The sequence below is a fragment of the Nocardioides sp. NPDC057767 genome (genome assembly GCF_042798275.1).
Classification (GTDB): Bacteria; Actinomycetota; Actinomycetes; order Propionibacteriales; family Nocardioidaceae; genus Nocardioides.
Window position 1 is genome coordinate 1 of the sequence record NZ_JBHVKJ010000038.1, and the last position, 54,847, is coordinate 54,847.

The 54,847-nt window shown below is 70.5% G+C and carries 54 protein-coding genes and 3 tRNA genes (1 of these 57 cut by a window edge); 20 read left to right on the forward strand and 37 right to left on the reverse strand.

Translation table 11 applies throughout. The features are described from left to right. Positions 1–154: 154 nt before the first annotated feature. The 8 genes from rpmG to ACFVDI_RS19265 all read right to left on the reverse strand — a co-directional run bounded on the left by rpmG (position 155) and on the right by ACFVDI_RS19265 (position 5,157). Positions 155–325 (reverse strand): 50S ribosomal protein L33, encoded by a 171-nt coding sequence (gene rpmG / locus ACFVDI_RS19230; protein WP_091042824.1) that lies wholly within the window; start codon positions 323–325, stop codon positions 155–157. A gap of 46 nt (positions 326–371) precedes the next feature. Then, a tRNA-Met gene (locus ACFVDI_RS19235) sits at positions 372–445 on the reverse strand. 50 nt (positions 446–495) lie between these two features. Continuing rightward, positions 496–568 (reverse strand) — tRNA-Thr (locus ACFVDI_RS19240). A gap of 73 nt (positions 569–641) precedes the next feature. Continuing rightward, positions 642–2,072, reverse strand: coding sequence for an amidase (locus ACFVDI_RS19245; protein WP_378908264.1), 1,431 nt, complete (start codon positions 2,070–2,072; stop codon positions 642–644). A gap of 28 nt (positions 2,073–2,100) precedes the next feature. Further along, positions 2,101–2,778 carry an LrgB family protein gene (locus ACFVDI_RS19250; RefSeq protein ID WP_378908268.1) on the reverse strand — a complete coding sequence of 226 codons (678 nt, stop codon included), beginning with the start codon at positions 2,776–2,778 and terminating at the stop codon, positions 2,101–2,103. Beyond that, entirely contained in the window at positions 2,775–3,164 is a 390-nt protein-coding gene (locus ACFVDI_RS19255) for a CidA/LrgA family protein (protein WP_378908272.1), read from the reverse strand. The genes ACFVDI_RS19250 and ACFVDI_RS19255 overlap by 4 nt, the downstream gene beginning before the upstream one ends. Then, complete coding sequence (locus ACFVDI_RS19260; RefSeq protein ID WP_378908273.1) at positions 3,161–4,093, reverse strand: ROK family protein; 933 nt, start codon at positions 4,091–4,093, stop codon at positions 3,161–3,163. The genes ACFVDI_RS19255 and ACFVDI_RS19260 overlap by 4 nt, the downstream gene beginning before the upstream one ends. A gap of 32 nt (positions 4,094–4,125) precedes the next feature. Further along, complete coding sequence (locus ACFVDI_RS19265) at positions 4,126–5,157, reverse strand: pirin family protein (RefSeq protein WP_378908276.1); 1,032 nt, start codon at positions 5,155–5,157, stop codon at positions 4,126–4,128. A gap of 83 nt (positions 5,158–5,240) precedes the next feature. On the opposite strand from ACFVDI_RS19265, the gene ACFVDI_RS19270 reads away from it, so the two are divergent. Both ACFVDI_RS19270 and ACFVDI_RS19275 read left to right on the forward strand, forming a co-directional pair. After that, complete coding sequence (locus tag ACFVDI_RS19270; RefSeq protein WP_378908473.1) at positions 5,241–6,413, forward strand: glycosyltransferase; 1,173 nt, start codon at positions 5,241–5,243, stop codon at positions 6,411–6,413. Positions 6,414–6,439: 26 nt separating this feature from the next. Next, positions 6,440–6,691 carry a hypothetical protein gene (locus ACFVDI_RS19275; protein ID WP_378908279.1) on the forward strand — a complete coding sequence of 84 codons (252 nt, stop codon included), beginning with the start codon at positions 6,440–6,442 and terminating at the stop codon, positions 6,689–6,691. Here the strand turns inward: ACFVDI_RS19275 and ACFVDI_RS19280 are convergent. After that, entirely contained in the window at positions 6,688–7,587 is a 900-nt protein-coding gene (locus ACFVDI_RS19280; RefSeq protein ID WP_378908282.1) for a DMT family transporter, read from the reverse strand. The two genes, ACFVDI_RS19275 and ACFVDI_RS19280, sit on opposite strands and share 4 nt — an antisense overlap. Before the next feature lie 69 nt (positions 7,588–7,656). Continuing rightward, complete coding sequence (locus ACFVDI_RS19285) at positions 7,657–9,324, reverse strand: hypothetical protein (protein WP_378908285.1); 1,668 nt, start codon at positions 9,322–9,324, stop codon at positions 7,657–7,659. A gap of 280 nt (positions 9,325–9,604) precedes the next feature. Here ACFVDI_RS19285 and ACFVDI_RS19290 point away from each other — a divergent pair, with 280 nt between their 5' ends. Beyond that, the gene (locus ACFVDI_RS19290; RefSeq protein ID WP_378908288.1) at positions 9,605–10,153 is read left to right on the forward strand and encodes a type III effector; all 549 of its coding nucleotides are present in this window, start codon (positions 9,605–9,607) and stop codon (positions 10,151–10,153) included. A 334-nt stretch (positions 10,154–10,487) separates the two neighbouring features. Next, the gene (locus tag ACFVDI_RS19295) at positions 10,488–11,057 is read left to right on the forward strand and encodes a type III effector (RefSeq protein ID WP_378908290.1); all 570 of its coding nucleotides are present in this window, start codon (positions 10,488–10,490) and stop codon (positions 11,055–11,057) included. Positions 11,058–11,183: 126 nt separating this feature from the next. Here ACFVDI_RS19295 and ACFVDI_RS19300 read toward each other — a convergent pair whose 3' ends face one another. Next, positions 11,184–12,350: a Fic family protein gene (locus ACFVDI_RS19300; RefSeq protein ID WP_378908292.1), complete on the reverse strand. Its 1,167-nt coding sequence runs from the start codon at positions 12,348–12,350 to the stop codon at positions 11,184–11,186. A 117-nt stretch (positions 12,351–12,467) separates the two neighbouring features. On the opposite strand from ACFVDI_RS19300, the gene ACFVDI_RS19305 reads away from it, so the two are divergent. Together ACFVDI_RS19305 and ACFVDI_RS19310 are read left to right on the forward strand one after the other, a co-directional pair. Next, entirely contained in the window at positions 12,468–13,418 is a 951-nt protein-coding gene (locus ACFVDI_RS19305; RefSeq protein WP_378908295.1) for a metallophosphoesterase, read from the forward strand. A 96-nt stretch (positions 13,419–13,514) separates the two neighbouring features. Beyond that, on the forward strand, positions 13,515–14,768 hold the full coding sequence (locus ACFVDI_RS19310; protein WP_378908298.1) for a serine hydrolase domain-containing protein: 1,254 nt from the start codon (positions 13,515–13,517) through the stop codon (positions 14,766–14,768). A 23-nt stretch (positions 14,769–14,791) separates the two neighbouring features. Here ACFVDI_RS19310 and ACFVDI_RS19315 read toward each other — a convergent pair whose 3' ends face one another. Both ACFVDI_RS19315 and ACFVDI_RS19320 read right to left on the reverse strand, forming a co-directional pair. Beyond that, entirely contained in the window at positions 14,792–15,427 is a 636-nt protein-coding gene (locus tag ACFVDI_RS19315) for a response regulator (protein ID WP_378908302.1), read from the reverse strand. Then, on the reverse strand, positions 15,420–16,646 hold the full coding sequence (locus ACFVDI_RS19320) for a sensor histidine kinase (RefSeq protein WP_378908308.1): 1,227 nt from the start codon (positions 16,644–16,646) through the stop codon (positions 15,420–15,422). Before ACFVDI_RS19320 ends, ACFVDI_RS19315 begins: the two co-directional genes overlap by 8 nt. A 164-nt stretch (positions 16,647–16,810) precedes the next feature. Here ACFVDI_RS19320 and ACFVDI_RS19325 point away from each other — a divergent pair, with 164 nt between their 5' ends. Further along, positions 16,811–17,800 carry an SMP-30/gluconolactonase/LRE family protein gene (locus ACFVDI_RS19325; protein ID WP_378908313.1) on the forward strand — a complete coding sequence of 330 codons (990 nt, stop codon included), beginning with the start codon at positions 16,811–16,813 and terminating at the stop codon, positions 17,798–17,800. Next, positions 17,797–19,065 carry an ankyrin repeat domain-containing protein gene (locus tag ACFVDI_RS19330; RefSeq protein ID WP_378908317.1) on the forward strand — a complete coding sequence of 423 codons (1,269 nt, stop codon included), beginning with the start codon at positions 17,797–17,799 and terminating at the stop codon, positions 19,063–19,065. Before ACFVDI_RS19325 ends, ACFVDI_RS19330 begins: the two co-directional genes overlap by 4 nt. Here the strand turns inward: ACFVDI_RS19330 and ACFVDI_RS19335 are convergent. From ACFVDI_RS19335 to ACFVDI_RS19345, 3 genes are read right to left on the reverse strand one after another with little or no spacing between them, the layout of a single operon-like run. Beyond that, on the reverse strand, positions 19,043–19,864 hold the full coding sequence (locus tag ACFVDI_RS19335) for a DUF1295 domain-containing protein (RefSeq protein ID WP_378908320.1): 822 nt from the start codon (positions 19,862–19,864) through the stop codon (positions 19,043–19,045). The genes ACFVDI_RS19330 and ACFVDI_RS19335 overlap by 23 nt on opposite strands. Beyond that, positions 19,861–21,096: a class I SAM-dependent methyltransferase gene (locus ACFVDI_RS19340; RefSeq protein ID WP_378908324.1), complete on the reverse strand. Its 1,236-nt coding sequence runs from the start codon at positions 21,094–21,096 to the stop codon at positions 19,861–19,863. The genes ACFVDI_RS19335 and ACFVDI_RS19340 overlap by 4 nt, the downstream gene beginning before the upstream one ends. After that, positions 21,096–23,102, reverse strand: a complete 2,007-nt coding sequence (locus ACFVDI_RS19345; protein ID WP_378908328.1) for an FAD-dependent oxidoreductase — start codon at positions 23,100–23,102, stop codon at positions 21,096–21,098. The genes ACFVDI_RS19340 and ACFVDI_RS19345 overlap by 1 nt, the downstream gene beginning before the upstream one ends. 145 nt (positions 23,103–23,247) lie before the next feature. Between ACFVDI_RS19345 and ACFVDI_RS19350 the strand changes: the two genes are divergently transcribed. Next, entirely contained in the window at positions 23,248–23,742 is a 495-nt protein-coding gene (locus ACFVDI_RS19350; protein ID WP_378908332.1) for a GNAT family N-acetyltransferase, read from the forward strand. 154 nt (positions 23,743–23,896) lie between these two features. Here ACFVDI_RS19350 and ACFVDI_RS19355 read toward each other — a convergent pair whose 3' ends face one another. From ACFVDI_RS19355 to ACFVDI_RS19385, 7 genes are read right to left on the reverse strand one after another with little or no spacing between them, the layout of a single operon-like run. After that, a complete protein-coding gene (locus ACFVDI_RS19355) occupies positions 23,897–24,730 on the reverse strand; it encodes a bifunctional allantoicase/(S)-ureidoglycine aminohydrolase (RefSeq protein WP_378908336.1) in 834 nt (277 codons plus the stop codon). Next, positions 24,727–26,079 (reverse strand): allantoinase AllB, encoded by a 1,353-nt coding sequence (allB, locus tag ACFVDI_RS19360; protein WP_378908340.1) that lies wholly within the window; start codon positions 26,077–26,079, stop codon positions 24,727–24,729. Before allB ends, ACFVDI_RS19355 begins: the two co-directional genes overlap by 4 nt. Continuing rightward, the gene (locus ACFVDI_RS19365) at positions 26,076–26,960 is read right to left on the reverse strand and encodes a fumarylacetoacetate hydrolase family protein (RefSeq protein ID WP_378908343.1); all 885 of its coding nucleotides are present in this window, start codon (positions 26,958–26,960) and stop codon (positions 26,076–26,078) included. Before ACFVDI_RS19365 ends, allB begins: the two co-directional genes overlap by 4 nt. Then, positions 26,957–28,087, reverse strand: a complete 1,131-nt coding sequence (locus ACFVDI_RS19370; RefSeq protein ID WP_378908348.1) for a glycerate kinase — start codon at positions 28,085–28,087, stop codon at positions 26,957–26,959. Before ACFVDI_RS19370 ends, ACFVDI_RS19365 begins: the two co-directional genes overlap by 4 nt. Before the next feature lie 3 nt (positions 28,088–28,090). Beyond that, positions 28,091–29,866, reverse strand: a complete 1,776-nt coding sequence (gene gcl / locus ACFVDI_RS19375; RefSeq protein WP_378908352.1) for a glyoxylate carboligase — start codon at positions 29,864–29,866, stop codon at positions 28,091–28,093. 1 nt (position 29,867) lies between these two features. After that, positions 29,868–30,776: a 2-hydroxy-3-oxopropionate reductase gene (locus ACFVDI_RS19380; protein WP_378908356.1), complete on the reverse strand. Its 909-nt coding sequence runs from the start codon at positions 30,774–30,776 to the stop codon at positions 29,868–29,870. A 23-nt stretch (positions 30,777–30,799) separates the two neighbouring features. Continuing rightward, a complete protein-coding gene (locus ACFVDI_RS19385; RefSeq protein WP_378908360.1) occupies positions 30,800–31,621 on the reverse strand; it encodes a hydroxypyruvate isomerase family protein in 822 nt (273 codons plus the stop codon). A gap of 208 nt (positions 31,622–31,829) precedes the next feature. Here ACFVDI_RS19385 and ACFVDI_RS19390 point away from each other — a divergent pair, with 208 nt between their 5' ends. The 6 genes from ACFVDI_RS19390 (at position 31,830) to ACFVDI_RS19415 (ending at position 41,513) form a co-directional block, all read left to right on the forward strand. Beyond that, on the forward strand, positions 31,830–33,359 hold the full coding sequence (locus ACFVDI_RS19390; RefSeq protein WP_378908363.1) for a PucR family transcriptional regulator: 1,530 nt from the start codon (positions 31,830–31,832) through the stop codon (positions 33,357–33,359). Between the two features lie 197 nt (positions 33,360–33,556). Continuing rightward, complete coding sequence (uraD, locus tag ACFVDI_RS19395) at positions 33,557–35,512, forward strand: 2-oxo-4-hydroxy-4-carboxy-5-ureidoimidazoline decarboxylase (RefSeq protein ID WP_378908366.1); 1,956 nt, start codon at positions 33,557–33,559, stop codon at positions 35,510–35,512. Beyond that, positions 35,509–36,972 (forward strand): xanthine dehydrogenase small subunit, encoded by a 1,464-nt coding sequence (locus tag ACFVDI_RS19400; protein WP_378908370.1) that lies wholly within the window; start codon positions 35,509–35,511, stop codon positions 36,970–36,972. The genes uraD (ACFVDI_RS19395) and ACFVDI_RS19400 overlap by 4 nt, the downstream gene beginning before the upstream one ends. Beyond that, positions 36,969–39,353 carry a xanthine dehydrogenase molybdopterin binding subunit gene (xdhB, locus tag ACFVDI_RS19405; protein WP_378908373.1) on the forward strand — a complete coding sequence of 795 codons (2,385 nt, stop codon included), beginning with the start codon at positions 36,969–36,971 and terminating at the stop codon, positions 39,351–39,353. Before ACFVDI_RS19400 ends, xdhB begins: the two co-directional genes overlap by 4 nt. A 4-nt stretch (positions 39,354–39,357) precedes the next feature. Continuing rightward, positions 39,358–40,203, forward strand: a complete 846-nt coding sequence (gene xdhC / locus ACFVDI_RS19410) for a xanthine dehydrogenase accessory protein XdhC (RefSeq protein ID WP_378908377.1) — start codon at positions 39,358–39,360, stop codon at positions 40,201–40,203. 8 nt (positions 40,204–40,211) lie between these two features. After that, entirely contained in the window at positions 40,212–41,513 is a 1,302-nt protein-coding gene (locus ACFVDI_RS19415; RefSeq protein WP_378908381.1) for a guanine deaminase, read from the forward strand. A gap of 369 nt (positions 41,514–41,882) precedes the next feature. Here ACFVDI_RS19415 and ACFVDI_RS19420 read toward each other — a convergent pair whose 3' ends face one another. From ACFVDI_RS19420 to aceB, 7 genes are all read right to left on the reverse strand, one after another. Beyond that, the gene (locus ACFVDI_RS19420; RefSeq protein ID WP_378908385.1) at positions 41,883–43,295 is read right to left on the reverse strand and encodes a nucleobase:cation symporter-2 family protein; all 1,413 of its coding nucleotides are present in this window, start codon (positions 43,293–43,295) and stop codon (positions 41,883–41,885) included. A gap of 9 nt (positions 43,296–43,304) precedes the next feature. Further along, positions 43,305–44,210, reverse strand: coding sequence for a factor-independent urate hydroxylase (gene pucL / locus ACFVDI_RS19425; protein WP_378908391.1), 906 nt, complete (start codon positions 44,208–44,210; stop codon positions 43,305–43,307). Position 44,211: 1 nt separating this feature from the next. After that, positions 44,212–44,553, reverse strand: coding sequence for a hydroxyisourate hydrolase (gene uraH, locus ACFVDI_RS19430; RefSeq protein WP_378908403.1), 342 nt, complete (start codon positions 44,551–44,553; stop codon positions 44,212–44,214). After that, positions 44,550–45,059: a 2-oxo-4-hydroxy-4-carboxy-5-ureidoimidazoline decarboxylase gene (gene uraD, locus ACFVDI_RS19435; RefSeq protein WP_378908409.1), complete on the reverse strand. Its 510-nt coding sequence runs from the start codon at positions 45,057–45,059 to the stop codon at positions 44,550–44,552. Before uraD (ACFVDI_RS19435) ends, uraH begins: the two co-directional genes overlap by 4 nt. Before the next feature lie 98 nt (positions 45,060–45,157). Next, a complete protein-coding gene (locus tag ACFVDI_RS19440) occupies positions 45,158–45,625 on the reverse strand; it encodes a helix-turn-helix domain-containing protein (protein WP_378908413.1) in 468 nt (155 codons plus the stop codon). Positions 45,626–45,676: 51 nt separating this feature from the next. Beyond that, the gene (locus ACFVDI_RS19445; protein ID WP_378908417.1) at positions 45,677–46,930 is read right to left on the reverse strand and encodes a DUF6986 family protein; all 1,254 of its coding nucleotides are present in this window, start codon (positions 46,928–46,930) and stop codon (positions 45,677–45,679) included. Beyond that, the gene (gene aceB, locus ACFVDI_RS19450) at positions 46,927–48,516 is read right to left on the reverse strand and encodes a malate synthase A (RefSeq protein ID WP_378908421.1); all 1,590 of its coding nucleotides are present in this window, start codon (positions 48,514–48,516) and stop codon (positions 46,927–46,929) included. The genes ACFVDI_RS19445 and aceB overlap by 4 nt, the downstream gene beginning before the upstream one ends. A 164-nt stretch (positions 48,517–48,680) precedes the next feature. Between aceB and ACFVDI_RS19455 the strand changes: the two genes are divergently transcribed. Next, the gene (locus ACFVDI_RS19455; protein WP_378908427.1) at positions 48,681–49,448 is read left to right on the forward strand and encodes an IclR family transcriptional regulator; all 768 of its coding nucleotides are present in this window, start codon (positions 48,681–48,683) and stop codon (positions 49,446–49,448) included. Between the two features lie 54 nt (positions 49,449–49,502). Here ACFVDI_RS19455 and ACFVDI_RS19460 read toward each other — a convergent pair whose 3' ends face one another. The 5 genes from ACFVDI_RS19460 to ACFVDI_RS19480 form a co-directional block, all read right to left on the reverse strand. Beyond that, on the reverse strand, positions 49,503–49,853 hold the full coding sequence (locus tag ACFVDI_RS19460) for a DUF1330 domain-containing protein (RefSeq protein WP_378908432.1): 351 nt from the start codon (positions 49,851–49,853) through the stop codon (positions 49,503–49,505). 77 nt (positions 49,854–49,930) lie between these two features. Further along, positions 49,931–50,344 carry a PPOX class F420-dependent oxidoreductase gene (locus ACFVDI_RS19465; RefSeq protein ID WP_378908435.1) on the reverse strand — a complete coding sequence of 138 codons (414 nt, stop codon included), beginning with the start codon at positions 50,342–50,344 and terminating at the stop codon, positions 49,931–49,933. A gap of 52 nt (positions 50,345–50,396) precedes the next feature. Continuing rightward, entirely contained in the window at positions 50,397–50,726 is a 330-nt protein-coding gene (locus tag ACFVDI_RS19470) for a nucleoside triphosphate pyrophosphohydrolase family protein (RefSeq protein ID WP_378908439.1), read from the reverse strand. A gap of 25 nt (positions 50,727–50,751) precedes the next feature. Continuing rightward, the gene (locus ACFVDI_RS19475; protein WP_378908475.1) at positions 50,752–50,874 is read right to left on the reverse strand and encodes an SDR family oxidoreductase; all 123 of its coding nucleotides are present in this window, start codon (positions 50,872–50,874) and stop codon (positions 50,752–50,754) included. Positions 50,875–50,880: 6 nt separating this feature from the next. Next, a complete protein-coding gene (locus tag ACFVDI_RS19480) occupies positions 50,881–51,243 on the reverse strand; it encodes a nuclear transport factor 2 family protein (RefSeq protein ID WP_378908442.1) in 363 nt (120 codons plus the stop codon). A 78-nt stretch (positions 51,244–51,321) separates the two neighbouring features. Between ACFVDI_RS19480 and ACFVDI_RS19485 the strand changes: the two genes are divergently transcribed. Both ACFVDI_RS19485 and ACFVDI_RS19490 read left to right on the forward strand, forming a co-directional pair. Further along, positions 51,322–51,435: a MerR family DNA-binding transcriptional regulator gene (locus tag ACFVDI_RS19485; protein ID WP_378908444.1), complete on the forward strand. Its 114-nt coding sequence runs from the start codon at positions 51,322–51,324 to the stop codon at positions 51,433–51,435. A 156-nt stretch (positions 51,436–51,591) separates the two neighbouring features. After that, positions 51,592–52,116 carry a GyrI-like domain-containing protein gene (locus ACFVDI_RS19490; RefSeq protein ID WP_378908449.1) on the forward strand — a complete coding sequence of 175 codons (525 nt, stop codon included), beginning with the start codon at positions 51,592–51,594 and terminating at the stop codon, positions 52,114–52,116. Positions 52,117–52,206: 90 nt separating this feature from the next. On the opposite strand, the gene ACFVDI_RS19495 is transcribed toward ACFVDI_RS19490, so the two are convergent. Continuing rightward, a tRNA-Tyr gene (locus ACFVDI_RS19495) sits at positions 52,207–52,288 on the reverse strand. Between the two features lie 150 nt (positions 52,289–52,438). Here ACFVDI_RS19495 and ACFVDI_RS19500 point away from each other — a divergent pair. Beyond that, on the forward strand, positions 52,439–52,930 hold the full coding sequence (locus tag ACFVDI_RS19500; protein ID WP_378908453.1) for a YajQ family cyclic di-GMP-binding protein: 492 nt from the start codon (positions 52,439–52,441) through the stop codon (positions 52,928–52,930). On the opposite strand, the gene ACFVDI_RS19505 is transcribed toward ACFVDI_RS19500, so the two are convergent. Beyond that, positions 52,917–54,098, reverse strand: coding sequence for a YbdK family carboxylate-amine ligase (locus ACFVDI_RS19505; RefSeq protein ID WP_378908459.1), 1,182 nt, complete (start codon positions 54,096–54,098; stop codon positions 52,917–52,919). The two genes, ACFVDI_RS19500 and ACFVDI_RS19505, sit on opposite strands and share 14 nt — an antisense overlap. 162 nt (positions 54,099–54,260) lie before the next feature. On the opposite strand from ACFVDI_RS19505, the gene ACFVDI_RS19510 reads away from it, so the two are divergent. Continuing rightward, on the forward strand, positions 54,261–54,847 hold the 5' portion of the coding sequence (locus tag ACFVDI_RS19510; RefSeq protein ID WP_378908463.1) for an HPF/RaiA family ribosome-associated protein. The gene runs 157 nt beyond the window's last position; only the first 587 of its 744 coding nucleotides appear in the window; the start codon lies at positions 54,261–54,263; the stop codon falls past the right edge of the window.

Here is a 54,847-nt window from a genome sequence, read left to right on the forward strand (position 1 = left end):
AGACAGCGGCATGGGCGTGCCGACTCGACCGACGGGAACGACTTCTCGGCCGACCGGGGCGACGGCTCGGCAAAAGACGAACGCCCCGCCTCCCGGAACTCGGGGCGGGGCGTTCGGAGCGCCGATCAGCGTCGCGCTCTACCTAGAAGCTGAATCAGCGGGTCTCGCGGTGCGCGGTGTGCTTGCGGCAACGCGGGCAGTACTTGTTGAGCTCGATGCGGTCGGGGTCGTTCCGACGGTTCTTCTTCGAGATGTAGTTCCGCTCCTTGCACTCGGTGCAAGCGAGGGTGATCTTCGGGCGAACGTCGCTGCTCTTGCTGGCCACAGGAGTTTCCTTACAGTGCTGATCGAGGTGATGCGGTCTTTGGCGGTAGCGGGGGCGGGGATCGAACCCGCGACCTCACGATTATGAGTCGTGCGCTCTAACCGCCTGAGCTACCCCGCCTCAACAGGAATCAGGCCCGCAGTATTCCTACTGCGGGTCCCGAACTCCAGAGCCCCTTTACGGAATCGAACCGTAGACCTTCTCCTTACCATGGAGACGCTCTGCCGACTGAGCTAAAGGGGCGTTGCGAGAGAGAACATTACGGCACGGCGCGATGGGCAACAAATCGAGACGCACCCTTGGTTCGAAGACCGCATCACCGCAGGTCAGCGGGGTCCTCGGTGCTCCTGCCGGGCTCCCAGATACGCGCGAAACCCATCGCTTCCTCGAGCTCGTAGGACAGCTCGAGGAGCATTCGCTCCCGTCCCGGTGCGGCCCCGAACATCATTCCCTGGGGCAGCCCGGCGAGCGTCTGCTGCACCGGCAGCGACACCGCCGGCCCACCGGTGACGTTCTGCCACGGCGTGAACGCGACCCAGTCCATCAGCCGCTTCATCACCAGGTCGTAGGCCTGGCTCGGCGCCAGCCGCCCGACCTCCGGGGTCTCGTGCGCGACGGTGGGCGTCAGCACGACGTCGTACGCAGCATGGAACCCCTCCGCAATGGCCTGCGCCTTGCGCAGCCGGACGATGGCGGCCGGGACGTGCTTGGCGTTCCTCATCGTGTGCTGGGCCAGGCCGACGGTGAGGTTGTCGAGCCGCTGGCGGTCCCAGGTCTTGCCGCGCAGCGGGCCGGCGTTGACCAGGGCGACGGCGAGCGTGCCCCAGTAGAGGATGAAGTCGTCGGCGAAGGTCTCGGGCACAGGCGGCGTCACCGTCTCGACGGTGTGGCCCAGCTCCTCCAGCACCGCCGCCGTCTTCAGCGTCAGCTCGGCGACCTCGGGGCTCGCCTCGCGCCCGAGCGCGCCGGTGAAGACCGCGAAGCGGAGCCGCTTCGAGCCGGGCCCGGTGACGTTCCCGATGGGCGGCAACGAGGTGTGGTGCGCCTTCTCGGCCTCCCGGAAGAACGCCGCGGTGTCGCGCACCGAACGGGTCAGGACGCCGTCGGTGACGATCTTGAGCGGCAACAGCCCGTAGAGCGGGTCCTGCGGCAGCCGGTCGCGGGTCGGTTTGAGACCGACCAGCCCACAGGCACCCGCGGGGATCCGGATCGAGCCACCACCGTCGTTGCCGTGGGCCATCGGCACCGCCCCGGCGGCCACCAGCGCCCCGGATCCGGCCGACGAGGCACCGGCCACGCGCCCGGTGTCCCACGGGTTGCGCACCGTGCCGAGCCGCGCGTGCTCGGCGGTGCCCGAGAAGCCGAACTCGGAGAGCTGGGTCTTGCCCAGTGACAGCAGGCCGAGCTTGAAGAGCAGCTTGGTCATCTCGCCGTTGCGCGACGCCGGCGGCATCGCGTAGGAATCCGTGCCGTTCCTGGTGGGCACCCCGGCGACGTCGGTGTTGTCCTTGATCAGGGTGGGCACGCCCGCGAAGAACCCTGCCCGGGGAGCGCGCGCCTGGACCCGGGCCCGGTCGAAGGTGCGGTAGGCCATCGCGCCGAGCGCCGGGTCGACCGACTCGATCCGGGCGATGGCTGCCTCGACCGCCTCGACCGTGGTGAGGTCACCGCGCCGCAGAGCCTCGGCGACCCCGACCGCGTCGAGAGTGCCGAGTACGTCGTCGGTGAAGGCGTGCACGCGAGCCATGAGGCCAACGGTAAGGCGTGAGTGAAGCTCAGAGGAGGAAGTACGCCACCAGCGGAACCATGAGACACGTCACGACCGCGGTGAGCCCCATCGCCAGCCCGGAGAAGGCACCCTCGACCTGGCTCTCCTCCAGCATCCGGGCGGTGCCGATGCCGTGGGAGACGGCGCCGACGGCCACGCCACGGGCTCGCGGGTCACGGATCCGGAGCAGGGTCAGCACCCGCGGCGCGACCATCGCGGCGATGATCCCGATCACGATCGCGAAGGCCGCCGCCAGCTCCGGATAGCCGCCGAGGCGGTCGGTCAGCTCGATCGCCACCGGCGTCGTCACCGCCTTCGGAGCCATCGTCCGCTCCAGCACGTCGCTGCCTCCGAGCCAGCGCACCAGCAGGATGCCGCTGACCATCGAGACCGCCACGCCGGCGGTCAGCGCGACCAGGACGGGCACCACCATCCCCTTCAGCCGGGAGACCTGGTGGTAGAGGGGGATCGCCAGCGCGACCGTCGCCGGGCCGAGCAGGAAGCTGATCAGCGTGGTGGCGTCGGCGTAGTCGTCATACGACGTGCCGCTGACCGTCAGCAGCACGCCGATGATCACGATCGCGACCGCCACCGGCTGTGCCAGCGGCGAGTGGGTCCGCGTGCGCAGCCACCGCCCCAGCTCGTAGGCAGCCACCGTCACGAACAGCCACAGGATGACGCTCACTCGATCTCCTCCCCGGGCGCGCCCTCGGTGCCGGCAGCCGCGGACACCCGGCGGAGGAAGAGGTTGAGCACCCAACCCACGGTCGCCAGGCCGAGGAGCCAGGAGCCCAGCAGCGCGACGACGATCGGCACCGCCGAGTCGCGGATGAGCGCGACGTAGGCGATCACGCCGACACCGGCCGGGATGAAGAAGAGCTGCAGGTGGGAGAGGAAGTAGTCGCCCACCTGGATGATCGGGTCGTCCGCGCCGTCACGGCGGCGCAGCAGCAGCGCGACGAAGAGCAGCAGCATCCCCACCACCGGACCGGGCAACGGGATCCCGGTGAGCTCGACGATCGCGGTTCCGGCCAGCTGGCACCCGAGCAGCCAGAGCAGGCCGACGATCACGAGGCGATGGATTCGATGGCCATCGCGGCGCAGCCGACCAAGCCCGAGGAGTCCCCGTGCAGCTGGGCCATGAAGGTGAGCTCGCGGGTGGCGATCGGGTTGGCCCGGGCGTAGACGCTCTCGCGCACCCCGGCGGTGTAGAGGTCGAAGGCACCGGCCATGTCACCGCCGATGACGACGACCTCGGGGTTGAGCAGGTTGACGGCCGTGGCCACGACCTCGCCGAGCTGTCGGCCGCCCTCGCGCAGCAGCCCGCGCGCCACGGCGTCGCCGGCGAGCGCGGCGGCCACCAGGTCGCGTACGTGACCGGCGGGGACGCCGGAGTCGGTCAGCCGCTGCGCGAGCGCCCAGCCCGAGGCGACCGTCTCCAGACAGCCGGTCGAGCCGCAGCGGCAGGGCCGGTCGCCGGCGGCGTCGATGCGGGTGTGGCCGATCTCGCCGGCCGCCCCGAGGGCGCCGGTGACCACCTTGCCGTCGACGATGATGCCCATGCCGAGGCCGGTCGAGGCCTTGATGACCAGGGCGTTGCGTACGGGATGGTCGGAGTTGAAGAGCTCCGAGCGCGCCAGCACGTGGGCGTCGTGGGCGAGGATCAGCGGCGCGTCGGTCAGCGCGGTGAAGTAGGGCGCCAGCTGGACGCCGTCCCAGCCGCCCATCGCGGGGGTGTCGATGCTCATCCCGAGGTCGGGGTTGACCACGCCGGGAAGGCTCATCCCGATCGCCAGCACCGGCAGGTCGATCGAGGTCACCATCTTGGTCATCCGCTCGACGATCTCGGGCATCAGCGCCTCGGCGGAGATGCCGACCTCGTGGTCGCGGGTGTCACCGGCCAGCTCGCGGCCGGCGAGGTCGAAGACCGCCGCCTGGCTACGGCTGCGGCCCACTGCCACGGCCAGCACAACCCCTGGGTCTGCGGATTCGTCACTCACGGCTGCAGTCTAAGCACGGGCACGGGCCCTGCCTAAGACCGCGAGCGGAGACGCGCGTTGGGCAGCGGAGGCGCCGGGATGGGCCTCTGGTGGTTGCCCTCGACCACACCGAAACGCCCCTCGGCCAGGTCCTGGGAGTCCTCGACCACCTCGCCGCCACCGCGGGTGACCTGGTCCTGCCATTGCTGGCGGTAGCCGACGACCTCGTCGTGGGTGCGCCCGACGAAGTTCCACCACATGATGATCGACTCGCCGAACGGCGGACCGCCGAGGAGGAGCAGCCGGGTCCATGCCTCGCCGGCCTGCAGCACCAGGGTGGTGGCACCCGGAGGCGCGTACGCCAGCGAGTCCTTCTCCACCGTGGCCGAGGCGGGACCGGACGGGCCGACACCGGTCATCTCGACCTCACCCGTGTCCACGAGCACGCCGTGCTCGAACCGGGACTCGACCGGGATCTCCAGCCGGGTGCCGGGCTCGAGCAGGATCTCGGCACCGAGGATCTCGGAGTAGGTGAGCACGGGGGACGTGGCGCCCAGGAGCGATCCCAGGAAGACCCTGACCGTCGCCCCGTCGCGCTCGATCGGCGTCGGCGCGTGGTTCTCGAAGGCCGGCTCGACGTCGCGGAACTCGTCCGGCAGCGCGACCCACAGCTGTGCCCCGTGCAGGACGGTGGTCTCAGCCGTCGAGTTCTCCGAGTGGGAGATGCCGCGGCCGGCGGTCATCAGGTTGACCTCGCCGGGGCGCACCATCGCGACGGTGCCGACCGAGTCGCGGTGCTCGATCTCCCCGGTGAACAGCCAGGAGACCGTCGCCAGCCCGGTGTGCGGGTGGGGCGGCACCTCCATCCCGCCGGAGACCACGACGTCGTCGGGACCGTAGTGGTCCAGGAAGCACCACGCGCCGATCAGCGAGCGCGAGCGGGCGGGCAGGGTGCGGCGTACGTTCATCGCCCGAGGACCACCCAGAGGCACGTCTCGCGGGGTGATGATCTGGATCTCGACGCCTTCGTCACCGGTGCCACCGACACACTCGACAGGGGTGGGGTGGGCATCGAGGTTGGTCATGTCTTCAACGATATCTCGTACGTTGCCTCGCCATGCCGCCGTCACATCGAGGTCGCCGACGGGCTACCTCGATGCCACACGATATGGCCGTGCTCATCGCTCAGCTCGCGAACTTCGTCGGCCCCACCTCCGGAGGGATGAAGACGGCTCTGGAGGCCCTCGCCCGCGGATACGTCGAAGCGGGCCACGACCGGCTTCTCGTCGTCCCCGGCCCGTACGACGCGGTCACCTCGACCGACCTCGGCGAGGTGGTGCAGCTGAGAGCGCCACGCGTGGGCGGCGGCTACCGGCTCATCATCGAGCCGTGGCGGGTGACCGAGGTGCTGACCCGCTACCGCCCGACGAGTCTCGAGGTCAGCGACAAGTTCACGATGCTCCCGGTCTCCCGCTGGGCGAGGCGCCAGGGCATCGGGACGGTGCTCTTCTCCCACGAGCGGCTCGACGAGTACATGCCCACCTACACCGGCATGGACACCACCTCGAAGGTCTCCACCGCGCTCCTCAACCGGATGCTGGTGCGCTCCTTCGACCAGGTGCTGGTCACCTCCGACTACGCCCGGCACGAGTTCGAGCCGCTCGCGGCGACCGTCGGCTGCCCGATCGCGCAGGTGCCGCTGGGTGTCGACCTGGACTTCTTCCAGCCCTCCCTCGGGCACCGCGACGACACCCTGAGGATCGTTCACGTCGGCCGCCTCTCCCGGGAGAAGTCGCCCGATCTCGCCGTCGCCACCGCCGTCGAGCTGCATCGCCGCGGGTTCGACGTACGCATGGACGTCTACGGCGACGGTCCGCACCGTGCCGAGATCGAAACGCTCGCGGCCGAGGCGCCGATCTTCTTCCACGGCCACGTGTCCGACCGCCACCGGATCGCCCGGGCGCTGGCCGCGGCCGACGTGGCCCTCTCGGTCTGCCCCCGCGAGACCTTCGGGCTCGCCGTCCTCGAGGCCCTCGCCAGCGGTACGCCGGTGGTGACCGCCGATCGCGGCGGCGCCCGCGAGCTCATCGACTCCCGGTGCGGAGCCTGGGCTCCTGCCCACCCCGCGGCGCTGGCCGACGCGGTGATCGACATCGCCGAGCGCCCGGTGGTCGCGACCCGCCGTGCGGCCCGGGAACGGGCCGAGCAGTTCCCGTGGGCGCGCACGATCGAGGAGATGCTGGCGCTCCACGAGAGCCTCGCGCAGGAGACCGCGCCGACCTATCTCCTCGCGCGTTCTCGGCAGCGGCAGGCGCCCCGGCGGGCTCGGCGTTACGCATGAGCCGTTGACTCGTTAGAGGTTTCACCATGAGCGATTCAACGAAAGTCACCGCTGAAGCCGACCAGGTAACACTGCAGCAGCACACGCACTTCGCCGACTCGTTCGGCCCGGTGTGCAGCGCTTACGGAGAAGACCCGCCGACGACCTACGACTACCGCGAGGTCACCTGCGGCGACTGCCGGCATGCCGCGCCCTACATCAGCGCCCTGCCTGAGCACCTCAAGCCCAGGTCGACGCGACGGCGCTCCTGGCCGCGGTCGATGCAGGAGCACGCCTAGGGGACGTCCGAGTGGGCGCGGATCACGGTCGGCTCCGGCTGCACCGGCGTCCACCTCTGCGCCGAGCGTGACCGGGCGAGCCCGACGATCCCGGTGACCAGCAGCGCCGCGGCGCTCACCGCGACCCACGGCGTGGGGGCGGAGGCGCCGAAGGCGACCACGGCTGCGACGTACGAGACGGTGGGGTTGGTGATCGTCATCGCCGCCATCGCCCAGGGCAGCGGCCCGGCGGCCAACGCCGCCTGGGTGAGCACGATGCCGAGGCCGCAGGTGCACAGCAGCCCGTAGAACGCCGGCAGCGTGAACAGGCCGAGGACACCGTCGGCGGCGGCCCGGTCGGCGGTGATCTTCAGCAGCACCGAGGTGGTCGCGAACGAGCACCCGGCCGCGACCGCCGTGGTGGCCGCCGCGACCGGCGGCGGGAACCGGTGCGCCACCAGCAGGAGTACGCAGATCAGAGCCGCCACGCAGCCGGCGAGGAGCGCCACGCGCCCCACCTCGGCATAGGTGCCGCCGCGATGGTCGTCGGTGACCAGCAGGATCACGCCGCCGCAGATCGCGGCCCCGCTGGCCCAGTCGGCGACCGTCGGCCAGTGCCGCGCGGCGATCGACGCGAAGACGAGCGCGAAGAGCAGCTGAGTGGGCATCACCGACTGCACCACCGAGACCGACCCGAGATGGAGCGCGACCGCCTGCACCCCGAAGCCGACGGCGTTGATCGCCGCGCCGGTGACCCAGAGCGGGTTGCGCACCAGCGCCAGCATCAGCTGCTCGACCCCGGAGATCCCGCCGCTGCGGCCGGGCGCGAGAGCGCTGGCGCGCTGCTGAACAGCAGCGGAGAGCGAGAACAGGACGCATGCGCCGATGGCCAGGCCGACGGCCGCAGCATGATGCATGCTGCGACGCTAGGCCTCGCGAGGAAAGCTCACCCGCCGCTCATGCGAGCATCGGATGAACCCTGGGGGTCAGTTCTTCACCTTCGCGCCCATGATCTCGCCGTACTCGACCCCGAGGACCGACGGGTCGCCGTCCTCCGGCACCAGCACGGCGACCGTCACCGCAGACCGGATCGACAGGTTCTTGCCGGCCCGGCTGCGGAACTCGTCGTAGGGCGGATTCCACTCCCACTCGCTGTCCTGGCCGCCGACGACGGCGTCCGTCGTGAAGTCCAGCATCGCGAGCGCGCCCGCGGGCGTCTGCACGATGCGGGTGCTGGTCGCGTCGAAGGGCTCGGCGGTCGTCCTGACCATGTCCACGCCCATGTCGGAGGCGTACGCGGCGATCTCCTTGCCCGGTGCGGCCAGCTTCTTGAACCCGCCGAGGCCGTCGATCCTCCTGGGCTTCTCGAGGTAGGCGTCGATCGTCGCCGCGATCTCCTCGACCTGCTTCGTCACAGCCGTGGGCGCCGGGGCCGCGCCCTCGACCTCGGGCGGCAGGGCCTTCCTCTTGACGCCGAGGCTGCTGCGTACCTTCCAGGGCGAGAGGGCGTCCTGCTGCTCGTAGACGGCCAGCCGGGTCAGCTTCCGCTTCCTGTCGCCCTTGACGTCGACCTCGATGACGGCCCACATCGGGTACTCGCCGAGCTGCACCGACCACACCCGTCCGGCGACGGCTCTCCAGGTGGGCGGGCGGTCCCTGACGTCGAAGCTCTTGTTGGCCGCGGAGGTGAGCTGGTCCTTGGCCAGGACCGGCCCGCTGTCGGCCTCGGTCCACGCCTCGCCCTCCCACTTCCCGGGCTGGTTGGCCTTGATCGCCTTGTTGTTGCGCTTGTTCCAGTCCTTCATCAGATCCGCGACGTCGTCCGCCCGCAACGAGACCTTGCCGGCCTGCTCGAGCTCGACGGCCGCGGGCATCGAGCACCCGGTGAGCGAGAGCGTCAGCAAGCCGATCCCCGCCGCCGCGCCCAGGCGGCGGTAGAGCCCGCCGGTGGGCGCACGCGGTGGCGCGGGTGGGGTCGGGTGGACGTACGCAGCCGGCGGACGCGGCGCCTGCCACTCCTCCGGACGCTCGCGCCTGCCGGTCAGCAGCAAGGCGACCGCGCCGACCAGCAGCAGGGCACCGAGGCCGGCGACGCCCAGCGAGACCGCGAAGATCCCGTCGACCCGATAGCCGAAGGCGAGCTTGATCGGTCCGCCGTCCCGGCTCGCGGCCAGGAACGAGACCGGCTTCCCCTCGAGCGTCACGTTCAGCTCCTGGGTCCCGGAGCCCGAGACCGCCTCGTGCCACCATGGCGCCCGGGAGGCATCCGGCACCTGCTCCCCCGAGCCTGCGGTGCCGCTGACCCTGGTCAGCGGCGTCCTGGCGATCTCGACTGCCCGGGTGCCCTTGACGACGTCGAGGACATCGACGGGGTTGCCTACGCCGATATAGGTCTCTCCCAGCGCCTCCACACGCACCGTGACCGGGAGCCGGTCGAAGGCGAACGCCTCCGGCGTGGAGTACGCCGCGCCCTGCTCGATCGGGGTCTCCTTGCCCATCACCACGTCGTCGGGCCCGGCGGCGACGGCCAGACCCGCTCCGAGGAGAGCAAGCGGCGCCCCGACCAGCCCGAGGATCACCGCCAGGAAGATCCTGCCGCCCTTCCTCGGCCGAGCGGGACCAGGGTTCACGGGTGCGTACGTTGCCGAGCTCATCGAGACCTTCTACGTGGGGGTCCCGAGAAAGTGGACGCGGCAATCTAGCGCTGTCGCGTCCCGTCCGAGAAGCGATTAACCCAGCCCCGCACGGTATTACCAGTCAGTATGGAACGTTTACGTTGACTTGGTAACTCCGATGCCGTGTCGCTCGGACCACCCGCCTTTCAGTGTCTTTAGCGTCATGAAGCGGTCACGGACGTGCCGATGTCGATGTTGTCGGCCCGAGTCGTGGCCGCTGATGTTGTTTCAATTCGAATTGATCGATGAAAGGTACGAAATGAGCAAGAAGACAGGGCTGCTCCGCCGCGCCGTGGCCGTCGCCGCCTTCTCGGGTGTCGCCTTCGCGCTGACCAACGGAGCGGCCGTGGCCGCCCCGGCGGACGTCAACGTGCCGGCCGCCTCCGACGTGACCCCGTCGGACCTCTCCCCCTCGTCGCAGAAGGCCTGGGAGGACTTCATCCTCGGCGGCTCCTACGTGACCGAGGGCGCTGCCCAGATGATCAGCGGTGCCTGGGTCGGCGCTCCCGGCCTGATCCTCGCCGGTGCCACCGGCGCGCCCCTGACCCCGGAGCAGATGGAGGCCTGGGAGAACTGGGACGAGGGTGGCCGCAAGATCGGTGAGGGTGCCGCGATGATGGTCGCCGGCGCCTACGTCGGTGCTCCCGGCATCATCCTCGACCAGATCGCGGGCGGGGCGACCCCGAGCGACCTCTCGCCGAGCGAGCTCGAGCAGGTCACGTTCCTCATCCCGGAGGACAGCCCGGCACTCGACGGTGTTCCCACCGAGCAGGTCCCGAACCCGATGGCTCCTCTCGGGTCCTTCTGAGCGACGACATGACTGCTGCCGGCCGAGCGTAGTTCCCACCACGATCCGATCGGCGCCGTCCCCAGATGGCCTAGGCGTGCACCCCGTGCACGGCCAGGCCATCTGCGCATTTACGCGCATTCAGACAACAACGTTGCAGTTTTCTGGAAATTACGTCATTACATTTCATTCGTCACTTAGTTGACACGAAAACAGCCGTGTCGCTTGCACTGATGGCTGTTGATGCTCCTAGCATCTTTACCCGGACGCGAACGTATCGATGCAGCTGTTATCGGTCCGGGGGTCGCGCCCGCGCGTGATGTTTCGATTCGAATTGATCGATGAAAGGTACGAAATGAACAAGAAGACAGGGCTGCTCCGCCGCGCCGCGGCCGTCGCCGCCTTCTCGGGTGTCGCCATCGCACTGACCGCCGGCACCGCCACCGCGGCTCCGGGCGACGAGCACCACAAGCGCACCGAGGCCGAGTGCATCAAGGAGAACTCCGCCGGTGCCTCCGACCTCTCGCCCTCGAGCCAGAAGGCCTGGGCCGGCTTCATCTGCGGCACCGGTCAGGCGACCGGCGGCGCGGCCCGCATGGTCTCCGGCACCTGGGTCGGCGCCCCCGGCCTCATCCTGATGGGCGCCACGGGCGGCGAGCTGAGCCCCGCGCAGAAGAAGGCCTGGGTGAACTTCGACGGTGGCGCTCACCAGGTCGGCAACGGTGCCGCCATGGTCGTCTCCGGCGCCTACGTCGGTGCGCCCGGCATCGTCATGGACAAGATCCTCGGTGGCGCCATGCCGTCCGAGCTGTCCGACAGCGAGATGGACCAGGTCTCCTTCCTGCTCCCCATGGACAACCCGGCCCTCGACGGCCTTCCGGTCCACGAGGTCCCGAACCCGCTGGGTCCGCTGGGCACCTTCTGAGAAACATGACCATGGCCGAGTGATCACCCCCTACCGACTGCTCGGCACCGTCACACAGGTGGCCCCGGGCGTGCACATGTGCACGCCGGGGCCACCTGCACGTTGTGAGCGGGGGGCGAGCCGGGCTCAGTCGTACGCCAGAGGCTCCTCGATCACGTTCATCACCGCCCGCGCGACCCAGTAGTGACGGCCGCCGCGGCCCGACCGGCCGGCCGCCTCGATCCACCCCCGCCGCTCGGCGTCCTGGATCAGGTTGCGGGCGCCCTGGTTGGTCAGTCCGGTCGCGTCCTGGACGCGCTTGACGGTCAGATAGGGGTTGGCGAACAGCAGCGTGACCAGCCCGGACAGGTTGGCGCGCGAGGTGGCCGCCTCGTCGAGGTAGCCCTCCCGGAGCGCGACCAGACGCTCCGACCGCGTCGTGGCGTCCTCTGCCGAGCGCCGCACCCCGGTGAGGAAGAACTGCAGCCACTCCTGCATCTCACCGCGCTCACGGACGCCCTGCAGCCGCTGGTAGTAGGTCTGGCGATGCGCCTCGATGTAGCCGGAGAGATAGAGCAGCGGCGTGGTCATCCGCCCCTCCTCCATCAGCATCAGGTTGATCAGCAGCCGGCCGATGCGCCCGTTGCCGTCGAGGAACGGGTGGATCGTCTCGAACTGGTAGTGCATCAGCGCGCAGCGCACCAGCGTCGGGCTGAGGTCGGGGACGTTGACGTACGCCTCCCAGTCGGCGATCAGCTCCGGCAGGTCGGGCGGGAGAGGCGGGACGTACGCGGCGGTGGTGGGGTCGTCGGTCGGCGACCCCACCCAGACCGGCATCCGCCGGAACTCACCGGGGTGGCGCTCGTGGCCGCGGACGCCGGTGAGGAGCGTCTTGTGGAGCTCGAGGACGAGGCGCTGGCTGAGCGGCCAGCTCCTGATGAGCTCGAAGCCCTGGCGGGTCGCGGCGAGGTAGGCCTTGACCTCGGCGACGTCCTCGCTCTTGGTCGCCTGACCGCTGGCCTCGTCCTGGAGCACCTCCTCCAGGGAGGTCTGGGTGCCCTCGATCCGCGAGGAGGCGACCGCCTCCCGGGTGAGGTAGGGCCCGATCAGCAGCTCGGGGTCGTGGATCAGCGCGCTCACGCCCTGCAGGCGCCCCAACGCGGCGTCGGCGTCCGAGAGCGCCTTCACGGTGATCGGCTCGAGGGCCAGGTCGCGCGGGATGTGGGCGGGCAGGTAGTACCAGTAGGCCCACCTGTTGCCCGGCTCCCGGACCGCCCGGCCGAACTGCGGAGCGTCGTACCTCTCCGGATCCATGACCGGTCAACTTACCACTCGAGCGCCATTTGAGTTGGAAGTTGACGAGAACTTCCAACGGGGCGTTGGGGAGTTCCTGACAACCTCCAACTCCACCCCGGACCTAGGCTGGGGATCGTGCAGTTCGGACAGTATCCCGCTCCCCGTCATACGATCGCCCACCTCTCCGACACCCATCTCTACGCCGGTGACCGGCGGATCTTCGGCAAGGTCGACCCGACGCCCGGCTTCGAGCGTGCCCTGGACCGGCTGCGCGGGATGACCGTCCCGCCGCAGGCGATCGTCTTCACCGGTGACCTCGCCGACCTGGGTGAGCGCGACGCCTACGCACGCCTCCGCAAGCAGGTCGAGCCGGTCGCCGCCGACCTCGGCGCCGAGATCATCTGGGTGATGGGCAACCACGACGAGCGCGAGGTCTACTCCGAGGTGCTCTTCGGAGAGGCGTCCGACGCCCCGCAGGACCGGGTCCACGACATCCACGGTCTGCGGATCATCGCTCTGGACACCACCGTGCCGGGGTGGCACCACGGCGACATCACCCAGGCACAGCTGGACTGGCTGAGCGAGGTTCTTTCCGAGCCGGCGCCGCACGGCACCCTGCTCGCGATGCATCACCCACCGATCCCGCTCCCCCTCAACGAGGCCAGCGTGATCATCGAGCTCGACGGTCAGGACCGGCTGGCTCCCGTGCTGCAGGGGACCGATGTGCGCGCCGTTCTCGCAGGTCACCTGCACTACTCGACCAGCACCACCTTCGCCGGCATCCCGGTCTCGGTGGCCTCCGCGAGCTGCTACACGGCCGCGCCCGCGACGCTCGACCGCTACTCCGCCTCCGTCGACGGCCATCAGGCGATCTCGCTGGTCCATCTCTACGACGAGGGCGCCGGCGGCATCCCCGGGGCGCCGGTCGTCCACACCACGGTGCCCATCGGCGAGGCACCCGAGGTCGCCGGTTTCCCCTCCTCGGTCCTGGAGAAGCTCGGGCCGATGACCCCCGCCGAGCGTCGCGACCTGTTCTCCCGCAAGGGCAAGGCCGCCCGCGCGCTGCGGCGTCAGCTTCGAGACTGACCGAAGTCGTCCTCGATCTCCGACTCGAGGCTGATGTGGGCCTACGTCCGGGCCCGGAACGATGGCTGTGACACGTCGACGACGACAGGAGCAGCCATGTCTCGGACCCTCGTCCGCACCGGCACCACAGCGCTGGCAGCGGTGCTTCTTCCTCTCACCGCCATCCCAGCGGCGTACGCCGATCCCGAGCCCGGCCCGGAGACGACGGCGGTCGCGCCGGACCCGACCGCGCTGACCCGGGAGGCAACCGCGATCGCCGAGCGGGCGGCCGCCGATCGGAAGGGGCTCCGGGCCCGGTCGGCGGCTCCCTCCGCCGCCGACCTCGACCGTGCGGTCGGCGCGCTCATCGCCGATGGTGCCGTCGGGGTCACCGCCCGGGTCGAGACGCCCGACCTGGTGTGGTCGGGGGCGGGCGGCGTACGCGAGGTCGGGAAGAAGAGGCCGGTCCGGCCCGGCGACCGCTTCCACATCGCGAGCAACACCAAGACGCTCATCGCAACCCTGGTGATGCAGGAGGTAGAGCGCGGCAGCTGGACCCTGGACACGCCCGCGAACGACCTGCTCCCGGGCACCTTCCCCGACGGCGTCACGATCCAGCACCTGCTCAGCCACACCTCCGGCGCCCCGCGCGGGCCCGAGGAGATCCTCTTCGACCGTGTCGAGGACCCGACCTCGTGGGACCAGCTGATCGATGCGCTCGGGCAGTACTACTCCGAGGCCGAGCACCTCGCCTTCATGCGCGGCGCCGGCTGGCTCTTCGAGCCCGGCACCGACTTCTCCTACTCCAACTACGGCTACGTGGCGCTCGGGGTCATGCTCGAGAAGGAGACCGGGGAGCGGATCGAGGATCTCGTACGCGACCGGGTGCTCGAACCCGCAGGCATGCGTCAGAGCGCGTACCCGACCGATGCCCGCAACCGCGGCCCGTTCCTCGAGGACGCCGGCCACTACGAGGGCCGCTGGCGGCCGATGACCGACCTGCACCCGAGCATCTTCCACGCCGCCGGGGCGGCGACGAGCACCACCGAGGACCTCGCCGACCTCAACGAGGCGCTCCTCACCGGGCAGCTGGTCCGTCCGGAGACCGTGGAGAAGATGCTGCCGTCGATCGCGGGCAGCGCCGACCCGGAGTACGGCTTCGGGATCTACCGGGTCGCCGACCCGTGCAACCCCGGCGAGTACCTCTACGGCCATGACGGCGCCCACATGGGTGCGCAGTCGATCAGCTGGGGCTCGCCGGACGGCACCCGCCAGATCACGCTCGGCTGGACCGGTCGCAACTGGGACAGCACCGACCCGATCTACGATCTCGGTCTCCTGCTCGAGCCCATGCTGCTGGCGACCTGCTGAGACGCCGGGTGCCGTCGCCCGCCTCAGGGTCGCAGGATGCGACGCTCGATGGCCGTGGCGACGGCGCCGGCGCGGGTGTCGACGCCGAGCTTGGTGTAGATGTGGGAGAGGTGGGACTTGACCGTCGCCTCGCTGACCAGGAGCTCGCGGGCCATCTCCTTGTTGCCCAGACCCTTGGCGAGCAGGCGCAGGATCTCGACCTCGCGCGGGCTCACCTTCGGCGTCGGCGAGGCGGCCCGCTGCAGCAGCCGGGTGGCGACCGACGGGGCCAGCACGGTCTCGCCGCGGGCGGTGCCCCGGATCGCCCGGAAGAGCTCGTCGGGCGGAGCGTCCTTCAACAGGTAGCCGGCAGCACCGGCATCGACGGCCTCCAGGACGTCGGCCTCGGTGTCGTACGTCGTCAGCACCAGCACCTGCGGCGGCGACGGCAGGTCGCGGATCAGTCGGGTGGTCTCCGCGCCACCGGGCCCCTCGCCGAGGCTGAGATCCATCAGCACCACGTCCGGCCTCGTCTCTCCGACGACCGCGACGGCCTGGGCCGAGTCGGCCGCCTCGCCGACCACCTCCAGGTCCTCCTGGGCATCCACCAGGGCGCGTACGCCGGCCCGGACCACCGGATGGTCATCGACCAGCACCACCCGGATGTGTTGCTCAACCACGACGTTCCTCCTCCTGGGTGGATGCTGACGGTCCGGCTGCGAACGACACGGCGACCACCGTGCCCTCGCCCGGGGCGCTCTCGATGACCAAGTCTCCCCCGAGCAGGCGGGCACGGGCCCGCATTCCGGCCAGGCCGTGGCCGCGCAGGCCGTCGGGCTCGTCCTCGAGGTCGGCCGGGTCGAAACCGGCCCCGTCGTCGCGTACGTCCAACGCGACCTCGCCCTCGTGGAAGGTGAGGGAGACGACCGCGGTGGTCGCGGCGGCGTGCTCGGCGACGTTGGCGAGGGCGCCTCGGAGGGTGCGCACGACGGCTGTCGCGACCCGCCCACCGACCTCGTGCGGGTCGCCGTGGACGTGGACCGGGATGTCGAGACCGGTGGTGGCGGCGACGTCGTCGGCGACCTGGCGCACGGCCGTGGCCAGCGCCGATCCGCCGGCCAGCTCGGCGGGGGCGAGGTCGCGTACGACCCGACGGGCCTCGTCGAGCGAGGAGCGGGCCATGCCGGCCGCCTGGTCGACGTGGCCGCGGGCGTCAGCGGGGCGCGAGTCCCACTCCTGGTCGGCGGCCTGGAGCAGCAGGTTGATGCTGGTCAGGCCCTGGGCGACGCTGTCGTGGATCTCCCGGCTCAGCCGCGCCCGCTCGGCCACCACACCGGCTCGACGCTCGGCGTCGGCGACCTCGTCCTGAGCCGCCTCGAGCTCGGCGAGGAGGAGGCGACGGGTGGCCGCGTCCCGCTCGAGGGCGCGGTAGGCGGTCACCGCGAGCACGGCGACGCAGACCGGGCCGAGCAGCACGGTCGGGTCGGCCACTCCGGTCATCCGGCTCCAGGCGACCGCGACGACCGCGACCAGGAAGACCGTGGCGGCCACGGCCCAGCGGAAGGGCAGCACCCGCAGCGCCAGGAAGACCAGCGGCACCGCCGCCCACGAGAAGGACGGCGCGATCAGGGCCAGCACGGTCCAGCAGGCGACCACGGCGGCCAGCCAGACGACCGCGGCCGTGCCGGTGAGACGGCGGCCCGCTGCGTACGCGATCAGGAGGACGGCGGCGCCGGGCAGGACCACCTCGGCCTGGTCACCGAAGCCGTGGCCCTGCAGGTAGCGGGCGGCCGAGGCGACGACGAGCAGCACCAGTGAGATGTGGAGCCAGCGGTCGAGCAGCGTCTGGCCGGCCAGGATCCCACCGGCTCGCGAGCTGGGTGCGGCGTCGGTCGACATGGTCGTCCCAGGCTAGGCCGGTCGCGCGGTCCTGGCATCATCCGATCGGCTATCCGGAGCGTCGCCGGACGGCTATCCAGACGTCGCCGGTCACCCGATGTCCGGGCCCCTCTCCGAAGGCGATGGTTGATGCACCGCACCGAAATCGACACAGGAGAACCACCATGCGTACGTCCCGAATCGCCGCCCTCGCCGGGCTCGCCGGCATCGCCGCCGCGGCCACCCTGTCCTCCACCGCCCTCGGCACGGGCACCGCGGCCAACGCCGCCGAGGGGCGCCCGGCGAGCTACCTGCTCGAAGGTGACCCCTCCGCCCAGGGCGGCTCGAAGTTCGAGGGCATCGGCGTGGACCAGGAGTCCGGCACGTTCTACGTCAGCGAGGTCACCGGCGGCGAGATCCAGCGCGGTACGTCCGACCAGGCCCAGGCCGAGGAGTGGCTGCCCGGTGGTGGCACCGACGGCCGCTACACCGCTCGCGGCATCACCGTCGACGACCAGGGCCGCATCTACATCGCCGGCGGCCCGAACGGCACCGGCAACGACCGCCCGGACCTGTGGGTCTACAGCCCGTCGGGCGAGCTGCTGGCGGCGCTCCGCGTCCCCGACAACGACGCGTTCCTGAACGACGTCGCGATCGGGCCTGACGGGGCTGCGTACTTCACCAACTCCAACGACCCCACGATCATCCGCGTCGCCGAGGGCGCGAGCGGCTGGGAGGCCACCGAGTGGGCCGACGGCAGCTCGCTGATCACCCGGCAGGAGGGCTTCAACCTCGGCGGCATCGTGACGAGCACGGACGAGTCCGCGTTCGTCGTCGCCCAGGGCAACACCGGCCAGCTGTGGCGCTTCGACATCGCGACCGGTGAGGTCAGCGCGATCGACACCGACGGCGCCGACCTGCGCAACGCCGACGGCCTGGTCCGGCAGGGCCGCGACCTCGCCGTGATCCGCAACTTCGACAAGCAGCTCGTGCACCTCGAGCTGAACCCGTCGGCGACCTCCGCCGACCTCGTCTCGTCGCGCGCCACCGACCCGGACCGGGTCTTCACGACCGGCAAGCTGCTCGACGGCCGGCTGCTGCTCGTCGACAGCCACTTCGACGAGCAGACCGCGCAGGGGCCGTACGAGATCGTCACCGCACGGATGCCGCGATGACCACCTCTCACCTGCGGTGGTCGATGGCCGCCGCGGCGCTGGCCGTGCTTCTGGCAGGCTGCGCCGCGGCGCCTTCGGAGACCGCCGAACCGTCTCCGTCGAGATCTCCGTCGAGCTCGGCGTCCACCGCGCCCGAGACGGCGAAGGACACCCCCGGCCCCGAGGAGCGACAGCGGATGAACGAGCAGCTGATCAAGGCCGCCTGGGACAACGACGTGGCACGTGCCCGCGAGCTGATCCAGGCCGGCGCGGACGTCGACCATCAGGACGACACCCAGCAGAGCGCCTACCTCATCGCCGCGAGCGAGGGCTACGTCGACCTGCTCGACCTGGCGCTGCGCAACGGCGCGGACATCAACGCCAAGGACTCCTACGACGGCACCGCGCTGATCCGCGCCGCCGAGCGCGGGCACGCCGACATCGTCGGGCGCCTGGTGCAGGCCGGCATCGACCTGGACCACGTCAACAACCTGGGCTGGACCGCACTGCACGAGGCGATCGTCCTCGGCGACGACGGCCCGGACGCGGCCGACACCGTGCGCGTGCTCGTCGCGGCCGGCGTGGACATCTCGGTCCAGGCCGGCCGGGACGGGAAGACCGCCCTCCAGCACGCCGAGGAGCGCGGGTTCGATGCGATCGTGTCGACGCTGCGTACGGCTTCCTCCCAGGTCACCGACGGTGAGGCCCAGCTCCTGCGTGCCGCTTCAGCGGGGGACGCGGACTCGGCCGCAGCGGCCCTCCGCGGCGGCGCCGATCTGGAGGCGCGCGACGGCAACCGGCGTACGCCGCTGCTGCTCGCGGTCACCGAGGATCACCTCTCCACGGCTCGACTGCTCGTCCACCTCGGCGCAGACCCGGACGCGCTCGACGGTCAGCACGACACCCCGTGGCTGGTCACCGGAGTCACCGGAAGCGTCCCGATGGCCGAGCTGCTGCTCACCGCCGACCCGGACCTGACCGTGCGCAACCGCTACGGCGGCGTCTCGATCATCCCGGCCAGCGAGCGCGGCCACGCCGACTACGTGGAGCGGGTCGCTCGCACCGAGATCGACCTCGACCACGTCAACGACCTCGGCTGGACCGCGCTTCTCGAGGCCGTGATCCTGGGCGAGGGGTCAGAGCGCTGGCAGCGGGTCGTGGCCAGCCTGCTCGAGAACGGCGCCGACCCGGGCATCGCCGACCGCGACGGCGTGACACCGCTCGAGCACGCCCGCAACCGCGGCTTCACCGAGATCGCTCGGATCATCGAGCAGCATGGCGGCTGAGTCGCCGCTTCCCCTGAGATCGCGGCGGCAGCGGCACGAACATCGAGGTGCGCGCGGCGTACTCCGCGTAGCCGGGCCGCTTCATCATGGTCTTCTCCAGCAGCCGGGCGCCGGTCGCGTGGACGAGGAAGTAGGTCATCGCCACCGGTGCGACGACCGTCGCCGGCCCGACCCACCACACGGTGGCGGCCCCGATCAACCAGATGCCCCACCACACGCACGCGTCGCCGAAGTAGTTCGGGTGGCGGGTGTAGCGCCACAGACCGGTGTCCAGCACCCGCGGCCGGTCCGGGGAACGCTTGTACGCCGCCAGTTGGGCGTCTCCGACCGCCTCGAACCCGACCCCGACGACCCACATCAGCGCACCGGCGGCCACCAGCCACCACAGCGGATCGGAGCCGGTGACCGCGATCGCCTGGATCGGCCAGGAGACCAGCCAGGCGGCGAGGCCCTGGATCCCGAAGACCCGCAGCGCGGCCTTCCCGAACGGGGTGTCCCCGAGCATCTCGGCGTAGCGCGGGTCCTCACCTGCGCCGTGGTTGCGACGGTGCATGTGCAGGGCCAGGCGCAGGCCCCACACCCCGACCAGGGCCAGCACCAACCAGGGCAGCGGGCCGGTGGTGCCGATGCCGACGGAGAGGACCGCGCTGCCGGCTGCCACCGCGACGAACGCGGGACCCCAGGTCGTGTCGACCACGGAGAACCGCCCGGCCCGTCGGGCGGCGATCGTGGTGATGATCATCAGCACCGCGACGACGGCGGCAGCGGCGCCGCTGACGACGAGCAGGTCGCGGATCAACGAGCCTCGTCCCGGGTGAACGTGAGCTGTTGGACGTCGATGTAGTCGGCGGCGAAGCCGGCCCGGGTGTACTCCAGGTAGAAGTGCCACATCCGCAGGAACGTCTCGTCGAACCCGAGCGCCCGGACGTCGTCAGCACGGTCCCACAGCGCGGTGTCCCAGCGCCGCAGTGTCTCCGCATAGTGGGCGCCGAACGAGAGCCGGCTCCTCAGCCGGAGCCGGGTGTGCTCCTCGGTGACACCGGTGATCGCCTCGGTCGAGGGGAGCAGCCCGCCGGGGAAGATGTACTTGGTGATCCAGGTCTCGGTGTTCCGAGTCGCCAGCATCCGGTCGTGCGGCATGGTGATCGCCTGGATCACCGCCGCGCCGCCCGGGGCCAGGACCTCGTCGATCTTCGCGAAGTAGACCGGCCAGAACCGCTCGCCCACCGCCTCGATCATCTCGACCGAGACCACCGCGTCGTACGTCCCGTCCACGGCCCGGTAGTCGCACAGCTCCACGTCCACCCGATGGGCCAGACCGGCCGCGCCGATCCGGCGCCGCGCCAGGTCGGCCTGCTCGACGGAGAGGGTCACCGAGGTGACCTGGGCGCCCCGGGCGGCGGCCCGCAGGGCCAGCTCTCCCCAGCCGGTCCCGATCTCCAGCAGACGGGTGCCAGGTCCGACTCCCGCCTCGTCGAGGATCCGGTCGATCTTGCGGTGCTGGGCGATCGCCAGGTCCTCGGTCGAGGGCAGGGAGGCGAAGAGGCCCGCCGAGTAGCTCATCGTCGGGTCCAGGAAGAGCGCGAAGAAGTCGTTGGACAGGTCGTAGTGGTGCCCGATGTGCTCGCGCGCGTTCTCGGGCGTGTTCAGATCCTTCGCGCCGCGGCGCCGCTCGTAGACTCCGCGCAGCCGCTGCGCCCATCCGGGCAGGAGACCGTCGAGGTCCCGGCACAGCACGGTCAGGGTCTCCCCCAGCTCGGGTGCGTCCCAGGCACCGGTCAGGTACGCCTCGCCGAACCCGATCAACCCGTGCCGGCTGAGCCTGGCGTAGAACTCCTCCGGCCGGTGCAGCACGATGTCGGCCGGGCTGCCGTCCTCGCTCACGCTGATCCCGAGCCGCTTCGTGGCAGCCCGGAACACGGTCGCAGCGGCAGCCGCGGCGCCCCGCGTCAGCGGGCCGGTGGGCGCTTCCTGCAGCATCGGCCAGCGCTCGGCCACCGGGGTCTGGGCGGTGGGGGCTTCGATGGTCATCATCGGACTCCTTCTTGGTGGTGCAGCGGCCGTCTGTGGACCGGCAGGCGTCGTAGCCACAGCGCTACGCCGTGGATGCGGATCCAGACCGCGCCGAGCAGCGCGGCGGGAGCGGAACGGAGCACGGTCCCGGCGCGCTGTTCGACACGTACGCCGCGGACGGCCGCGTCGAAGACGGTCCCGTCCTCGGTGGTCAGCCGGACGGCGACCGCGAGCCGGTCGTCGGGTTTCGGCACGGTGAGGTCGTAGTGGCCGTCGACGCCGTGGAACGGCGAGACGTACATCTTCTTCGCGACGTGTGCCCGGTGCCGTCCGTCGGGGTGTACGAGGTAGGCGTGCCGGTCGCCGTAGGTGTTGTGCACCTCGACGACGGTGGCCAGCGGCTCCCCGGACGGCGAGGTGCACCAGTAGACGCTGATCGGGTTGAAGCAGAAGCCGAACGCTCGCGGCTGAGTCGCCAGCAGCACCTTGGCCTCGCCCAGGTCGATGTCGTGGAGCCTCAGGAAGGTGGCCAGGTTCTCCCGGATCGTGCGATCGGGGTCGCCCAGATGGTCACGGGCCTCGAAGCGGCCGAGGATCCCGCGGTCGGGCAGCCGGTCCAGGTCGACCACCTGCCAGTAGGAGCGGTGCACGAACCGGTTCCGCAGCGGTCCTCGCCTGGAGTGGCTGACCGTCGTGCGGTAGACGCCGGTCGCGGGGTCCTCGCGCTGCCCTGTCGGAGAGGTCCAGGTCAGCCCCAGCCGCTGCGCCGCCCGGGCACCGGAACGGGCGCCGTCCTCGTGGAACCCCCAGCCGCGCCAGGCACCGGCGAAGACGAGCCTGTCCGAGTCCAGCTCGTCGGCGCGCTGCTGAGCCGCCACCGACTCCGGGGTGTAGAGCGGGTGCTCGTACTCCATGGTGGCGATGACCTTGTCCGGGTCGATCAGGTCGGCGCCACCGAGGGTGACCAGGTGACGTACGCCGCCGGGGGCCGGCAGTCGCATCAGCCGGGTCAGGTCGTAGGTGACCGTGACCTTGCCGCTGCCCGGGCGCTCCAGGTAGTTCCACGACGACCGGGTGTGCTCGCTGCGCGGCAGCAGGCTGGTGTCGGTGTGCAGCTGGGCCTGGTTGGCGGAGTAGGGGAAGGCGGCCAGGATCTCGAGCTGGGCGTCCGTGGGCGTCCCGAGCATCGCCAGCGACTGCCCGGGATGGGTCGCCAGCACGGCGGCATCGAAGACCTCGGTGGTCCCGTTCCCGTCGGTGATCTCGACGCCGGCACCGGTCTCGACCACGTTGACCACCTTCGTCGAGGTCAGCACCCGGCCACCGCGGTCGCGGATCGCGGCGGCGACCCTCTGGACGTACGTCGCCGAACCGCCGGTGACCGTGCGCCAGCGCGGCGAACCGAAGACCTGCAACATCCCGTGGTGGCTGAGGAACTCGAAGAGGTAGCGAGCCGGGTAGCTCAGCGCCGTCGCCGGGTCGCACGACCACACCGCGGCGACCAGCGGAGCCATGAAGTGACGGCGGAAGTGCGGCGTGAACCCGTGCTCGTCGAGGAACTCCTCGAGCGTGCGGTCGTCGGGCTCGCCCACCGCGAGCAGCGCCCTGGCCGCACGCTGGAACCGTGGGATCTCGGCGAGCATCCGCAGGTGCGCCGGCCGCAGAGCCCGCCGGTCGGGCAGCCCGCCGCGGACCCCGCGCGCGCCCGCGTACTCCACGCCCGCGTCGTCCGAACGCACCGACATCGACATCTCCGAGACCTGCGTCGGCACGTCGAGCTCGGCGAAGAGCCGCAGGAGCGTCGGATACGTACGCCGGTTGTGCACGATGAACCCGGTGTCGATCGCCAGCTCGCTCCCGTCCGGCGCGGTGACCCGATGGGTGTCGGCATGGCCGCCCAGCCGGTCGTCGGCCTCGAAGAGGGTGACCGTGCCGTGCAGCGACGCGATGTACGCCGCGGTCAGGCCCGCGACACCGCTGCCCACCACTGCGATCCTGCGTCGTTCGCGGTCGGGACTGCTCATCGGGCTCCTCATGGTCGAAGGGGGGGCGATCGGCGCAGAGGCGCTGTCACCCGGTCTTCGCTCACCGAGGCGAATCGGATTTGTTGTTCAGGTCATCGATTTCGTATGGGCGTAGATCATGGTCCTGGGTCCGGAGGAGGCAGAGATGAGCGACAGATCAGTCCCGACGGCGGCGCTGCGGGTCACGACGTGTGACACCGAGGAGACGCTCGCCGCGGCCAGTGTTCTGTTCGACCACTACCGGCGCCACTACGGCGTGCCGCCGGAGGACACCGGCGAACGCACCGTCGCTTGGCTCACCGAGATGGTCCGGTCGAACATGCTCACCGTCTTCACTGCATCCGTCGAACCACCCGCCGGCTCACCTCCGATTGGTCTGGCGACCAGCCATGCGGTCCCGGCATCCCTGGCCATGGGACGGTTCTGGCAACTGCGTGACCTGTTCGTGCTCCCGGGGTCCCGCCGCAATGGAGTGGCGGCCGCGCTGGTCGGCGCCGTCCGCGACGCGGCGCTCACAGCAGGCGCCACCCGGCTGTCCCTCGTGACCGAAACCGACAACGAAGCGGCGCTCGGCCTCTACCGGGAGCTCGGATTCAGGTCGGTCCGGGGGCTGACATCGCTCAGCCTCGACCTCGCTTGACATCTGCCGTACGGGCGGGTCGTCGCCGGCAGCTCTACAGCGGCGCGATGCTCCCCGCGTGAAAGAAATGTTTCTTTCACGCGCAGCCCATGACCGCTGCGACCGGAACTCCACATCGCGCGGGGTCAGCCACGACAGCGGAGGCCGACCGGCATCAGGTGAACTGCCTCGACAGGACCGCGTGCCGGTTGACGTCCTTGTAGAGCAGGTAGCGGAACCGGTCGGGTCCACCGGCGTAGCAGGCCTGCGGACAGAAGGCCCGCAGCCACATGAAGTCGCCCTCCTGCACCTCCACCCAGTCCTTGTTGAGCAGGTAGACGGCCTTGCCCTCCAGGACGTAGAGCCCGTGCTCCATCACGTGCGTCTCCGGGAACGGGATCGCACCGCCGGGCTCGAAGCTGACGATGTTGACGTGCATGTCGTGGCGTACGTCATCGGGGTCGACGAAGCGCTGGGTCTTCCAGGCACCGTTGGTGCCCGGCATCTCGCCGCCGGGCACGTCGACCTCGTTGGTGACGAACGGCTCCGGCACCTCGATGCCTTCGACCCGCTGGTAGGCCTTGCGGATCCAGTGGAAGCGGGCGATCTGGTCGCTGGTGTTGTGCAGCGTCCAGGCGCAACCGGGCGGGAGGAAGGCGTAGCCGCCGGGGGCGAGGTCGTGCTTCTTCCCGTCGATCGCGAGCGTCAGCGCCCCCTCGACCACGAACAGGACGCCCTCGGCACCCGCGTCGAGCTCGGGATTGTCGCTGCCCCCACCGGGCGAGACCTCGACGATGTACTGCGAGAACGTCTCGGCGAAACCGGAGAGCGGCCGGGCGATCACCCACAGCCGGGTGCCCTCCCAGAACGGGAGCTTGCTGGTGACGATGTCGCGCATGGTGCCACGCGGGAGCACAGCGTACGCCTCGGTGAACACGGCCCGGTCGGTGGTCAGCTCACGCTGCGACGGGTGGCCGCCGGTCGGGGCGTAGTAGCGAGGTTCGCTCATGGTCGGGCTCCTTCTGTGGTGACTCTGCTGAGCAGCCGGCCCTGGGGCGCGGCCTCGATGTCGATCTTCTCGCCGCGCAGCCAGGTCTCGCGGACGACGCCTGCGAGGGTCCGGCCGTGGTAGGGCGTGACGGCGTTCTTGTGATGGAGCCTCGCGGCGTCGACGACGAAGGTGTCGTCGGGGGCGAGGACCGCGAAGTCGGCGTCGTGGCCGACCGCGATCTGCCCCTTGCCCGGCAGCCCGGCGTGACGGGCGGGGGCCGCGGACATCCAGCGGGCGACGTCGGTGAGGGCGAAGCCGCGGGCTCGGGCCTCGGTCCAGACCGCCGACAGCCCGAGCTGGAGCGAGGAGATGCCGCCCCAGGCGACCCCGAAATCGCCGGTGTCGAGGGCCTTCAGGTCGGGCGTCGAGGGCGAGTGGTCGGTGACGACCATGTCGATGACGCCGTCGCGCAGGCCCTGCCACAGCAGCTCGCGGTTGGCCGCCTCTCGGATCGGCGGGCAGCACTTGTACTGCGTTGCCCCGTCGGGGATCTCCTCCGCGGCGAAGGTCAGGTAGTGGGGGCAGGTCTCGGCCGTGACCGCGACCCCGTCGCGGCGGGCCGAGGCCAGCATCGCGAGCACGTCGGAGCTGGAGACGTGCAGGATGTGGACGCGGCAGCCGGTCCACCGGGCCAGCTCGATCACCTGGGCGATCGCCAGGTTCTCGGCGCCCCGCGGCCGGCTGTGCAGGAATCGTTCGTACGTCCCACCCCCTGCGGCGGGCGCGTGCTCGATCGCGTGGGCGTCCTCGGCGTGCACGATCAGCAGACCGTCGAAGGCCGCGATCTCGCGCATCGCGAGCTCGAGCTGCTCGGCGTCGAGCGGCGGGAACTCGTCGACGCCCGAGTGCAGCAGGAAGCACTTGAACCCGGAGACACCCGCCTCGTGCAGCGGTCGCAGATCGGCGACGTTGCCGGGGATGGCGCCGCCCCAGAAGCCGACGTCGACGAAGACCTGTCTCCACGCCGTCTTGCGCTTGAGAGCGAGCGCCGCGAGGTCACAGGTGGGCGGGATGCTGTTGAGCGGCATGTCGACGATGGTGGTGACCCCGCCGGCGGCCGCGGCCCGGGTCGCGGAGGCGAAGCCCTCCCACTCGGTCCGGCCAGGGTCGTTGACGTGCACGTGCGCGTCGACGACGCCGGGCATCAGCACCTCGTCGTCGGCGAGGTCGACCACGCGGTCCGCGGTCAGGTCCCCCGGCCCGACCGCGGCGATCCTCCCGCTGCGGATCCCGACGCTGCCCGCTGTCTCGCCGTCCGGGGTCACCATCCGCGCTGCCCGGATGACGACATCGAGATCTCGACTCACATCTTCACCTCTGCCTCATCAACTGCCTCTTCGACCGCCACCACCCGCGTACGCTGGCGCCCCAGGCCGATCACCTCGGCCTCCACCACGTGCCCCTCGCGCAGGAAGGGCCGGGGCTCGGGCCGCAACGCTGCGACCCCGCCCGGCGTCCCGGTCAGCACCAGGTCGCCGGATTCGAGTGTCATCAGCGTACTGAGGTACGCGAGCACCTCGCCGACGCTGTAGGCCATCCGGGCGGTCGTTCCGTGCTGTCGCCGCTCGCCGTCGACCCACAGCTCCAGGGTCAGCGCCTGCGGGTCGCCCGCGGCGTCGGAGGTGACCAGCCACGGGCCGATCGGGGTGAAGGTGTCGGCGCACTTCCCCTTGGCCCAGGTCGGCCCGGCCGCGATCCGAGCCCGCTCGCTGACGTCGTCGGCGGTGAGGTAGCCGCCGACCGCGGCGAGCGCCTGCCTGGGGTCGCGGCATCGGGAGAGCGTGCGCCCGACCACCACGCCCAGCTCGACCTCGTAGTCGGTCATCGTCGACCCCGGTGGCAGCTCGATCTCGTCGTGAGGACCCACGATCGACGTCGAGGGCTTCAGGAAGACCACCGGCTCCTCCGGGATCGCGACCCCGGCCTCCTCGGCGTGGTCCTCGTAGTTGAGTCCGACCCCGACGACCTTCCCCGGCCGGGCCACGGGCGGCCCGATCCGGGTGCCGTCGGGGACCCTCGGAAGTCGGCCCGAGGCGATCGCCTCCCGCACCGACGCGAGGCGCGCCGGGTCGCCGAGCAGACTGCCGTCGATCGCCGGCGCCACAGCCGACAGGTCACGCAGAATGTTCTGGTCGTCGAGGGCCGCGGGGCGCTCCGCGCCCGGCGGTCCCACCCTCAGCAGTCTCATGCGTCCTCCTTGATCAGATGATCTGTGGCGATCCGCTCGGCGATCTGCTCGAGCAGGGCCGCTGCGTCGGTCAGGCAGCGCCGCCGGTCGGGTTCGATGTCGACAAGGGCGTACGCAGCGTCGATCCCGGCCGCCCGCAGTCGCTCGTGGTCGAGGTGGTTGACCCCGCAGACCGCCACGACCGGGACACCGGCGCGCGCGGCGGCCGCGGCGACGCCGGCCGGGGCCTTGCCGTGCAGGGTCTGCTCGTCGAGCGCTCCCTCTCCGGTGACGACGAGGGTCGCGCCCTCCAGCCGAGCCCCGAAGCCGACCAGCTCCAGCACGAGATCGATCCCCGAGCGGAGCTCGGCGCCGAGGAGAGCCACAGCAGCGAAACCCACACCCCCGGCGGCACCGGCACCAGGGTGGTCCCGGAGATCGGCACCCGTCGTCTCCGCGACGACGGAGGCCCAGTGGGCGAGCGCGCCGTCCAGGCGGCGTACCTGGTCGGGATCGGCACCCTTCTGCGGCCCGTAGACCGCGGCCGCGCCACGGGGTCCGGTGAGGGGGTTGTCGACGTCGCAGGCGACGGTGATCTCGACCCCCTCGATCCGGGGCCGGAGCTCGGCGAGGTCGAGTCGAGCCACCTGCTCCAGGCCGGCTCCGCCCTCTGGCACCGGCGACCCGGACGCGGTCAGCAGCCGGGCACCGAGCCCACGAAGCAGCCCCGCACCGCCGTCGGTGCTGGCGCTGCCGCCGATACCGAGCACCACCCGGCGACACCCGGCATCGATCGCGGCCGCCATCGCCTGGCCGGCCCCGAGGCTGGTGGCGCCCAGCGGATCCGGCGCCCCCGGCAGCCGGACGAGCCCGGCCGCGTCGGCGAGCTCGACGACAGCGGTGTCGTCGCGCCGGGCGTACGCGGTCCGCACCGGCGACCCGGTCGGCCCGGTCACGGTGACCGGCACCAGGGTGAAGCCGGCCGACTCGGCCGCCGCCAGGGTGCCGTCGCCGCCGTCGGCGACCGGGATCGCGTCGACGACCACACCGGGACACCCCCGGCGTACCCCGGCGCTCACCGCCGCCGCGACCTCGGCAGCGGTGAGCGATCCCTTGAACTTGTCGGAGGCGACGAGCACGCGGACCATGAGTCAGTCCAGCGGGACGAGCGCGGTCGGGGCGTGCTCACCACGCTCGGCCAGCTCCTCGAACTCGACGACAGCGTCGATCTCGACACCCATCGAGACGTTGGTGACGCGCTCGAGGATCACCTCGACCAGCACCGGCACCCGATACTCCGCCTGAAGCGCCTTGGCCTTCTCGAAGGCAGCACCCAGATCGGCGGGGTCGGTGACCCGGATCGCCTTGCAGCCCAGCCCCTCGGCGACCTTGAGATGGTCGACGCCATAGCCGTCGACCTCGGGGCTGTTGACGTTGTCGAAGGCGAGCTGGACGCAGTAGTCCATCTCGAACCCGCGCTGGGCCTGGCGGATCAGGCCGAGGTAGGAGTTGTTCACGACGACGTGGATGTAGGGGATGTTGAACTGCGCGCCGACCGCCAGCTCCTCGATCAGGAACTGGAAGTCGTAGTCGCCCGACAGCGCGACGACCTGACCGTCAGGACAGGCGGTCGCGACCCCCATCGCGGCCGGCAGGGTCCAGCCGAGCGGACCCGCCTGACCTGCGTTGATCCAGTGCCGCGGCTGGTAGACGTGCAGCAGCTGCGCGGCCTGGATCTGGGAGAGACCGATCGTGGTGACGTACCGGGTGTTGGCGCCGAAGGCGCGGTTCATCTCCTCGTAGACCCGCTGCGGCTTGATCGGGACGTCGTCGAAGTGCGTCTTGCGGTGCAGCGTCCGCTTGCGCTCGGCGCACTCCTCGGCCCAGGCCGTACGGCTCGGGATCCGGCCCGCGCCCGCCCACTCCCGAGCGACCTCGACGAGCACCTTCAGCGCCGCCCGGGCGTCGGAGACGATCGAGTAGTCCGGCGCGAAGACCCGGCCGATCTGGGTCGGCTCGATGTCGATGTGCACGAACGTACGTCCGCGGGTGTAGGTCTCGACCGAGCCGGTGTGGCGGTTGGCCCACCGGTTGCCGATGCCGAGCACGAAGTCGCTGGCCAGCATGGTCGCGTTGCCGTAGCGGTGAGAGGTCTGCAGGCCCACCATGCCCGCGTTGAGCGCATGGTCGTCGGGGATCGTGCCCCAGCCCATCAGCGTCGGGACGACGGGAACACCGGTGACCTCGGCGAGCTCGACCAGCAGGTCGGCGGCGTCGGCGTTGATCACGCCCCCGCCCGCGACGATCAGCGGGCGCTCCGAGGCCAGCATCATCGTCAGCGCCTTCTCCGCCTGGGCACGGCTGGCCGCCGGCCGGGCGATCGGCAAGGGCTCGTACGTCTCGATGTCGAAGTCGATCTCGGCGAGCTGCACGTCGAGCGGGAGGTCGACCAGGACCGGGCCGGGACGTCCCTCGCGCATCAGCCGGAAGGCCTTCTGGAAGGTGCCGGGGACCTGGGCAGGCTCCATCACGGTGACCGCCATCTTGGCGAGCGGGCCGGCGATGGCGGCGATGTCGACCGCCTGGAAGTCCTCCTTGTGGAGCTTCGCGACCGGCGCCTGACCGGTGATGCACAGGATCGGGATCGAGTCGGCGGAGGCCGAGTAGAGACCGGTGATCATGTCGGTGCCGGCCGGGCCGGAGGTGCCGATGCAGACGCCGATGTTGCCGGCCTTCGCCCGGGTGTAGCCCTCGGCCATGTGCGAGGCCGCCTCGACGTGGCGGGCGAGCACGTGCTGGAGCCCGCCGTGCTTGCGCATCGCGCTGTAGAACGGGTTGATCGCGGCACCCGGGAGGCCGAACAGCTGGGTCGCGCCCTCCTTCTCCAGGATCAGGACGGCGGCGTCGACCGCGCGCATGCGTGCCATCTCAGTTCTCCTCGGTTTCGGTGGTCGAGCTCGTCGAGATTCCGCTCAGGCGCTCGACGCCCCGCAGCAGGGCGGAGTGGTCCAGGCCGCCGTCGCCGTTGGCCCGTGCGCTCGCCATCAGCTGGGCGACCAGCGAGCCGAGGGGGACCACGACGCCGGCCTCGCGGGCGGCGGAGGTGACGATGCCCATGTCCTTGTGGTGCAGGTCGATGCGGAACCCGGGCTGGAAGGAGCGGGTCAGCATGTTCTCCTTCTTCTGGTTGAGCACGCTCGACCCCGCGAGCCCGCCGCCGAGCACCTCGAGGGCGGCCTTGGTGTCCACGCCGTACGCCTCGAGGAAGACGACCGCCTCGGACAGCGCCTGGATGTTGGCGGCGACGATGAGCTGGTTGGCGGCCTTGACCGTCTGGCCGGCGCCGCTCGGGCCGACGTGGACGATCGTCTTGCCGACGGCGTCGAAGAGCGGCTTCGCGGTGGCGAAGTCGTCGGCCGCGCCGCCGACCATGATCGAGAGAGCCGCGTTCTTCGCGCCGGCCTCGCCACCGGAGACCGGGGCGTCGAGGATGCGGAAGCCGCGGGCGGTGGCCTGCTCGGCGAGCGCCGCGGTCACGTCGGGCCGGATGCTGGAGAAGTCGATGATCAGCGCGCCGGCGGGCGCGTTCTCGAAGACGCCGCCCTCGGCCGTGAGGACCTCCTCGACGTGGGGCGAGTCCGGGACCATGACACAGACGACGTCCGCGTCGCGGCAGGCGTCGGCGGTGGACTCGGCGGCCCGGCCGCCCGCCTCGACGAGGCCCTTCGCCCGCTCGGGCGAGTGGTCGTAGCCGGCGACGGTGTGGCCGGCCTCGGCCAGGTGGACGGCCATCGGGTTGCCCATGATGCCGAGGCCGATGAATGCGATGTTGGTCATGATGATCTCTCCTGCGGGGGTTGTCAGCGGGTGGCCGTGGCGGCGCTGCGGCGCTCGCGCGGCAGCCAGTCGAAGCTCTCGGCGGAGGTCGTGGCGGGCTTGTACTCCAGCCCGACCCAGCCGCCGTAGCCGGCCGCCTCGAGGGCGGCGAGCTGCCGCTCGAGGGGGAGGTCGCCGGTGCCGGGCTCGTTGCGGCCCGGGGCGTCGGCGATCTGGACGTGCGCGATGCGAGCGGCGTACGCAGCGATCACCGCGTCGACGTCGTCACCGTTCACGGCGAGGTGGTAGAGGTCGGCGAGCAGGCCGATGTTGGGCTCGCCGGCACGGTCGATCGCGGCCACCGCGTCGGCGGCGGTGAGCAGCGGATAGCGGGCAGCGCCGCTGACCGGCTCGACCAGCACGGTGGCGCCGATGCGAGCGGCCGCCCGGGCGGCCATCCCGAGGTTCTCGGCGCCGAGCTCGTCCTGCACCTCGGGGGCGGTGCCGTCGACACGGTTGCCGTAGAGCGCGTTGAAAGCGGTGCAGCCGAGGCGCTCGCCGATGCCGATCGTGGCATCGATGTTGTCCCGGAACTCCGCCGACCGGGCCGGCCACGAGACCAGGCCGCGATCTCCGGCAGGCATGTCGCCGGCGAAGAAGTTGAGGCCGACGAGCTGGACTCCGGCGTCCTGAACGGCGGCGACGAAGGCGTCCACGTCGGTGTCGGACGGCACCGCCTCGGCGAAGGGCCACCAGAACTCCACCGCGTCGAAACCGGCGGCCTTCACCGCCGCGGGGCGCTCGAGCAGCGGGAGGTCGGTGAACAGGATCGAGCAGTTCACCTCGTAGCGGAGCTGGTGGGACATCCTCACCAATCCTTCCGTAATGCGGAATTTGATTTCTGACATTCGAAATATAAGGATGTGACCGGAGACACGTCAACCCGGTGCGGGCACCAGGCCGCAAACTGATGAAGAAACGACAACGGGCCTCCCACGCATGCGCGCAGGCGTTGTACGTTCCTCCAAGACGAGGCCCGAAACGGACCGGCTGACCGGTGGAGGCACCGTGCTATTGGCAGAGCTTTTGGAGACGCCCAGCCTGGGCCTGCGGCTCCTGCATGCGCCCGAGGGCTCGCTGGAGCGTCCGGTGGGACGCACGATCACGATCGACCTGCTCGAGCCCGGCCGCTACCTGAACGGTGGCGAGCTCGTCCTGACCGGCCTCGTCTGGCGCCGCCGACCCGAGGACAGCGAGACGTTCGTGTCCTCGATCGCGGACGGCGGTGCGACCTGCCTGCTGGCCGGCGCGGCCCTCCTCGGCGCCGTGCCAGACGACCTCGTCGAGGCCTGCCGCCGCCATCAGGTCGCCCTGGTCGAGGTGCCCGGCGACGTGGCGTTCGCCGACGTCACCGAGTATGTCGCGGCTGCCGGCGCCGCCGGCGAGAGCGCCCGGATGTCGGCCAGCCTGGCCCGCCAGCGCCAGCTCCTCTCCGCCATCGCCTCGGGCCGCAGCCTCGACGAGCTGGCCGCCCGGGTGGCCTCCGAGATCGGCCATGCGTGCCGCGTGCTCACCGCCAGCGGCCGACATGTCGTCCCTGGTCCCGGCGAGCTCGATCCCGAGACCGTCGACGCGCTCACCCGCCGCTTCCTGACCGCCGATCTGCTGCCGGCGGTGGCGGAGGTGGGTGACCGCAGCTACTCCCTGTTCCCCGTCGGATCGGGCCTGGCCGACCGCGTCACCGGCTGGACCGTGGCCGTCGAGGGCGACCACACCACCTGGCCACGGGAGGACCTCGACATGGTTCACGAGTTCGGAGCCATCACCGCCCTGGACCGCTCGCGCCGCGACGAGGGGTTCCGCGTCCGGCGGCCGCTCGCGGCAGCAACCCTCGCCCACGTGGAGGCCGGTGCCTCACCTGCCGAGATCGCCACCGGACTGCGCCAGTCCGGGATCGATCCCGACCGTCCTCTCGTCCTCGCCGTGGCCGAGCTCGGGCCGGGCGGGCCACCCGACGCGGTGGCCGCGGTGCTCGAGGACGTGGCTCTCGGCCTGGGGCCGTCCGTCGTCGCCAGCGCCGCCCGGGACGGCTGCGCGGTCGCCTTCCTCCCCGCCCGCCCCGACCTCACCGACCAGCTGCGCCGCTCGCTGACCCGGCTGGCGCCGGCGCTGGTCCGCGGCTCCCTGTCCGTGGGGCTGAGCGGCGAGAGCGGCATCGACGCCCTGGCCGGCGCACTCGAGGAGGCCCGGTTCGCCCACCGGGTCGCCCGCTCCGGCGGCGGCGCGGTGGCCCTGTCCAGCTCCGAGGAGGTCACCTCCCACGTACTGCTGCTGGCCACCGTCCCCGACGACATCCGCCGCACCTACGCCCAGCGCGTCCTCGGCCCGGTCCTCGAGCACGACCAGCGCACCGGGAGCGACCTGGTGCCGACGCTCGACCGGTTCCTGACGTACGCCGGGTCGTGGACGCGCACCGCGGAGTCGCTCCACCTCCACGTCAACAGCGTGCGCTACCGGATCTCCCGGGTCGAGGAGCTGACCGGCCGTGACCTGACGACGATGGAGGACCGCGTCGACGTCTTCCTCGCCCTCAGATCGCTCTGAGCTCGGTCCAGCGAAACCGCTCAGAAACCGCTCGGAAACCAGCCGCGCGCCATTCTGGAGCATCACACAAAGGCCACATCCGCACCGACCGCATCTTCGGATGATCGGCGGGTGCCGCTCAGGGCGCCGGGAGACCAGGCTGTGGGGTAAGTCACAGCTCACCTGCCCACCAGGGCGCCCCCGAGAAAGGTGTGAGGATGAACGCGAGAGCAGTCCTGAGGTCGATACGGCCGCAGAAGAAGGTCGGTGCCGGCCCCACCCACCCCGTGGACGAGGTGCTCCCGGCGGGCAAGCTCGCCGTCTACGGCCTCCAGCACGTGCTCGCGTTCTATGCCGGTGCGGTGATCGTGCCGATCCTGCTCGCCAACTCGATCGGGCTGAGTCAGCAGGAGCTGATCCACCTGATCAACGCCGACCTGTTCACCTGCGGCATCGCCTCGATCATCCAGTCGGTCGGCTTCTGGAAGGTCGGCGTACGTCTCCCGCTGCTGCAGGGCGTCACCTTCACCGCCGTCTCGCCGATGATCGCGATCGGGCTCGCCGCAGGTGGCGGCACCGACGGGCTGCTCGTCATCTACGGCGCGGTGATCGTCGCCGGTCTGGCGACCTTCTTCATCGCCCCCTACTTCAGCCGGCTGATCCGGTTCTTCCCGCCGGTCGTGACCGGCTCGGTGATCACGATCATCGGCATCGCGCTGCTGCCGGTCGCGGCCGCGGACGCGACCGGTGGCGCCGGGCCGACCTCGGACCCCACGAGCGGCCGCAACCTGGCGTACGCCTTGGGCACCCTGGCCCTGATCGTGGTCATCCAGCGGGTGTTCAAGGGCTTCATGGCGACCGTCGCCGTGCTCGTCGGCCTGGTCGTCGGCACCCTCGTCGCGTGGGCTCTCGGGGACGCCCACTTCGACGCGGTCGCCGGCTCCGACTGGGTCGGTGTCACCACCCCGTTCCACTTCGGCTGGCCACAGTTCTCCGCCGCCGCGATCGTGTCCATGATCGTCGTCATGCTGATCACCGCCGTGGAGACCACCGGTGACGTCTTCGCCACCGGCGAGATCGTCGAGAAGCGGATCGGCCGCAACGACATCGCCCGTGCCCTGCGCGCCGACGGCCTGGCCACCACCATCGGTGGCGTCTTCAACTCCTTCCCCTACACCTGCTTCGCCGAGAACGTCGGTCTCGTCCGGCTGACCCGGGTCAAGAGCCGCTGGGTCGTCGCCGCGGCCGGCCTGATCATGGTGTTCATCGGGCTGCTCCCGAAGGTCGGCGCGATCGTCGCCGGCATCCCGCACCCGGTCCTCGGCGGCGCCGCCCTGGCCATGTTCGCCACGGTCGCGGTCGTCGGCTTCCAGACCCTCAGCAAGGTCGACTTCCACGACCACCGCAACGTGGTGATCGTGGCGACCAGCGTCGGCCTGGCCATGTACGTCACCGCACAGCCTGAGGTCGCCCAGGCCGTCCCGGGATGGGCCGAGATCATCTTCGGCAGCGGCATCACCCTGGGCAGCCTGACCGCGATCCTGCTCAACATCCTGTTCCACCACGTCGGCCCGGACTACGGCCCGGCCGTCGCCGGTCAGCCCGGTGAGGGCGTCCGGCTCGACCAGGTCAACCAGATGGGACGTACCGAGTTCGTGGAGACGTTCGACGGTCTGTTCCAGGGACCGCGGTGGATGGTGGAGCGGGCCTGGGAGCAGCGGCCGTTCGCCGACACCCACGCGCTGCGCCGCGCCTTCCAGGACGCCCTGTTCAGCGGCTCGGTCGAGGAGCAGCGCGAGCTGATCGAGGCCTATCCCGAGCTCGGTTCGAAGCTGGTCTCGGACGGGATCGTCGGTGAGGAGTCGCTACGCGACCAGTCCTCGCGCGGCCTGACCCACCTGGCCGAGCCGGACCAGGAGGCGCTGACCTCGCTCACCGACGCCTATCACGAGCGGTTCGGCTTCCCGCTGGTCATCTCCGTACGCGACTCCGACTCGCTCGACCGGATCCTCGCCGAGGGCCGCGAGCGGCTCGGCAACTGCGAACGCCAGGAGCACGCCGCCGCACTGATCGAGATCGCGAAGATCGCCGGCCACCGCTTCGACGACTTCCTGCGCGATGCCAACCCCATCCACAGCGCCCGCACCCGCAACCCGATCCGGAGTCAACGATGAGCACACCCAGCGCCCCCTGTGTCACCGTCAACGGGGACCAGGTGCCCCTGACCGGGGTCGCCACGCACACCACCGTCCTCGACTGGCTGCGCAACCGCGGTCTGACCGGCGCCAAGGAGGGCTGCGCCGAGGGCGAGTGCGGCGCCTGCTCGGTGCTGGTCGCCCGGCCCGGCACCACCTCTCCGACCGAGTGGACCTCGGTCAACGCCTGCCTCGTCCCGGTCGCCGCGCTCGACGGCCAAGAGGTGGTGACCAGCGAGGGCCTCGGGTCCAGCGACGACCTCCACCCGGTCCAGCAGGAGCTCGCCGTACGCGGCGGCTCGCAGTGCGGCTACTGCACCCCGGGCTTCGTCTGCAGCCTGGCCGCGGAGTACTACCGCCCGAACCGTGAGCCCTCCGTCGACGGAGCCTCGTGCGATCACGAGCACGGCCCGAACGGCGTCGACCTGCACGCGCTGAGCGGCAATCTGTGCCGCTGCACCGGCTACCGCCCGATCCGGGACGCCGCCTACGCCCTCGGGGCCCCCGAGGCCGACGACGCGCTCGCCGCGCGCCAGCAGCAGCCTCCGCCCGAGCCGCGGCCGACCCGGATCGCGGTCGACGGCGCAGAGTTCGTGCGCCCGGAGAGACTCACCGAGGCGCTCGACCTGATCACCGAGTGGCCGGAGGCCCAGGTCGTCGCCGGATCGACCGACTGGGGCGTGGAGGTCAATCTCCGCGGCCGCCGCGCGCCCCTGGTGGTGGCGATCGACCGGCTGCCCGAGCTGCGCGAGCTCTCCTTCCGGACCGGCCGCGTGGAGATCGGCGCGGCCCTCACGCTGACCGAGATCGAGCGCAAGCTCAACGGTCGGGTGCCGCTGCTGGCCGAGCTGTTCCCGCAGTTCGCCTCGCGGCTGATCCGCAACGGCGCGACGCTCGGTGGCAACATCGGCACCGCCTCGCCCATCGGCGACGCCCCGCCGGCGCTGCTCGCGCTCGACGCCGAGGTGGTCCTGGCCTCGCCGCGCGGCGAGCGGGTCGTCGCGCTGGCTGACTACTTCACCGGCTACCGGGAGACGGTCCGGGCCGCCGACGAGCTGATCCGCAGCGTACGGCTGCCGTTGCCGTTGGCTCCGGTCGTCGGCTTCCACAAGATCGCCAAGCGCCGCTTCGACGACATCTCCAGCGTGGCCGTGGGCTACGCGCTCGAGATCGCCGACGGCGCCGTGGTCCGCGCCCGGATCGGCCTGGGTGGCGTCGCCGCCACCCCGTTGCGTGCGGTCGCCACCGAGGACGCCCTGGTCGGGCAGCCCTGGACCGAGGAGTCCGTACGCCGCGCCGCGGCCGTTCTCGCCGCCGAGGGCACACCGATGGACGACCACCGCGCCAGCGCGTCCTACCGCTCGGCGATGCTCGGCCAGTCCCTGCTGCGCATGTTCCACACCCACCGTCCTGTCGACATGGAGGAGGCACTGGCATGAGCGCCCTGTCCCAACGCCCCGACAACCCCGTCGTCGGGATCCCGCTCCCGCACGAGAGCGCCGCACTGCACGTCACCGGCGAGGCGCTCTACACCGACGACCTGGTCGGGCGGATCGCCGGCACGCTGCACGCCTGGCCGGTCCAGGCGCCGCACGCCCACGCGATGGTCACCGCGCTGCGCACCGCGCCCGCCTATGCGGTGCCCGGCGTCGTGCGCGTGCTGACCGCCGAGGACGTACCGGGTCTCAACGACGCCGGTGTGAAGCACGACGAGCCGCTCTTCCCGACCGAGGTGATGTTCCACGGCCATGCGGTGTGCTGGGTGCTCGGCGAGACCCAGGAGGCGGCCCGGCTGGGCGCGGCCGCGGTCGAGGTCGACTACGAGCCCTTGCCCTCGCTGGTGACGGTGAAGGAGGCGATCGCGGCGGAGAGCTTCCAAGGGACCCCGCGCAACCTCTCTCGCGGGGACGTCGGCGCCGCCCTGGCCGACGCCGCGCACGTCTTCGAGGGTGAGTTCGAGTTCGCAGGTCAGGAGCACTTCTACCTGGAGACCCACGTCTCGCTGGCGCTGGTCGACGAGGGCGGCCAGGTGCTCGTGCACAGCAGCACCCAGCACCCCTCCGAGACCCAGGAGATCGTCGGCCACGTGCTCGGCGTACCGAGCCACGAGGTCACTGTCCAGTGTCTGCGGATGGGTGGCGCGTTCGGCGGCAAGGAGATGCAGCCGCACGGCTATGCGGCCATCGCCGCACTCGGCGCTCGGTTGACCGGGCGGCCGGTGCGACTGCGGCTCAACCGCACCCAGGACATCACCATGTCCGGCAAGCGCCACGGCTTCCACAGCACCTGGCGGGCCGGGTTCGACGACGAGGGCCATATCGTCGCTCTCGAGGCCACGCTCACCGCCGACGGCGGCTGGAGTCTCGACCTCTCCGAGCCGGTGCTGGCCCGCGCGCTGTGCCACATCGACAACGCCTACTGGGTGCCGAACATCCGGGTCGACGGCCGGGTCGCGCGCACCAACAAGACCTCGCAGACCGCCTTCCGTGGCTTCGGCGGCCCCCAGGGCATGCTCGTCATGGAGGACCTGCTCGGCCGGTGCGCGCCCCTGCTCGGCATCGATCCGCTCGAGCTGCGGCGCCGCAACTTCTACCAGCAGGACCAGACCACGCCCTACGGCCAGCAGGTGCGCCAGGCCGACCGGCTGGCTGCCTGCTGGGACCAGGTCGCGGCGTCGGGAGAGGTGGCTCGCCGCCGCGCGGAGATCGCCGACTTCAACAGTCGGCACCCGCACACCAAGCGAGGCCTGGCGATGACGCCGGTGAAGTTCGGCATCTCGTTCAACCTCACCGCCTTCAACCAGGCCGGCGCCCTCGTCCACGTCTACAAGGACGGCTCGGTGCTGATCAACCACGGCGGCACCGAGATGGGTCAGGGCCTGCACACCAAGATGCTCCAGGTCGCCGCGACGGCCCTGGGGCTCCCGTTGGACCGCGTACGCCTCGCCCCCACGCGCACCGACAAGGTGCCCAACACCTCGGCGACCGCGGCCAGCTCCGGCGCCGACCTCAACGGCGCCGCGATCAAGAACGCCTGCGAGCAGATCCGCGAGCGGCTCGCCCAGGTCGCCGGCGGCCATCTCGGGATCAGCCCCCGCGACGTACGAATCGAGGCCGGCGTCGTCCGCGGCCTCTCCCCCGCTTCGGGGTCGATCGGCTGGAACGAGCTCGTGAACACGGCTTACCACCAGCGGGTCCAGCTGTGGGCGGCCGGCTTCTATCGGACCGAGGGTCTGCACTGGGATCCCAACGTCATGCAGGGCGAGCCGTTCAAGTACTTCGCCAACGGCGTCGCCGCCTCCGAGGTCGAGGTCGACGGGTTCACCGGTGCCTACACGCTGCGACGCGTCGACATCGTCCACGACGTGGGGGACAGCCTGAGCCCGCTGATCGACATCGGCCAGATCGAGGGCGGCTTCGTCCAGGGCGCAGGGTGGCTGACCCTGGAGGACCTGCGCTGGGACACCTCCGACGGGCCCCACCGGGGTCGCTTGGCGACGCAGGCAGCGAGCACCTACAAGCTGCCGAGCTTCTCCGAGATGCCCGAGGACTTCCGGGTGCAGCTGCTCGAGAAGGCCCACGAGGAGGGCGCCGTCTACGGCTCCAAGGCCGTCGGCGAACCCCCGCTGATGCTCGCCTTCTCCGTACGCGAGGCGCTGCGCGAGGCGGCCGCCGCGTTCGGTCCGGCCGGCATCAGCGTCGAGCTGGCCTCCCCGGCGACGCCGGAGGCGGTCTACTGGGCGCTCGACAAGGCGCGTACGCCGCCGGCCCCCGAGACGAGCGACGCCGGCGCCGAGCCGGCCATGGCCGGGGAGAGGTGAGGACATGGAGTGGCTGAAGGCCGTCCAGCGGCTGCGCGAGCAGCGGGTTCCCGGCGTACTGGTGACCCTGTCGTCCGTGCGTGGTCACTCGCCGCGCGAGGCCGGGGCGAAGATGGTCGTCTCGGCCGACCGCACCTGGGCCACCGTCGGTGGCGGCAACCTCGAGGCGGTGGCGATCGAGCGCGCCCGGGCGATGCTCACCGAAGGTGGTGGGGTGCCGGAGAGCCTGAAGGTGTCGCTCTCCGACAAGGCGCCCTACCAGCACGGTGTGCAGTGCTGTGGTGGCGAGGTCGAGCTGCTGCTCGAGCCTCTCCCCGTGGTCCCGTCCGTCGCCGTCTTCGGGATGGGCCACGTCGGGGTCGAGCTGGCCCGCATCCTGGCCCGCCACGACCTCGAGCTGCACCTCGTCGACTCCCGCGCCGCCCAGCTCTCGCCTGACCACCTGCGAGGCCTGGACGACACCGTCGCCGGCATCCACGTCCACGAGGTGCCGGTGCTGCCCGAGCTCGTGATCAGCGAGCTCCCCGAGGGCACCCACATCCTGATCATGACCCACGACCACGCCGAGGACGCCGCGCTGTGCGACGCGGCCCTCCGCGCCGCACACCTCGGGTCGATCGGGTTGATCGGCTCGAGCGCCAAGTGGAGCCGGTTCCGGGCCAAGCTCGCCGACGAGGGCCACAGCCCCGAGGCGATCGCCCGGATCACGACCCCCATCGGCCTCCCGGATCTCGGTGGCAAGGAGCCGGCCACGATCGCGGTCAGCGTCGCGGCCCGGCTGCTGCAGCTCTTCGCGGGGGTCTCGACAAGCTCGACCACCGACGTATCGACCGAACAACAAGCAAGGTGACATCCCGAATGACGCTCTACCGAGGAACCTTCCTCGACACCCCCTCCGACCCGTTCTCCGGCGGCGAGCTCCGCACCGAACAGGACGGCGCGCTCTTGGTGCGCGACGGCGTGATCCGCGCCCGCGGATCCTTCGCCGACCTGCGCAGCCAGCACCTTCAGGAGGAGGTCATCGACCTCTCCGGCGGCTTCGTGCTGCCCGGATTCGTCGACACCCACGTGCACTTTCCGCAGGTACGCGTCATCGGCGGCCTCGGCATGCCGCTGCTCGACTGGCTCGACCAGACCGCCCTCCCCGAGGAGGCGCGCCTGGCCGACACCGACTACGCCGCGGGCGTGGCCACCGACTTCGTACGCGGCCTGGTCGGCGCCGGCACCACCACGGCGCTGGTCTTCGGCAGCCACTTCGCGCCCGCGGTCGACACGGTCTTCGCCGAGGCCGCCCGCGTCGGGCTGCGGATCACCAGTGGCCTCGTGGTCAGCGACCGGCTCATCCGCGAGGACCTGTTCACCGACCCTTCTCGGGCACGGGAGGAGTCGCTCGCGCTCGCGGCCCGCTGGCACGGTGTCGGCCGGGCCCGCTACGCCGTGACCCCGCGGTTCTCGCTGTCGTGCTCCGAGCCGCTGCTCGCGGCCTGCGGTGACGTGCTCGGCGCGGTGCCGGGCGCGATGCTGACCTCCCACGTGAACGAGAACGTCCGCGAGATCGCGACCGTCGAGGAGCTCTGCGGCTGCGACTACGTGACCTCCTACGACCGTCACGGCCTGGTCGGCCCCGGCACCGTACTGGCCCACAACGTGCACCCCACCGACCCCGAGCTCGCCCTGCTCGCCGCCCGCGGCGCCGCCGTCGCGCACTGCCCCTCCAGCAACGCCGCCCTCGGCAGCGGCCTCTTCCCGCTCGCCCGACACCGCGCTCACGGCGTACGCGTCGCGATGGGCTCCGACGTTGGCGCCGGCACCGGGTTCTCCCTGCTCAAGGAGGGCCTGGGGGCGTACGTCGCCCAGCAGCTCCTCGGCGATGCCGGCCACCCGCTGACCCCCACCCACCTCCTCCACCTGGCCACCGTCGCCGGCGCCGAAGCCCTAGGCCTCGGCGACACCGTCGGCGACTTCTCCCCCGGCCGCCGCTTCGACGCCCAGTGGATCAAGCCCGCCCCGAGCACCCCGCTCGACGTAGGCCTCGCCCACGCCGCGGATGCCGCCGACGCCCTCGCCAAGATGTTCGCCCTCGGCACCCCCGCCGACGTACGCAGCGTCTGGATCGACGGCGACCTCGTCAACACCCCCGACCCCCACCTGGTCGGCTGACCCCGCCGAGGCGTCAAGTACGTCGGCCGAGGCGTCAGCCCGGTCAGCCGAGACGTCGCTCCCGTCGGTCGAGCGGTCAATGCGATGCCAACTCGGCCGACGCGAGTGACGCCTCGACGATCGGACCTCGCCAGGGCAGCCTCGTCGCGCCCTGCGAAGCGTCAGGTACGTCGGTCGAAACGTCACTTGGGTCGGCCGACCGGAGTGACGTCTCGACTGTCTGATCAACCGCCGTTCTCCTAAGGTCGAGTCGGCGCATCCTGACGCGAAATCAGGCCGAGTCGGCTCGTCATGACGAGCCGACTCGGCGCGATTTCAGGTGAGGACGAGCCGACTCGGCCTCCCCTCCATACGGTATTCCTCAGCCGGTCACGACCTCTCGATGTCGTCGTCGAGCCTGTCCCCGAAGCCCTCACGAGAGTCCTGCGAAGCCGCGAAGACGGAAGCACCGGAGCGGTTGCCGAGGGTGATCTCGTTGAACAGCAGGTTGAGGACGACGGCGACGAGGGCGGTGGCACTGATGCCGGAGTGCATGACCACCCCGAGCCAGGACGGGAAGGCGTCCCAGAACGTCGGCACGGCGATCGGCAGGATCCCGACGGCGAGAGCCACGGAGACGATCACCATGTTGAGGTTGTCCTCGTAGTCGACCCGGGACAGCGTACGGATCCCAGACGCAGCGACGGAGCCGAAGAGCACGATGCCGGCGCCGCCGAGCACGGGATAGGGAATCGCGGCGACGACCGCGCCGACCACCGGCAGCAGTCCGAGCAGCAGCAGGACGAGGCCACCGGTGGCCACGACGTACCGACTCCGGATGCCGGTCAGGGCGACCAGCCCGACGTTCTGGGCGAACGCGCTGCACGGAAACGTTCCGAACACGGGCGCAACCGTGGTGGCGGCCATGTCGGCGCGGAGACCTCGAGCGACACGTCGAGCGTCGACGTCGGTCTCCACGATCTCGCCGATCGCCAGGATGTCGGCGGTCGTCTCGGTCATGATCACCAGGATCACGATCGTCATCGAGACGATCGCACCGACCTCGAAGGTCGGGCTGCCGAAGTGCAGCAGCGGTGGCAGCGCCACGAGGTCGGCCTTGCCGACCGCCGAGAAGTCGGCACGACCGGCGACGACGGCGATCAGGGTGCCGATGACCAGCCCGATCAGGATCGACAGACGTGAGATCGCCCCCTGGAACACCCGACTGATCACCAGGATGATGACCAACGTCAGACCCGCATAACCGATGTTGGTCATCGAGCCGTAGTCCGGAGCGGAGGCGTCGTTGCCCATCGCCCACCGGAACGCCACCGGCATCAGCGAGAGCCCGATGACGGTGATGATCGTGCCGGTGACGACGGCCGGGAAGAGCCGGACCAGCTGGGCGAAGAACGAGGACAGGACCAGCCCGATCAGGCCGGCGACGATGATCGCGCCGAAGACCGGCCGCAGCCCGTCCTCGCTGGCGATGGTGACCATGGTCGAGACGCTGGCGAACGAGATCCCCTGCACGATCGGCAGCCGGCTGCCGAAGGGCCCGAGACCGAGCGTCTGCAGCAGCGTGGCGAGGCCGGACACGAAGAGTCCCGCGGTCACCAGCAGCGCCAGGTCCGTGCCCGAGAGGCCCGCCGCACCCCCGACGATGAGCGGCGGCGCGATCACGCCGCCGTACATCGTCAGGATGTGCTGCGTGCCGTAGGCGAGGAGCTGGCCCGGTGGATGCCGTTCGTCCTCGGGACGGGTCGATACCGATGCGGTTGCCTGTCTCCTACGACCAAGCATGGCCGGGCCTCAGCAGAATCCGGGGATGGCGTGCCAGGCGTTGCCGGCGTCAGGGGCCTCGTCGCGTACGACGGAGGCTTCGATCAGGCCGTAGGGCCGGTCCGCGGCGAAGAAGACCTCGCCGGGGTTGTCCAGGCCGAACGGCGAGAGGTCGGAGAGGAAGTGGTGCTTGTTGGGCGCGGAGAACTTGATCTCGGCGACGTCGCCGTGCTGCTCGAGCACCGAGGTGCCCATCCCGTTCAGGGTCTGCTGGAGGGCGAGGCTGTGGATCTCCGCGAACCGCTGCAGCAGCAGGGCCCGGATGGAGTCGTACGCCTTGTCCCAGTCGACCTCGGTCCCGTCATAGCGCCACCGAGCCACGAGCGAGGTCGCCAGGATCCGGTCGGTGGTCTCCTGCAGGGTGGTGTACTCGTCCTTGAGGAAGCCGTGGAACTCCGAGCCGGTCGACTTGAGCACCACCAGGTCCTTGATGCCGGAGACGACGTGCGCCACCCGGTCCTCACCGCGACCGTCCACGTTCACCACGGTGGTCCGTACGCCGCCACCCGATCGCACGAACGAGTGGTCGTGACCGGCGCCGTCGACCTCGATCCGGTCCCAGGCGTACTCGTCGATCTCCACCCGGGCGCCCTCGGCCGCCGGGCAGGCCTCGAGGTAGCGGTCGGCGAGGGCGAGCGCGAACTCCTCGATCGAGGCGACGCCGATCTTCTTCGCGTAGGCGAAGACGGTGTTCTTCTGGGTGTCGGTGGGCAGCACGTCCTTCTGATCGCCGCTGGTGTGGGCGTCGCCGAAGCGGCCGCGCAGCGCGGTCGAGACGTTGAGGTCCCGGATCTGGTGGCGAGGCGTGTCGCGGTAGATGCGTACGACGCGGTTCTCGGCCTTGCCGTACTGGTTGGGTCCAAGACGAATGGGCATGTCAGCTCCCTCGGTAGGTGGAGTAGGCGAACGGGCTCAGCAGAAGTGGCACGTGGTGGTGCCGCCGATCGGTGACCGCGAAGGTGACGAGGACCTCCGGGTAGAAGCACTCCTGACCGGTCGCCGCGTAGTAGGCGGCGGTGTCGAACCGGAGCTGGTAGGTGCCGGCGGGGGCCCGGTCGGGCCCCAGGTCGGTCACCCGGCCGTCGTCGTCGGTGGTGGCGTCGGCGAGGACGGAGGTCTGTCGGGTGTCGTCCGTGATCCGGCTGAGCCGGACCGGGACACCGGCGGCCGGACGGCCGAGCGCGGTGTCGAGTACGTGGGTGGTGATGGCGCTGGTCATCGGGAGACCTCCTCGACGGCCAGGACCCGCTCCAGCCGGAGCAGCGCGATCTTGCGCAGCTCGTCGGCGACCACGGCCGCCTCCTCGTCGTGCTCGTTGCCGAGCCGCCCGCGGAGCGAGGCGAGGACCTGGTCGGCCGAGAGGCCGGTGGCACAGATCAGGAAGACGCGTCCGAAGCGCTCCTCGTAGGCCCGGTTGGCCTCGGCGAGGGTATGTGCGGTGGCCGGGTCGGTGCCCACCGCGGCCTGCTCGCGCCGCGACCAGGCGGCCTCGGCGTGCTCGCCCTCGGCGCGCTCCCCGATCCGAGGGTGGGCGGCCAGCGCCTGGTCGACGTCGGCCGCCGTGAACCGCCGGGCGGCCTCGTCGGCAGCCCGGACGACGTCGGCCTCGTCGGCGTAGGGACGCCCGGCCAGGACGGCGGCGACCCAGCTCGGCGCGTCACAGCAGGCCTGCAGCGCAGGTCGTACGACATCAGCCGGTGAGGTGTTGAAGCTCTGGAGATCCATGCACCGTTCTCTCTCGCTATGCGGAAACTAATTTCCGTACAGCGACAACGATGACATGTGTCTCTCGTCACAGTCAACAGTTTGTTGAAAAGTCTGGGCTACTCCCGCTCGCGGTTCAAGTAGTTGTAGACCGTGAACCGGGTGACCCCGAGCGCACCGGCCACGATCTCGGCGCTCTTGCGGTAGTCGAAGGCGCCACGCTCCTCGAGCAGCCGCACCGCGCGCTGCTTCCCCTGCCGGTCCAGGGTCCGGAGATCACCACCGAGACTCTCGGCGACCTCGGCGAGCAGCCCCTCCAACCCGCCGACCGTACGCCGCGGCGCACCGCGTCCCTCGACACGCACCTGGAAGGTGATCTGGTCGGCGCCGTGGTCCAGTCCCGCGGCCACCACGTCGGCGAGGGTGGCCAGGACGGCATCACGTTCGCCACGAACCGAGGTGCCCAACGGCCCGAAGTCGCACTCAAGACCGGCCTCGCGGGCGGCCTCGAGGGCCGCCGTCGCGTGCTCGGGAGGCTCGCCCTCGCCACGGAAGGGTTCGGTGGTGAACTCTGCTTCGACGCGCATGGCGGCAGGCTACCCAGCCTTGCCGCCATGCGATCGGCATGCTCTGTCGCGTCACCCGATCCGGCGACGCGCGAGCTCGGCCAGCTCGGCCTGGTCGATCCCGGCCAGCCGCTCGACCTCCTCGACCGCGACGGCTCCGCACTCCACCCCGCGCAGCACGAACGCGGCGAGCGCAGCGGCAGTCGCCGGCTCGTCGAGATAGCTGGAGTCACCACCGTGGACGTAGGCCCGCAGCCGGGCCGAGGCGACCTCGAGCCCGTCCCGGAAGAACGCGTACGTCGCGACGTAGCGGCTGGGGAGCTGGGCCGGGTGCAGGTCCCAGCCCTGGTAGATCCCGCGCGCCAGCGAGCGGGTCACCAGGCGGGAGTGGAGCTGCCACGCACCGCGCACCGAATCGGCGTCCCCGACCGGGAGCACGTTGGTCGAGCCGTCGGAGACGAAGACGCCGGTGCCGGCGGCGGCCACCTGCATCACGTCCTTGGCGTGGTCGGCGACCGGGTGCTCCATGCTCTGGAACGCGGCCGCGACACCGAGCGAGGCGGAGTAGTCGTAGGTCCCGTAGTGCAGACCCGTGACCCGGCCGTCGCCGGCGGCGATCATCCGGGCGATCAGCGCGGTGCCGTCGGAGCCGAGGATCGCCTGCGGCGTCTCGACCTGGATCTCGAACCGCAGGCTGCCGGCCTCGATCCCGTGCGCCGCCTCGAGGGCGGACAGCGCGGTGACCATCGCGGTCACCTGCTCGACCGAGGTCACCTTGGGCAGCGTGATGACGAACCCGTCACCCAGACCGCCCTCGCGGACCAACGAGCCCAGGAAGAGATCGAGCGTACGCAGCCCCCGATGTCGCGTCGGAGCCTCGAAGGACTTGATCCGGATGCCATGGAACGGCGGCGCCGAACCGTCCCGGACGGTGGCCGCGAGCGCCTCGGCAGCCGCCACGACAGCGGCATCCTCGTCCGCGTCCGGCCGGGAGCCGTAGCCGTCCTCGAAGTCGATCCGAAGATCCTCGATCGGCTCGTCGGTCAGCTTGGCACGCACCCGGTCGTAGATCGCGTCGACCAGGTCGGGCGCCAGATCGAACACGGACACGACCTCGGCGGCCGAGCCCCCGAACTCATCCAGCGCGGCGGCAGATTCGGCGGACCACTCCGCCACCGTCTTGTCGGAGTAGCGGTCGCCGGGGACGTAGACCGTGTGCACCGGCTGCCGTACGCCACGGTCTCCTGGATAGTTCGCGGCCAGCGCCGCGTCGGCCCCGGCGAGATCCCGGTCGAGCCGGGCAACCAGATCCTCGAGATGACTCATGCGCCCACCACCTGCTCATAGGCGGGCAGGGTCAGGAAGTCGGTGTAGTCGTCGGCGAGAGCGACCTCCTCGAAGATGGTGCGGGCCTGCTCCAGGCGGTGCTCGATCCCGTCGGCCGCCGCGAGCAGCTTCGCCATCTCCTCGTCCAGGATCTGGCGTACGAGCTCGGCGGTCACCGGCGTACCGTCATCGAGCTTCGACGAGTTGTGCACCCACTGCCAGATCTGCGAGCGGGAGATCTCGACGGTGGCGGCGTCCTCCATCAGGTTGTGGATGGCGACCGCACCGGCGCCGCGGAGCCAGGCGTCGAGGTAGACCAGCGAGACCTCGACGTTGTCGCGCAGCCCGGCGAGGGTGATCGCACCGCCCGCGGAGGAGACGTCGAGCAGGTCCTCAGCACTGATCGAGACGTCGTCGCGCTGCCGGTCGACCTGGTTCGGGCGATCGCCGAGGACACCGTCGAAGATCTCCCGGCAGATCGGGACCAGGTCGGGGTGGGCGACCCAGGAGCCGTCGAAGCCGTCGCCGGCCTCGCGCTCCTTGTCCTCGCGAACCTTGGCGAAGGCGGTGGCGTTGACCTCATGGTCGCGACGGCTCGGGATGAACGCGGCCATGCCGCCGATGGCGTGGGCGTTGCGGCGGTGGCAGGTCTTGACCAGCAGCTGGGCGTACGCACGCATGAACGGCGAGGTCATCCCGACCGTGGCTCGGTCGGGCAGCACGAAGGAGGGGCCGGCGTCGCGGAAGTACTTGATCAGGCTGAACAGGTAGTCCCAGCGCCCGGCGTTGAGACCGGAGGCGTGGTCGCGCAGCTCGTAGAGGATCTCGTCCATCTCGAACGCGGCCGGGATGGTCTCGATGAGCACCGTCGCGCGCACAGTCCCGTGCTGGATCCCGAGCTCCTCCTGCGCGTACGTGAACACGTCGTTCCACAGCCGCGCCTCGAGGTGGCTCTCCATCTTGGGAAGATAGAAGTACGGCCCGCTCCCCCTCTCCACGAGCTCGCGGGCGTTGTGGAAGAAGTAGAGCCCGAAGTCGACCAGGGCGCCGACGACCGGCTTGCCGTCGACCAGCACGTGCTGGTCGTCGAAGTGCCAGCCGCGCGGGCGCATCACGATCGTGGCGAGCCGCTGGTCCTGCTTGAGCTCGTAGAGCTTGCCCTGCGGGGACATCGCCGAGATCTGCCGACGCACGGCGTCGTACAGATTCACCTGGCCGCCGAGCACGTTGCTCCAGTGCGGCGTGCTGGCGTCCTCCATGTCGGCCAGCCAGACCCGGGCACCGGAGTTGAGGGCGTTGATCGTCATCTTCCGGTCCGTCGGCCCGGTGATCTCGACGCGGCGGTCCTGGAGGTCCTCGGGCACCGGCGCGACGGTCCAGTCGCCGGCGCGTACGTCGGCCGTCTCCGGCAGGAAGTCGAGGCGGCCGGTGCGGGCGACCGTCTCGCGGCGGGTTCGGCGGGCGGCCAGCAGCTCGTCACGGCGGGCCCCGAACCGTCGCTGCAGCTCCGCGACGAATTCGAGGGCTTCGGGCGTGAGGATCTCGGCTCCACGCTCGACCTCGCCACCGGTGATCTGAATGTTCACGAGCTCCACCCTCCCAGGGCCACAGTTTTCCTTTGAATGGATTCTTCTTTCCGCATTGCGGATATTAATCTCAGCCGACAACGGACGCAACCGACGAGTTTTCCTCTACACGACGCTAGACTTCCGTCATCCGGAAGTCATTACCCATGGATCGGGAGTTCCAGGTGAGCGAGAACGAGAAGGCGCCGAAGGCACGCGCCGGCGCCGTGCAGTCGATCGAGCGGGCCTTCGCTCTGCTCGAGACGATGGCCGACGCGGGCGGGACCATGGGTCTCTCCCAGCTCGCCGCCGCCTCCGGTCTGCCGCTGCCGACCATCCACCGCCTGGTGCGCACCCTCGTCGACCTCGGCTACCTCCGCCAGGAGGCCAACCGGCAGTACGTCCTCGGCCCCAAGCTGATCCGGCTCGGCGAGAGCTCCTCGCGCATGCTCAGCACCTGGGCCCGCCCCCACCTCGCCCGCCTCGTCGACGAGGTCGGCGAGTCGGCCAACCTGGCGATGCTCGACGGCGATCAGATCGTCTACGTCGCCCACACCGAGTCGCGCCAGTCGATGCGCATGTTCACCGAGGTCGGCCGGCGGGTGTCCCCGCACTGCACCGCCGTCGGCAAGGCGATCCTCGCCGACATGGCTCCCGACCAGGTCCGCGACATCCTCCGGCGCACCGACATGGTCCCCTACACCTCGACCACGATCACCTCACGCGACGCGTATCTGGATCAGCTCGATCAGGTCCGCGACCGCCGCTACGCCATCGACGAGGGCGAGCAGGAGGCAGGCGTACGCTGCGTGGCCGTTGCCGTCCCCGACTACGCACCGCGCCTGGCGATGTCGATCAGCGGCCCCACCGGGCGGATGACCGACGAGCTCATCGAGCGCGCGGTCCCGCTGCTCACCGAGGCGGGCAAGCAGCTCGCCGCCGACCTGGCCTGACCAACCGGGCCATCGGCCAACTCTACGACCGCGGACCCGAAGAGCGCCGATCAACTAGGACATGAACTCGGCGATCTTCTGGCTCGCGGAGTAGCCCGGCGCAACACCCTCGGCCAGGATCGCGAACGAACGCGCCCTGTCGATGTTGTTCAGCCTGAGCGGAAGAATCTCCTGGTAGGCCGGCGAGGCGTACCACCCCTGGGCCGCCTCCGTCGACGGAAAGCGGAGAACCACCAGCATGCCCTCCGCGGTGCCCTCGGCCACGACGAGATCGGGACCGTGAATGAGGAATTCGCCGTCGAACGGAGCCAGGGTGGCGTCGACGCGGCGCAGGTATTCGACGATGTCGTCGTTGACGTTCAAGCCGTTGATCCATGCGACGGCGTACGCAGGTTTCGTGGTCATTGCTCCACACTCGTCCTTGCCCGCAACGGTGGCCATACCTGGTTTCGGCACCAGGAGCGGAGCTCACCCCGCCCAGCTCACCAGCCCGACGGACGGGTGTTGCCCAGCACCCGGGTCACGGTGATCTCGATGACCACCCGCTCCGGGTTGGGGCGAGGCTGCCGGTAGCGCTCGGCGTAGCGCCGCTCGGCCTCGGCCACCGACTCCGCGTCGTCCTTGACCACCGCGGTGCCCTCCAGCGTGCACCACCGCCGCCCGTCGACCTGGCTGACCGCTGCCTGCGCGCCGTCCCCGGCCGCACGTACGTTGCGGACCTTCTTGCTCCCCGCGCTGCTGATGATGCGCGCGATGCCGGCCTCGGGATCGAAGGTCACCCCCACCGGGACGAGATGCGGGCTGCCGTCCGGGCGGCTCGTGGTCAGGAAGCACACCCGCCGCTCCCGCCAGAACTCATCGTTCGCCGCGGGCGAGGGAGTTGCGTCGACTGTCATAGGTGCTCCTTCGTGAACCAGGGCCGTGGCTGCCACGGCCCCATCGGTGGGATCAGCGGTTGTCGCCGCTGCCACCGATGGCGCCGCGGTGCTGACGATCGGCGAGCTTCTTGATGTTGAGCTCGGCGATGTCCGCGAGCGGGAGCCCGAAGTGGTCGGCGAGGACAGCCAGGTACCACAGTGTGTCGCCGAGCTCCTTGGCGAGATCATCCAGGTCCCACCGGGCGAAGTCGCTGTCGTGGTCCCGGATGATCTTCTTCGCCTTCTCGGCGATCTCGCCCGTCTCGCCGACCAGCCCCAGCAGCAGGTGGAACACCTCGTTGGGCGTGCCCTTCGACGCCGCGGTGCGCAGCGCCGCCTGCTGGTAGGCGTTCATGTCCATCACCAGAACCTATCGCGGCTCCCGCTCAGACGGTCGGGACGGTGCCGCCGTCGATGACGTACTCGGCGCCCACGATTGCCGAGGCGCGGTCCGAGACCAGGGACCCGACCAGGCCTGCGACCTCCTCCGTGTGTGCGAATCGCCTCAGGGCGGGTCAGGACGGGTGGTTGGCGATGACGAGCTCGGCGACGAGGCCGTCCCGGAGCCCGAACCGGTAGTCGAGCTCGGCGACGCCACCCGGGAAGGTGCCCTCGAGCCGCACGGTCACCACCCAATGGGCTTCATCGACGCGGCGAGCACCGATCTGCTCGGTCGTGTACTCGAACTCGGACCCGGCGTCCCGCAGAAACGCATGGGCCGTCTCTCGGCCGCGGAAGGCCTCACCCTGGTCGACGACCACCGCGTCCTCGGCGAGGAAGGACGAAGCGGTGTCGGCATCGCGGATGACGTGGGCGGCGAAGAACTCGCGCACGGTGGTCGGGAGCTGGTCGGACAGAAGATCGGTGTGCTGTGTCATGAGCCCACCATCTGGCCTCACGGCGCGGGAGGGTCAAGCCGTGGACTCTCCCGCGGGGGGAGCGTTCACAATGAGGGCATGCTGACCATCGGGGAGTTCTCGCGGCTGACCCACCTGAGCGTGCGGACCCTGCGCCGGTATCACGAGGCGGCCCTGCTGGAACCCGCCGTGGTGGACGAGACCACCGGTTAACGCTACTACGGCGTCGACCAGATCCCGACCGCGCAGGTCATCCACCGGCTCCGTGAGCTCGACGTCCCCCTGAGCGATGTCCAACGGATCCTGCGGACCCCCGACCCCGGTGTCCGGGCAGCCCTGGTCACGGACCACCTGCAACGCCTCGAGGACGTGCTCGACCGCACCCGGGCCGCGGTCGTGTCGCTGCGCCGCCTGCTCCAGCCCGATCCTGCTCCGATCGACGTCGAGCTGCGCGCGGAGCCCGCCCGGACGGTTGCGGCGGTGGCGGCCGTCGTCGGGCATCGCGACGTCACGACCTGGTACGCAGGAGCGATGGCCGAACTCGAGGCGGCCGTCGGCGCCGCCGTGACCGGACCGCCCGGCGGCACCTACGACAACGCCCTCTTCGAGCAGGAGCGTGGTCACGCGCTCGTCTATCTGCCGACCGCTGCGCCACCTCGCACCGGACGCGTGCACCCCACGACTCTGCCCGCCGCGGAGCTGGCCGTCACCACCCATGTCGGCGAGCACGACGGCATCGAGGTCACGTACGGCGAGCTCGGGACCTGGGTGGTGGAGAACGCGATGTCGGTGGCCGGGCCGGTGCGGGAGATCTACCTCGTCGGCCCTCGCGACACCAGCGATCCCGCCGAGTGGCGCACCGAGATCGGCTGGCCGGTCTTTCGCGTCACCTGACGACACCGAACTACGGCTGGACACATCCGGACAAGCGAAACACCCCGGTGGCCAACGTTTCCGCTGGTCACCGGGGTGTTCTCCCAGGCGTGGCAGATGAAGGATTCGAACCTTCGAAGGCAAAGCCGACGGATTTACAGTCCGCTCCCATTGGCCGCTCGGGCAATCTGCCTGGGTTGCACGCGAACCCCCGTGAAGGAGATCGCGACAGCAATAAACAATAGCGCAGGGGCTGGCGGCGTACGAAAACGGGACGAGGTCCTAGGGTGAGACAGGTACGTTCCCGGGGCACAGTCCTGGCCGGAAGCAAGAGGAGAGAGTCATGGCTGACTCGTCGTTCGACATCGTGAGCAAGATCGACCGCCAGGAGGTCGACAACGCGCTGAGCCAAGCCGCACGTGAAGTCGCGACGCGGTTCGACTTCAAGGGGACCAACGCGAGCATCGAGTGGAGCGGTGAGCACGGGATCGAGATCTCCGCGTCCGCCGACGACCGCGCCAGCGCGGTGCTCTCGGTCTTCCAGGACAAACTGATCAAGCGCCAGCAGTCGCTGAAGATCCTCGACGCGAGCGAGCCGCGCCAGTCCGGTCAGCAGTCGAAGATCTCGATCACGCTCAAGGAGGGCATCTCCTCCGAGGACGCGAAGAAGATCTCCAAGCTGATCCGCGACGAGGGCCCCAAGGGCGTCAAGGCGCAGATCCAGGGCGACGAGCTCCGCGTCTCCTCCAAGAAGCGCGACGACCTGCAGACCGTGATCTCCCTGGTCAAGGCCCAGGACTACGACTTCGCGGTTCAGTTCATCAACTACCGCTGAACCGCTGCCCCTGCGTCGTCGCCGCAGCGAGCGCGGCGACGAAGGCAGCTGGCGAACCGGCACGCCGAAATAGGGCACGTTGCCTGTCCGCCCCGCCGCCAACGGCACGTAGTCGGTTGATGGTGGAGAGCACCAGCGCTTCGTCTCCGTGTGCCCGCAGATATGGCTGGACCCGGGAGACCATGGCATCGACCAGCTGCCCGGAGCGCACGAGCCTGCCGGTCTGCGGGTCGGGCGCCACTCCACGGAGGCCCCCTCGAGCGGCGGACCGACAGGACCGCTGAAGCAGCTCCTGCCGGACGGGTACCACGGGCCGCGCGGCAACTGCGTCGTCGACGGCCATGCTGATCAGCGCGCGCACCAGCCCGGCGTACGCCACGGTCTCCTCAGCGGTCAGGCTCATGTCGGCCGCTCTGACCTCGATGGTGGGGTATCTGGGTGAGAGGCGTGCCAGGAAGTACACGCTGCGGCTGTCCATTGCCAGGCCCGACGCGACGGCCTCGTCGACCATCTGGTCGTACGCCTCCGCCGAGCGCACCGGCGGGGCTGGCGTGAAGGTCGGCCACCGAGTGGCGAGGTTGAAGCGCTGGCTGGCCCAGCCGGTGACCTCGCCCTCCCAGATGGGCGAGTTCGCGGCCAGTGCGATGAGAGGCGGCAACCAGGGGCGGAACCGGAGCAGTGCTTCCACGGCGAGCTGTCTGGTCGGTACACCGACGTGGACGTGGCAGCCGCAGGTTCCGTTGGTGCGCATGGCCGCCGGGAAGAGTCGCGCCAGCTCGTTGTAGCGAGGTTCATTCGTCACCTGGGGCGGGTCGGGCAGTCCGAACGGCGATACTCCGGTGGCGACCGCAATGACGCCGTGACGGCTCGCGACCTCCGCGACCCGGCGACGCAAGGTGATCAGGGCGTCATGGACTTCCGCGAGGGTGGTGCACACCGGCGTCCGCGCCTCCACCATGAACAGCATCGACTCGGCGACGACGCGTGTCGGGTAGCCACATTCGCGGATGATCTCGACCGCCGCCGGGACAACCGCACCGCTGCGCGGGTCGAGCAGGGTGAACTCCTCCTCCACGCCGACGGTCGGTGCACAGCCATCGCCGGCCGATCCACCCAGCCGGCTCGCCTCGGCAGGCGTGCTGCCCCGGTCGAAAACAGTCGCGCGCATGCCCTCGCCTTCCCCGTCGGTCGATCAATCACCAGCGTCGGAGGCCGTCCACTGCACAGGCAGGGCCGAGAAGCACACCACCGCAGGACCTTGGGCACTGACCCTGGCAAGCCCGACCGAGGTTGCATCGAGAGGGGCCATGGAGCCTCACAAGGAGGGACGATGCCCATCACCAAGAACCCGATCCCCATCGAAGTCACCCTGCGGGGCAACGTCGGCGAGTACGCCGGAAAGTACGCACGAAGCAAGATCGCCACAGCGCTCGACATCGCGCACGGACCGGTGTTGTCGGCGCACGTGGTGCTGGACTGGCGGCGCAACCCGGCATCGGAGAACCAGGCCATCGCGGAGGCATCGGCGAACGTCGACGGACTGATGGTGAGGGCGAAGACAGCGGCCCCGACCATGCCGGAGGCCGTCGACGACCTGGAGTACCGACTGCGCCGACAGCTGGCACACCTGCAGGATCGCAACCGTACGCAGCACCGCCGCACGAGCATCCCGGCCGAGCACGAGTGGCGCCACGGCGACCTCCCACGCCGTCGTGTCCCCCACTTCCCGAGGCCGGCGGAGAGCCGGGAGGTGGTCCGCCGCAAGTCGTTCGCGAGCACGCCGATGATGCCCGACGACGCGGCGTACGAGATGGACCTGCTCGATCACGACTTCTTTCTCTACCGAGACGCCGCTTCGGGCGCACCCGCACTGGTGCACCGTCTCTCCGGAGGTGGGTACGGCGTCCAAGGAGCTGA

Coding starts and splice junctions, on each gene's coding strand:
- ACFVDI_RS19355 (WP_378908336.1), bottom strand. CDS start 24,730: ATGAGCGAACCTCGCTACTACGCCCCGACCGGCGGCCACCCGTCGCAG.
- ACFVDI_RS19245 (WP_378908264.1), bottom strand. CDS start 2,072: ATGGCTCGCGTGCACGCCTTCACCGACGACGTACTCGGCACTCTCGAC.
- ACFVDI_RS19295 (WP_378908290.1), top strand. CDS start 10,488: ATGAACAAGAAGACAGGGCTGCTCCGCCGCGCCGCGGCCGTCGCCGCC.
- ACFVDI_RS19265 (WP_378908276.1), bottom strand. CDS start 5,157: ATGACCAACCTCGATGCCCACCCCACCCCTGTCGAGTGTGTCGGTGGC.
- ACFVDI_RS19415 (WP_378908381.1), top strand. CDS start 40,212: ATGACGCTCTACCGAGGAACCTTCCTCGACACCCCCTCCGACCCGTTC.
- ACFVDI_RS19440 (WP_378908413.1), bottom strand. CDS start 45,625: ATGCGCGTCGAAGCAGAGTTCACCACCGAACCCTTCCGTGGCGAGGGC.
- ACFVDI_RS19385 (WP_378908360.1), bottom strand. CDS start 31,621: ATGTCCCACCAGCTCCGCTACGAGGTGAACTGCTCGATCCTGTTCACC.
- uraD (WP_378908366.1), top strand. CDS start 33,557: ATGAACGCGAGAGCAGTCCTGAGGTCGATACGGCCGCAGAAGAAGGTC.
- xdhB (WP_378908373.1), top strand. CDS start 36,969: ATGAGCGCCCTGTCCCAACGCCCCGACAACCCCGTCGTCGGGATCCCG.
- ACFVDI_RS19485 (WP_378908444.1), top strand. CDS start 51,322: ATGCTGACCATCGGGGAGTTCTCGCGGCTGACCCACCTGAGCGTGCGG.
- ACFVDI_RS19505 (WP_378908459.1), bottom strand. CDS start 54,098: ATGCGCGCGACTGTTTTCGACCGGGGCAGCACGCCTGCCGAGGCGAGC.
- ACFVDI_RS19290 (WP_378908288.1), top strand. CDS start 9,605: ATGAGCAAGAAGACAGGGCTGCTCCGCCGCGCCGTGGCCGTCGCCGCC.
- ACFVDI_RS19310 (WP_378908298.1), top strand. CDS start 13,515: ATGTCTCGGACCCTCGTCCGCACCGGCACCACAGCGCTGGCAGCGGTG.
- ACFVDI_RS19480 (WP_378908442.1), bottom strand. CDS start 51,243: ATGACACAGCACACCGATCTTCTGTCCGACCAGCTCCCGACCACCGTG.
- ACFVDI_RS19320 (WP_378908308.1), bottom strand. CDS start 16,646: ATGTCGACCGACGCCGCACCCAGCTCGCGAGCCGGTGGGATCCTGGCC.
- ACFVDI_RS19300 (WP_378908292.1), bottom strand. CDS start 12,350: ATGGATCCGGAGAGGTACGACGCTCCGCAGTTCGGCCGGGCGGTCCGG.
- ACFVDI_RS19325 (WP_378908313.1), top strand. CDS start 16,811: ATGCGTACGTCCCGAATCGCCGCCCTCGCCGGGCTCGCCGGCATCGCC.
- uraH (WP_378908403.1), bottom strand. CDS start 44,553: ATGACCAGCGCCATCACCACCCACGTACTCGACACCGCGCTCGGCCGT.
- xdhC (WP_378908377.1), top strand. CDS start 39,358: ATGGAGTGGCTGAAGGCCGTCCAGCGGCTGCGCGAGCAGCGGGTTCCC.
- ACFVDI_RS19445 (WP_378908417.1), bottom strand. CDS start 46,930: ATGAGTCATCTCGAGGATCTGGTTGCCCGGCTCGACCGGGATCTCGCC.
- pucL (WP_378908391.1), bottom strand. CDS start 44,210: ATGCCCATTCGTCTTGGACCCAACCAGTACGGCAAGGCCGAGAACCGC.
- ACFVDI_RS19500 (WP_378908453.1), top strand. CDS start 52,439: ATGGCTGACTCGTCGTTCGACATCGTGAGCAAGATCGACCGCCAGGAG.
- ACFVDI_RS19340 (WP_378908324.1), bottom strand. CDS start 21,096: ATGACCATCGAAGCCCCCACCGCCCAGACCCCGGTGGCCGAGCGCTGG.
- ACFVDI_RS19465 (WP_378908435.1), bottom strand. CDS start 50,344: ATGACAGTCGACGCAACTCCCTCGCCCGCGGCGAACGATGAGTTCTGG.
- ACFVDI_RS19460 (WP_378908432.1), bottom strand. CDS start 49,853: ATGACCACGAAACCTGCGTACGCCGTCGCATGGATCAACGGCTTGAAC.
- ACFVDI_RS19350 (WP_378908332.1), top strand. CDS start 23,248: ATGAGCGACAGATCAGTCCCGACGGCGGCGCTGCGGGTCACGACGTGT.
- ACFVDI_RS19370 (WP_378908348.1), bottom strand. CDS start 28,087: ATGGTCCGCGTGCTCGTCGCCTCCGACAAGTTCAAGGGATCGCTCACC.
- ACFVDI_RS19470 (WP_378908439.1), bottom strand. CDS start 50,726: ATGGACATGAACGCCTACCAGCAGGCGGCGCTGCGCACCGCGGCGTCG.
- ACFVDI_RS19270 (WP_378908473.1), top strand. CDS start 5,241: ATGGCCGTGCTCATCGCTCAGCTCGCGAACTTCGTCGGCCCCACCTCC.
- ACFVDI_RS19285 (WP_378908285.1), bottom strand. CDS start 9,324: ATGAGCTCGGCAACGTACGCACCCGTGAACCCTGGTCCCGCTCGGCCG.
- ACFVDI_RS19420 (WP_378908385.1), bottom strand. CDS start 43,295: ATGCTTGGTCGTAGGAGACAGGCAACCGCATCGGTATCGACCCGTCCC.
- ACFVDI_RS19330 (WP_378908317.1), top strand. CDS start 17,797: ATGACCACCTCTCACCTGCGGTGGTCGATGGCCGCCGCGGCGCTGGCC.
- gcl (WP_378908352.1), bottom strand. CDS start 29,866: ATGGCACGCATGCGCGCGGTCGACGCCGCCGTCCTGATCCTGGAGAAG.
- ACFVDI_RS19365 (WP_378908343.1), bottom strand. CDS start 26,960: ATGAGACTGCTGAGGGTGGGACCGCCGGGCGCGGAGCGCCCCGCGGCC.
- ACFVDI_RS19400 (WP_378908370.1), top strand. CDS start 35,509: ATGAGCACACCCAGCGCCCCCTGTGTCACCGTCAACGGGGACCAGGTG.
- ACFVDI_RS19380 (WP_378908356.1), bottom strand. CDS start 30,776: ATGACCAACATCGCATTCATCGGCCTCGGCATCATGGGCAACCCGATG.
- ACFVDI_RS19275 (WP_378908279.1), top strand. CDS start 6,440: ATGAGCGATTCAACGAAAGTCACCGCTGAAGCCGACCAGGTAACACTG.
- ACFVDI_RS19280 (WP_378908282.1), bottom strand. CDS start 7,587: ATGCATCATGCTGCGGCCGTCGGCCTGGCCATCGGCGCATGCGTCCTG.
- ACFVDI_RS19345 (WP_378908328.1), bottom strand. CDS start 23,102: ATGAGCAGTCCCGACCGCGAACGACGCAGGATCGCAGTGGTGGGCAGC.
- uraD (WP_378908409.1), bottom strand. CDS start 45,059: ATGGATCTCCAGAGCTTCAACACCTCACCGGCTGATGTCGTACGACCT.